Below are 55,978 nucleotides of genomic sequence, written 5' to 3'. Positions count from 1 at the left end.
GGACCGTCCCCGACGCGCTGTGGGCCTACCCCGAGCCGGTGGACTCCGCGCCGTGGCTGCTGGGCTACGCCTGCCTGTACTGGGAGGCGGCCGACGCCTGGTTCGACGAGGACGAGCAGGTCTTCGCCCATCTCACCGACCCCTACACCCGCGTCGACGTCCGCCCGACGAGCCGTCACGTGCAGGTCTTCGCGGGCGACGAGCTGGTGGCCGAGTCACACGCGCCGCTGCGGCTGGACGAGACCGGTCTCCCGACGCGCTGGTACCTGCGGCCCGACGACGTGCGCGCGACGCTGACGCCGAGTGAGACCCGCATGCGCTGCCCGTACAAGGGCGAGTCGAGCTACCGGAACCTGCGCCTGGCCGACGGCCGCGAGATCGCCGACGCCGCCTGGGGCTACCCCGACCCGCTGCCCGAGTCCGCCCGCATCGCCGGGCACCTCAGCTTCCTGCACGACGACCTGCGCACGGTCGTGGACGGTGCGGAGGTCTGACCGGGCCTACCCGAGGGCCAGCGCGGCCACGGTCTCCCCGTCGTCGATCTCCCCGGTCGGGACGAAGCCGAGGCGGCGGTAGAACGGTCCCGGCCCGCCCGGGCCCTCCACCCAGCTGGTCACCAGCCGGGTGCGGCCCTGCTCCCGCAACCGCTCGCCCAGCAGGCCGACCGCGCGGGCCCCGACGCCGCGGCGCTGGTGGCGGCGGTCGACCAGCAGGCGCCACAGGTACGGATCGGGAACCGTCGAGGTGACCTCGGCGAGCATCACGAACCCGGCGGGCTCCCCGTCCGCGGTGATCATCCGGAGCCACGGGAGGAGCGGCACCCCGTCGACGGACTCGGGGAACAGGGCGTCCGCGAACGACACCGCGGTGGTGGCGACGAACCGTTCCTGGGACCGGTGGGTCACGAGCCGCCACACCGCGCGGGTGGTCGACGCGTCGACCGGGACCAGCGCGACGTCCTGCGGGGGGCCGGTGGGGCGGGCGCGCCAGGCCTCGCGGTCGGCGGCCAGCAGGGCGTAGCGGTCGTCGTCGAGCCAGGCGCCCCGCACGAGCGCCGCGGACGGCGACCGGCCCTCGTAGCGGAACCCGAGCTGTTCGAGCAGGTGCGCGGAGCGGACGTTGTCGGGATCGAGCGTGGCGGAGATCCGGTGCACGCCGAGACCGTCGAGCAGGGCGTCCACCAGCGCCGACACGGCCTCGCGGCCGATGCCGAGCCCCTGGCGGTCGGCGCGGAGCGAGTAGCCGATCCCGGCCTGGTGCCCGGCGGTGTCCAGCCCGACGGCGAGGTCGCCCACCAGTTCGCCGTGGTGTTCCACCCCGATCTGCATCCAGCGGCCCGGCTCCGGCGCGGGTGGCTGGTCGGCGAAACGCCGCCGCATCGCCTCCCCGTCGACAGGGAGCGGCCAGTCCTGGTACCGGGCGACGTCGGCGTCGCCGTGGTACGCGGCGACGGCGGGCGCGTCGGCGGTGGTGAGGGCGCGCAGCGTCAGCCGGGCGGTGCGGATCGGCAGCATGGGCCGCAGTGTCGCGGACCGGTGCCCGGGTGCCGAACGGTGTGCGCGCGGCTCACTCGTCGTCGACGAGCAGGGCCTCCAGCGCGGGCATGGCGGCCGCGAGGGCCCGGCGCTGGGCGTCGTCGAGACGGGCCAGGCGGCGGGCGACCAGCGCGGTGCGGGTGGTGCGGACCTCGTTGAGCCGCGTGGAGCCCTCCTCGGACAGGGTGATCAGGACGCCACGGGCGTCCTGCGGGTCCGGGGTGCGCACGACGAGGCCCTGCTCGTCGAGCGCGGAGAGCACGCGGCTCATCGTCGGCGCGGTGACGGCCTCGCGCCGCGCCAGGTCCGACAGGCGCAGCGGGCCGCACTGTTCCACCGTGACCAGCGCGGAGAGCTGCAGCGGCGGGATCGACTCGCGTCCGTCGATCCGGATCCGCCGGTTGAGCCGCCCCACGGCCAGGCGCAGGTGGGCGGCGAGCTCGGTGAGCTCGGCGTCGTTCCCGGGGCCCGTTGCGGCGGGGTCCGTGTCGATCCGGTCGGAACGGGCGTTCATGCCCGGCATCGTGCCAGGTCAGACCTTCCGCAGTCGCACCCCGGTGACGCTGTGGTCGGCGCCCTTGCGCAGCACCAGGCTGGCGCGGCCGCGGGTGGGCAGGATGTTGCGCTGCAGGTTGGGGCCGTTGATCTCCGCCCAGATCTTCTCCGCCCGCGCCACGGCCTCGTGCTCGGTGAGCTCGGCGTAGCGCCGGAAGTAGGACTCCGGGTCGCGGAACGCCGTCTCGCGCAGCCGCAGGAAGCGGTCGACGTACCAGCGACGGATGTCCTCGGTGGCGGCGTCGACGTAGACGGAGAAGTCGATGAAGTCGCTCACCGCGAGCGCCGCGCGCCCCGGCATCGACGACGCGGGCTGCAGGACGTTGAGCCCCTCCAGCAGCAGGATGTCGGGGCGGTGCACGGTGAGCTTCTCGCCGGCGACGATGTCGTAGACCAGGTGCGAGTACACCGGGGCCGCGACCTCGGCCCGCCCCGCCTTGACCTCGGTGACGAACCGCAGCAGCGCGCGGCGGTCGTAGCTCTCCGGGAAGCCCTTGCGCGTCATCAGGTCACGCCGCGCCAGCTCGGCGTTGGGGTGCAGGAACCCGTCGGTCGTCACGAGCTCGACGCGCGGATGCTGCGGCCAGCGGGCGAGCAGCAGCTTGAGCAGCCGCGCGGTCGTCGACTTGCCGACCGAGACCGACCCGGCGACCCCGATCACGAACGGCGTGCGCGCACTCTGGGCGTTCAGGAACGTGCGGTAGGCGCGGTAGAGCCGTCCGCCCTCCTGGACGTGCAGGGTCAGCAGTCGCGACAGCGGGAGGTAGACCTCGCGGACCTCGTCGAGGTCGACCTCGTCGCCGAGGCTGCGGACCTTCTCCAGTTCCTCGGCGGTGAGCGGGAGCGGGGTCGCCTCCCCCAGCTTCGCCCAGGCGGCCCGGTCGAAGTCGACGAACGGCGACGACGCCTCGCGAGCGAGGCTGCTGCGACCGGTCATGGGCGGCTGCCGTTCATGAGGGGTCAACCTAGGTCGTGGTGCGCCCGGCGGCTGACGGAGGTGACGTGCGGCTCACCCGGGAGTGTCGGGGGTCACGAGCATCATGCTCGTATGGACCTGACCCGTGAGCAGGTGCTCACCCACCGTCTGCACGCGCACGGTCTCGTGGAGCGGGTGGGTGCGCCCGCCGACATCGCCGTGCTCGACCTCGGCGTGCAGAACTCCCCGCCCGGATCGCTGCCGCTCGCCCTGTCCGCACGGCTGCAGACCCCGCTCGGCCCGGCCGACGATCTCACCGACGGCGGGGAGCTCACCCAGGTCTGGTCGCACCGCGGCGCCCCGCACCTGCACCGCACGGCCGACCTGGCGGCCCTCGCCGCCGCCTGCTGGCCCCGCGACGACGCCGACGCGGCCGCCCGGCTGGGCTGGCAGAAGGCCCGCCTCGCCGAGGCGGGTGGCGCGGCACGGGCGGCGTTCCGGACCGTGGCCGACGCCGTGCGGTCGGTGCTCACCGCCCCGATGACGAAGGCCGACCTGAGTACAGCCGTCACCGCCGTGGTCCCCGCCGAGCTCTCCCCGTACTGCAGCGGGTGCGGTGTCCAGCACGTCGGGGAGCAGCTGCTCCGCGTCACCGGGCTCGCCGCCGGGGTGCGGCTGCGCGGGTCCCGGCCGCTCGTCCTGGAGCCGATCCCGGGCCGGCCGGGCCCACCGGCCGACGCCGACGCGGGCACCGTGGCTCTGCAGCGCTCCTACCTGCGCTTCTTCGCGCCGTCCACCGAGGTCGAGATCGCCGCGTTCCTCGGCACCTCCCGGTCGGCGGCGGCCGCCGACCGGCCGCGCGACCTCGTCGCGGTGCGGGTGGGCGGCCGGTCCGCGGCGGCGCCGCCCGAGATCGTCGACGCCGTGCTCGCCGCGGAGCCGGAACCGGTCGTGAGGCTGCTGCCGCCGTCGGACCCGTGGCTGCAGAGCCGCGACCGGGAGGTGCTGGTGCCCGACGCGGCGCTGCGGAAGGCGATCTGGAAGCCGATCGGGTCGCCGGGGGTGGTGCTGTCCGGCATCGACGTCGTGGGAACGTGGCGCGCGAAGCAGAAGGGACGCACGCTCCGGTTGGAGATCGCGTGGTCCGGTCGTCGCGTCGACCTCGGCGAGGAGCCGGAGCGGCTGGCCGCGGTCCGCGGCTCGGCCGGCGTCGAGGTGGTGTGACGGGCGGCTCCGTCTGGGACCGGGCTGCCGCGGGTAGTCCTGCGGAACGTGTCCCTAGACTGAGCCGACCGAAGCACCGAGGAGCACGTCCGTGCGCATCGCACGTCCCGCCGAGCCGGGCTGCAGTTCCGCGCCGGGTCACCGCACCCGGAGCCCCCGCACGACGGACGTGCGCCCATGACGGTCCTGCTGTCCGTGCTGGGCCTGCTCGGCGTCGCCGTGCTGACCTTCGGCACGTTCGTCGCCGTGGCCTCGGAGTTCTCGCTCACCGCGCTGGAGCGCAGCCAGGTCGACGCCCACGTCGCCGAGGCCGACGACGCCCGCGCCCGCACCGTGCAGCGCGCCCACCGCGACCTGTCGTTCCAGCTCTCCGGCAGCCAGCTCCTCATCACCGTCACCACGCTGGTCACCGGCTACATCGCCGAGCCCGCGATCGCCTCGCTGTTCCGGCCCGCGCTCGACGCCGTCGGGCTGCCCGAGGGGCCCGCGGCCACCACCGCCACGATCCTGTCGCTGCTGGTCGCCACCACCCTGTCGATGGTGTTCGGCGAGCTGGTGCCCAAGAACCTCGCCATCGCCAACCCGCTGCGCACCGCCCGCAACGTCGTGTGGCTGCAGAGCGGGTTCGCGCACGCCTTCCGTTGGCTCATCAGCGTGCTCAACAGCGCCGCCAACGCCGTCGTCCGCCGCGTCGGCGTCGAGCCGGCGGAGGAGCTGCGCTCGGCCCGGTCGCCGCGCGAGCTGTCGTCGCTGGTCCGCTCCAGCGCCCAGAGCGGCACGCTCGACGCCGGCACCGCCACCCTGCTGGACCGCTCGCTGCGCTTCACCGACCGCGTCGCCGAGGACCTGATGACCCCCCGCGTGCGGATGGCGTCGCTCGACGCCGACGACACCCTCGCCGACCTCATCGCCCTCGCCCGGCGCACCGGCTTCTCCCGGTTCCCCGTCGACGCGGGCGACCCCGACACCGTCCTCGGCGTCGTCCACGTCAAGCAGGCGTTCGGGGCGCCGGAGCGCCGGACCCCGCTGCGTGGGCTGGTGCAGACCGTGCCCACCGTCCCCGGTTCCCTCGACGGCGACGCGTTGCTCACCGCGCTGCGCGGCTCCGGCCTGCAGATGGCCGTCGTCGTCGACGAGTACGGGGGCACCGCCGGCATCGTCACGCTGGAGGACCTGATCGAGGAGATCGTCGGCGACGTCCACGACGAGCACGACGGCGCCGAGCGCGCGCAGGTGCAGCCCCTCGGCGACGGCGGATGGCTGGTCTCGGGCCTGCTGCGCTCCGACGAGGTCGTCGACGCCACCGGGTTCACGATGCCCGACGGGCCCTACGAGACACTCGCCGGGCTCGTGCTCGCGCAGCTGGGCCGGCTCCCCGACGTCGGCGACGAGCTGGTCGTCGACGGGCGGCGGTTCACCGTGACCCGCCGCGACCGCAACCGCGTCGCCGAGCTGCGGATGCACCCCGCCCCCCAGGAGGCCCTCCGTGGGTAGCGACGTCCTCGCCCTGCTCGCCGCGGTGCTCCTGCTCGCGGCCAACGCGTTCTTCGTCGGCGCCGAGTTCGCGCTGGTCTCGGCCCGGCGCGACCGCCTGGAGTCGCTGGCCGACTCCGGTCAGAGCGCAGCCGCGGTCGTCCTCCGAGCGCACGCCGACCTGTCCCGCATGCTCGCCGCGTCGCAGCTGGGCATCACGATCTGCTCGCTGCTGCTCGGGCGCCTCGGCGAGCCCGCGGTCGCGCACCTGATCGAGGGCCCGCTGGCGTTCGTCGGGCTGCCCGAGGCCGTGCTGCACCCGATCGCGTTCGCGGTCTCGCTGGCCGTGGTCGTGGTGGCGCACATGGTGCTCGGCGAGATGGTCCCGAAGAACATCGCGATCGCCGGGCCCGAGGCCGCCGCGATGTGGCTGGTGCCGCCGTTCCTGGTGTTCACCACCGCGGCCCGCCCGCTGATCGCCTTCTTCAACTTCCTGGCCAACGGCGTGCTGCGCCTGGTCGGGGTCGAGCCGCGCGACGAGCTGGAGGCCGCGTTCACCTCCGGCGAGCTGGCCGACCTGATCACCGAGTCGCGCCGGGAGGGGTTGCTCGACGACGAGGAGACCAGCCGGCTCACGCGCACACTGCGCTCGGCGCAGGCCACGGTCGCCGACGTGCTGATCACCGCGGGCGACCTCGTGACGCTCCCGCCGCACCCCGTGGTCGGCGACGTCGCCCACGCGGTGGCCGACCACGGCTACTCCCGCTTCCCGCTGCGCGCCCAGGACGGCCGTCTCACCGGCTACCTGCACGTGAAGGACATCCTCGACCTCGCCGACGACGAGGCCGCCGCCGTGCCACCGGCCCGCGTGCGGGCGCTGCCCGAGGTACCGACCGGGGCCCGGCTCGACGAGGCGCTGGCGGTGCTGCGGCGGCACCGCGCGCACCTCGGTCGCGCGGTCGGGCCCGACGGCGGCACGGTGGGCGTCGTCACGATGGAGGACCTCATCGAGCGCTACGTCGGCAACGTCCGAGACGCCACCCACGCGCCGGGCGATCAGATGCGGCCCACGTAGACCACGTTCTGCGGGCGGGGCGCCGGGAGCACCTCGACGTCGTCGAACCCGGCGTCGGCGAGCATCGCCAGCGCGGCCTCGCGGCCCCACATCGCCCCCAGCCCGGTACCGCCCGCGGCCAGCGAGGTGGGCACGCAGAACAGCAGGCTGATCGCGTAGAGGACGGCGGCGTTCGGGTCGCCGAGGTCGTCCGCGATGCTCCCGGTCGAGTTCACGTCGACCATGACGAACACCCCGCCCGGCGCCAACGCGGCCCGGATCCGGCGCAGCACACCGGCCGGGTCCTGCTGGTCGTGGACCGCGTCGAACGCGGTGATCACGTCGTGGGCGGGCTCGGGTGCCAGGTCGGCGGCGTCGGCCACCACGAACGCCACGTTCGACAGGCCCATGGCCGCGCGCTCGGCCTCCGCCTGCGCGATCGCCTCCGGGGCGAGGTCCAGGCCGGTGATCTCGCTGCGCGGGTACTCCCTGCCCATCAGGTTGGCGGCGTGCCCGCTCCCGCAGCCCAGGTCGAGGACCCGTGCGCCGGCGCGCAGCCGTGCGTCGAGGCCGTCGACGGCTCCCAGGAAGCCGCTCACGAGGTGATCGTCGTAGATGTGGCGCCAGTGCTCCCCCATCGGCCCGAGTGCCGCGTACGCGGCGTACGGCACCCCGCCGCCGTCGACGAGGCAGCGCTCCACCTGTGGCGAGACCGCGTCGAGGCGCTGGAGCAACCCCGCCGACGGACCGATGTTGGACGCCCGGGCACCGGCCAGGAACACCGCGTGGGACTCCGGCAGGACGAACCGGCCGTCGTCGGCGAGCTCGAACAGGCCACCGGTGGTCATCGCGCCCAGCCACTCGCGCACGTACCGCTCGTCGAGGCCGGCGCGGTCGGCCAGCTCGCTGCTCGTGGCGGGGCCCTGCGCGGCGGCGGCGTCGAACAGGCCCGTGCGGTGCCCGATGCCGATGAGGGTGGTGAGGGCGTGGCCGGTGAGCAGGTCGCGCATCCGGGCGCCGAAGGCCGCCGTGTCCATCGGGCCATGATGGCCCGGGTAGCGTCCGCGTGGTGCGGGTGCTGGACGAGCCGACGTGGCGCGGGCTGGCGGCCGCCCATCGCGAGCGCGTGGAGACGTGGACCGTGCCGCACCGGGAGCGCCGCCGCGCCGGCGAGGCGCACCCCGTCATGGACTTCCTGTTCACCTACTACTCGCTGCGCCCCGTGCGGCTCGAGCAGTGGGAGCCGGGCCTCGGGGTCGCGCTGCGCGGGGGCGAGGACCGCCCCGGCTGGATCCGCGACGGCGACGCCGTGCACCTCGACCCCGCCGCCCTGCCCGACCGGTTGACCGGAACCGCGGAGTTCGTCCGGGCCCTGCTCGACGCGACCGCGTCGCGCCCGCCGAGGCTGGGCTGCTTCGGGTTGCACGAGTGGGCGATGGTCTACCGCACCGACGCGCCCCGCCACGGCGCCGTGCCGCTGCGGCTGGGGGCCGCGGGCACCGACGCCGTGGTGGAGTCGCTGCCGGTGCACTGCACGCACCACGACGCGTTCCGGTTCTTCACCGACGCCGCGGTGCCCCGCAACGCGCTGACGCCCACCCGCGAGGCGCAGGTGGACAACGAGCAGCCGGGCTGCCTGCACGCCACCATGGACCTCTACAAGTGGGCCTACAAGCTCTCCCCCGCCACCCCGTCGGCGCTGCTGGTCGACTGCTTCGCCCTCGCCGTCGACGTCCGCGAGCTCGACATGCGCGCGAGCCCGTACGACCTCGCCGACCTCGGCTACCCGCCGGTCCGCATCGAGACCCCCACCGGTCGCGCCGAGTACGCCCGTGCCCAGGCCGCGTTCGCCGAGCGGGCCGCTCCCCTGCGCCGCCGGCTCGTCGAGGTCTGCGACCTCCTCACCCCGGCCGCCATCCCTCGTCCGTCCTGACCCACCGCCGCGGCTCCCCCACTCCGGCGGGCCGCAGCAGGTCGGTGAGCCACCACGTCCGGTCGGGGTCCCAGCCGGCGAGCACGGTGTACGTCCCGCCCCCGACCGGGAGAGCGACACCCGCCGCCTCCAGGTAGGCCCGCGCCGTCAGGTGCACCGCGTCGTGGTCACGGGCGACCGCAGCCCAGTCCGGGATCAGCCACCGCCCGTCGACGCCCGTGGTCCGCCACCAGTCGTGCCGCCGGGACCGGGTGACGTCGAGCGGGTGGGCGCGGACGAGGGCCACCCAGTCGGCGGCACAGGTCATCTCGCGGATACGCGGCGGCCGCACCGGGACGACGGGATGGCAGGTCGCGGTCTCCCAGCCGAGCGAGTCCTCCACGAGCGCCGGCCCCGCGGGGCCGGGGCGGATCGTCGAGGGCAGCCCGGCCAGACACGGCGTCGACCACCAGTGTCCGCTCCAGTTCGCCCGGACGTCGGACGGTCGCTGTGCCGCGCGCACCTCGTCGTCGAGGGTGTCCTTCCGCCAGCGCACCAGCGCATCCGGCGGCGCGGCGTACCACGCATCGACGCCCTCCCACTCCACGAGCCACTGGTCCTGCGGCGAGCACGGCGCGGCCCACCAGGCCGGCTCGGACGCGACCACCCGGGCGGCCAGCGGAGCGAGCGCGTCGACGGTGACGGCCAGCGCACGGTCGACGCCGTCCGGTTCCTGCCAGTACCAGGCGGAGTCGACGGCGCCGGCCAGCGCCCCGCCCAGCCGGTCCGGCGTCAGCGGCTCCTCCAGCACGGCGTCGACCGCGGCGGTGGCTTCGACGACCAGTGCGGCGACCTCGGCCGGCCGGTCGACCTGCGCCTCCCACCAGGCCGGCCCGTGCAGGTGCTCCCGCAACAACCCCCACAGCAGCCGCCTCCCCCGCGGCCCCGCCAGCAGCCGTTCCCCGTCGTCGGACACAGCCGCCACGGTAGGCGGCCCGTTCCTCGTCGTGGCAGGTCTTTGGTCAATCAAAGATCGACGTTTCGAAGGCGTCAATGTTTCATTGACGGATGAAGGGCGGGTATCAGCGGACGTGGTGAGCCCTCCTGTGCGTGGGTGCGGGCGGGCGTGGACCGGAGGGGGTCACGCCCGCCCGCACGGGGCGGGCTAGCGGCAGGCCACGTTCGCCAGGCCCTTCGCCGCGCCGTACGCCTTGTTCGTGCAGGTCACGCGGTTGCGGTCCCTGTTGGTCGACAGGTTGATGCCGTACCCGGGGCCGTTGACGGTGGCGGTGTTGCCGCTGAACACGTTGTCCAGGCCCCACCCGTCGAGGATGCGGTGGAGCTGGAAGCCGTCGGCGGAGCTGGTCGTGCCGAGGTTGCCGCTGATCGTCCAGCCGTTGCCCTTCACGTCGACCCAGGAGTCGGCGTCGGTCATCCCGGCCCCGTTGAAGCGGTTGTTGCGCAGGATCCCGCCGGTCGTGCCCTCCTTGATGTCGACCGACTCCGCACGCGTCGTGGAGATGTCGTTGCCCTCGACGAGGTTGCGGTCGCTGCGGTCGGGCCGGCACGCGGTGTAGGTGCACCAGTTGCTCTGCGCCGTGCCGACGTAGATGCCCTCCCCCACCGCCGGGGTCCGCGAGCCGACGTTGCGGATCACGTTGTTGCGCACCGCGTTGTCGCTGCTGTGGGTCCGCAGGTGCAGGGCCTCGTCGCCGGTGCCCTCGATCAGCAGGCCCTCGATGCGGCTGTCGCGGGTGGCGTCGGCCATCACGCCCTTCTGGCCGCCGCGCACGGTGAACCCGCTGACCTGCCAGTACCGGGCCGCGTCGAGGTGCAGCGTGTAGCCGGTGGCGATGGTGCCCGCGGTGAGGATCGCGGTGCGGGGGCCGCAGAGCACGATCGGCCGACTCGACGTGCCGGCGCCGCGGGCGACGAAGTTCCCGGTGTAGGTGCCCGACGCGAGCCGGATCACCGAGCCCGGCCCCGCCGCGGCCAGTGCCCGGGTGAGACCGGCGGCGTCGGAGACCGCCGTGCCGCCCGAGCACGCCTTCGTCGACGGCGGTGCGGCGTTCCCGACCGACGTCAGCGCGAGCAGCAGCGCGGCCGCCATCGGGACCACGAGGAGACGGGCGAGCTTCACGGGTACTCCTGCACGGCGCGGCGGGGTGTCATGCACCCTGTCGCCGCACCGCGCCGGTCCGTTAGGCGGATCCGCCGCCGATCAGCCCAACGGGCTACTCCGGGCACCCACCGTCACGAGTACGCCTCGACCGGCGGGCAGGAACAGACCAGGTTGCGGTCGCCGTGCGCCCCGTCGATCCGGCGCACCGGCGGCCACACCTTGCGGTCGTGCACGCCCGGCGTCACCCCCGTCGGGTACGCCGCCAGCTCCCGCGGGTACGGGTGGTCCCACTTGTCGGCGATGCAGGCCGCGGTGTGCGGGGCGCCGCGCAGCGGGTTGTCGTCGACCGGCCACTCCCCCGCCGCGACGCGGTCGATCTCGCCCTTGATCGAGATCATCGCGTCGACGAAGCGGTCGATCTCGGCGAGGTCCTCGCTCTCGGTGGGCTCCACCATCAGCGTGCCGGCCACCGGGAACGACATCGTGGGTGCGTGCAGGCCGTGGTCGGCGAGGCGTTTGGCCACGTCGTCGACGGTGACGCCGGTGTCCTTCGTGATCCCCCGCAGGTCGAGGATGCACTCGTGGGCCACCTGGCCGTCGGTGCCCGCGTAGAGCACCGGGTAGTGCTCCCCCAGCCGGACGGCGACGTAGTTGGCCGCGGCCACGGCGGTGAGCGTGGCGCGGCGCAGCCCGTCGAGCCCCATCAGCCGGACGTAGGCCCAGGAGATCGGCAGGACGCCGGGGCTGCCGTGGGGCGCGGCCGAGACCGGGCCGACGATCCCCCGGCCCGGCAGGAACGGTGCGAGGTGCTCCGCGACCGCCACCGGCCCGACGCCCGGACCGCCGCCGCCGTGCGGGATGCAGAACGTCTTGTGCAGGTTGAGGTGGCTGACGTCGCCGCCGAACGCCCCCGGTCGGGCGGCGCCGACCAGCGCGTTCAGGTTCGCGCCGTCGACGTAGACCTGCCCGCCGGCCTCGTGCACCGCGTCGCAGACCTCGCGGACCTGGGCCTCGTACACGCCGTGCGTGGACGGGTAGGTGATCATCAACGCGGCCAGGGCGCCTCGGTGCTCGGCGATCTTGGCGTTCAGGTCGTCGAGGTCGACGTCGCCGGTGGGGGCGGTGGCCACCACGACGACGCGCATCCCGGCCATCACCGCGGACGCCGCGTTGGTGCCGTGCGCGGACGCCGGGATCAGGCAGACGTCGCGGTGGTCGTCGCCGCGGGAGCGGTGGTACGCCGCGATCGCCAGCAGGCCGGCGAACTCACCCTGGCTGCCCGCATTGGGCTGCAGCGACACCGCCGCGTAGCCGGTGAGCTCGGCGAGCCAGCGCTCCAGGTCGGCGATCAGTTCCAGCGAACCCTCGGCGTCGGCGGTCGGGGCGAACGGGTGCAGGTCGGCGAACCCGGGCCAGGTGATCGGTTCCATCTCCGCGGTGGCGTTGAGCTTCATCGTGCACGAGCCCAGCGGGATCATCGTCCGGTCCAGGGCCAGGTCGGCGTCGGCGAGGCGACGCAGCCAGCGCATCAGCGAGGTCTCGCTGCGGTGCTCGTGGAAGACGGGGTGGGTCAGGTACTCGCCGGCCCGGGCCAGGTCCGCGGGCAGGGCGTCGTCGGTGGCGGCGTCGAGGTCGTCGACGGACCCGGCGACGCCGAACGCGGCCCACACGGTCTCCAGGTGCGCGCGGGTGGTGAGCTCGGAGCAGGCGACGGCGAGCGTGTCGGCGTCGACACGGCGCAGCGCGATCCCGGCGTCGTGCGCGGCGGTGGCGATCTGGTCGGCGCGACCCGGCACGCGCGCGGTGACGGTGTCGAAGAACGCGTCGTGGGCGAGCTCCACTCCCCCGGCACGCAGCCCGGCGGCGAGCACCGCGGTCATCCGGTGGGTGCGCCGCGCGATCGTCCGCAGGCCGTCGGGGCCGTGGTAGACGGCGTAGCAGGCGGCGACGACGGCCAGCAGCACCTGCGCGGTGCAGATGTTCGAGGTGGCCTTCTCGCGGCGGATGTGCTGTTCACGGGTCTGCAGGGCCAGCCGCAGCGCCGGGTTGCCGTCGGCGTCGCGGGACATCCCGACGAGCCGGCCGGGGAGCTGGCGGGCCAGCTTCTGCCCGACGGAGAGGAACGCGGCGTGCGGACCGCCGAAGGCCATCGGCACGCCGAAGCGCTGGGTGGTGCCGACGACCGCGTCGGCACCCAGCTCCCCGGGCGGGGTGAGCAGCGTGAGCGCGAGCAGGTCGGCGGCCACGGCCACCAGCGCTCCGCGGTCGTGGGCCTCGGCGATCAGGTCGGACGGGTCGCGGACCAGACCGGACGCGCCGGGGTAGGACAGCAGGGCCCCGAAGAACTCGCCCTCGGGCAGGCCGTCGGCGATCACGAGCTCGATCCCGAGCGGCTCGGCGCGGGTCCGCAGGACGTCGATCGTCTGCGGCAGCGTGTCGGCGTCCACGACGAAGCGGTTGCTCGGGGCCTTGCCTGCCCGGCGCAGCAACGTCATCGCCTCGGCGGCCGCGGTGGCCTCGTCGAGCAGGGAGGCGCCGGCGACCGGCAGGCCGGTGAGGTCGGCGACGGCGGTCTGGAACGTCAGGAGCGCCTCGAGCCGGCCCTGGCTGATCTCCGGCTGGTACGGCGTGTACGCCGTGTACCAGGCGGGGTTCTCCAGGACGTGGCGGCGGATCACCGGCGGGGTGATGGTGCCGGAGTAGCCGAGCCCGATCATCGGGACGGTCACGGTGTTGCGGGCGGCCAGCGCCCGGAGCTCGGCGAGGACCTCGGTCTCCGACGCCGCGGGCGGCAGCGTCGAGGGGACGTCGGGCCCGTCGTGGATCGTGTCCGGCACCGCGCGGTCGGCCAGCTCGTCGAGGGAGGAGACCCCGACGGCGGCGAGCATCGCGTCGAGGTCGGCGGGGCGGGGCCCGATGTGCCGGTCGGCGAACGGCACACCCTTCTCCAGGGCGGCGAGCGAGACGCGATCGGTGCTCAAGGGGAGGACCTCCGGGGTGACGCGGGCAGGACCGAGCTGCCCTCCCCCTCTGTCTCCACCCGAAGGCACCTGAGAGATTCACCCTGTGACGCTGGGCTTTCCCCGTCGGCGGACGCTGTCCCGTTGCCGGCGCACCGTCACTTTCCAGAGGCGTCTGCCCGCGCGGTCCGTGTGCCTGAGAGGTTCCGGGGAGGATTTGCTCCTTCGGCGCCCGGCCCGACCTCGACCGGATCTCTTCCGCGCGGCCGTCGACCGCCCCGACACCCTACCGCGGCGCACCGGTCCGTGACCGCGCTCCGGTAGTGCTACGGACGCGACGCGGGTCACCCCGGCGGCACACTTCCGCCATGACCTCGACCACGCCGCCCGTCTCGCCCACCTCCGCCGCCTTCCACATCCAGGCGGTCCTGTCGTTCGGCATCTCGCTCACCGCGGTCGCCGTCGCCGTGGTCTACCTGCCGGCCGACGGCTGGGTCCGCGCGTTCCTCGGCCTCGGCATCCTCTACGTCACGACCTCGGCGTTCACGCTCGCCAAGACGATCCGCGACCGCCAGGAGGTGAGCACCGTCGTCACCCGCGTCGACCAGGCCCGCATGGACAAGCTGCTGGCCGAGCACGACCCGTACGCGGTGCGCTGAGCCCCGGGAGGGTCAGGAGATGGCGCGGCGGGCGCGGCGGCGGGACAGCTCGTCCTCGGGCGTCTCGTCGACGCTGCCGCCGTCGGCGCGCTCGACCGGGAAGTCCTTGATGGAGCCGCTGATCTCGCGCATCGCGCCGGACACGGCGATGCCGAAGACGCCCTGGCCGCCCTTGAGCAGGTCGACGACCTCCTCGGGCGAACTGCACTCGTAGACGGTGGTGCCGTCGGAGAACAGCGTGATGCCGGCGAGGTCCCGTATCCCGCGGCGGCGCAGGTGCTCGACCGCGACGCGGATGTTCTGCAGCGACACCCCGGCGTCGAGCAGGCGCTTGACCACCTTGAGGACCAGCACGTCCTTGAAGGAGTACAGGCGCTGCGATCCCGAACCGGCCGCGCCCCGTATCGAGGGCATGACCAGGCCGGTGCGCGCCCAGTAGTCGAGCTGGCGGTAGGTGATGCCGACGACCTGGCAGGCGGTGGGACCGCGGAACCCGACGAGCTGGTCGGGCATCCCGTCGAGTCCGGCACCCAACAGTGGATCGGGGAAGAGCTCACCCTGCTCGGGCGTACCCGACGGCGGGTTGTCCACCGAACTCCCTCCCGCCGGGGCCCCGCGATCGGGGCCCGCTGTCGGAGCTGACCGTAAGCGGGCCGACGCTCCGGGTCAACGCGGCGCGCCGGGCGGCGTCACCCGATACCGGGCGCGTCGGAGCCGGACGACCCCGTTCAGGGTTGGGCGCCCCGGAAGTCCTCGGGAGAGATGGAGTCGAGGAACTCGCGGAACTTCTCGACCTCGTCCTCCTGCTCGTCGGGGATGACCAGGCCCGCCTCGGCGAGCACGCTCTCCTCCGCGTGGATCGGGACCCCGATCCGCAGCGCCAGCGCGACCGAGTCACTCGGTCGTGCGGACACCGTGATGCCACCGTCGAAGATCAGCTCGGCGTAGAAGGTGCCCTCCTGCAGGTCGGTGATCCGCACCTGCTCGAGGCGGCGCCCGAGCGAGGAGATCACGTCCTTGAGGAGGTCATGGGTCAACGGCCGGGCGGGCTTGACCCCCTGCTGCTCCAGGGCGATCGCCGTGGCCTCCACCGAGCCGATCCAGATCGGCAGGTAGCGGTCACCGCTGGTCTCCCGCAACAGGAGGATGGGCTGGTTCGCGGGGAGTTCGACTCGGACTCCCACGACGCGCATCTCGCTCATGCGCTCTCCTCCTCCTGGGTCGTGCTCCGGTGCCGGGGACGCTGGATCCTGCGATCGAGCCGCCCCGTGGCCGACGGTGTCGACGCTACACGGGCGACCCCGCCCGCGCCCGACTCCGGACGGGCGGCAGGCCGCGTCGTGCACGTCACTCCGCGCCGGTCTCCTGCGGTCCGGTGAGGAAGACGAGGCGGAACTTGCCGATCTGGACCTCGTCACCGTTGGCGAGCACTGCGGTGTCGACCGGCTCGCGGTTGACGTAGGTGCCGTTGAGGCTCCCGACGTCGACGACGACGAACTCGCCGGAGTCGCGGCGGAACTCCGCGTGGCGACGCGAGACGGTGACGTCGTCGAGGAAGATGTCGCTGTCCGGGTGCCGTCCCGCGCTCGTGGAGACGCGGTCGAGCAGGAACCGGGAGCCGGCGTTCGGGCCGCGCTTGACCACCAGGAGGGCGGCCCCGGCGGGGAGGGCGTCGACGCCGGAGATCGGCTGGTCCTGAGCGGGCGGCTCGGCGTCGGCGAGGAAGTCGGCACGGAAGACCGACGTCATCTCGGGGGCGCGCTCCGGCGGTACGCCTGGCCCGTCGTTCGTGGTCACCTCGGGGTCTCCTCCTGCGGTGGTGGGGCGGTGGATGGTGGGGGGAACCTACCGTGCCGCGCGGACGCGGCAGGGGTCAGGCGCCCGTCAGCTCGGCGTAGGCCCCGGCGTCGAGCAGAGCGTCCAGACCGCCGTCGGTCACCCGGAGGTCGATCATCCAGCCGGCCTCGTACGGACCGGAGTTGACGAGCTCGGGGCTGTCGGCGAGGGCCTCGTTGACGGCCACGATCTCGCCGGTCAACGGGGAGTAGATGTCGGAGACGGACTTGGTGGACTCGACCTCGCCGACCGCCGCGCCCGCGGCCACGGAGGCCCCGACGTCGGGCAGCTGGACGAAGACGACGTCACCGAGCTGGTTCTGGGCGTGGTCGGTGATACCGATGCGGACGACGCCATCGCCCAGCTCCCGCACCCACTCGTGCGCCTCGGTGTACCGGAGATCGTCGGGAATCACGCCGGAATCCTAGTACGCAGGGCCAGCACGAACTGGGCCAGGTACAGCGCCCCGGACCAGAGGTACAGCGCGGTGCCCCAGACGGCGAACGCGAGCCCGAACGGCAGCGCGACCGCGGCGAGCACGCCGTCGGCCTGACCCAGCAGCAGCAGCGGGAACGCGTACAACAGCAGGAACGTGGCCGCCTTCCCCAGGTAGACGACGACGAACGGCCCGTACCCGCGCCGCCGCAGCACCAGCACGCAGCAGCCGAGCACCAGGTCACGCACCACGAGCAGGGCGACGAACCACCACGGCACGATCTCGCGCGCCCCCAACGCGACGAGCGCGGCGAGGATGTAGAGGCGGTCGACGGCCGGGTCGAGCAGGGCGCCGAGCCGCGAGTACTGGCCCAGCAGCCGCGCCAGCTTGCCGTCGAGCCAGTCGGTGAAGCCACCGACGGCGAGCACCAGCACCGCCCAGCCGTCGCCCCAGCCCTGCGTGCCGTCGGCCCCGGGCCAGAGCAGCAGCCACAGGAACAGCGGCACTCCGGCCAGGCGCAGCAGGCTGAGCAGGTTGGGGATCGTCAGTACCCGGTCCTCGGGCGGCGCGGCCACGACCGCAGGGTAGGGCCGCGACGTGCACGACGGCGAACCGTTGTGCACGATGGGCCCATGGACACCGCTGCCCTGAAGGCCATGCAGGCTCCGCTCAAGGCCCAGTACACCGAGGACCCCGGGACGGCGCTGGTCACGCTGAAGGCCGAGGGCGAGCTCGACGGCTCCGGCATCGCGTGCAAGGTGCGCACCGCCACCGCGCTGTCGGAGGCCGGTCTGCACCCCGCCACCGGCGGCGACGGCACGCAGCTCTGCTCGGGCGACATGCTCCTCGAGGCGCTCGTCGCCTGCGCCGGGGTCACGCTCCGGGCCGTCGCCACCGCCCTGGACCTGCAGGTGTCCGGCACCGTGCACGCCGAGGGCGACCTCGACTTCCGCGGCACCCTCGGCGTCGCGAAGGACGCCCCGGTCGGCTTCCGCGACATCCGCCTGAACTTCGCGCTGGACACCACCGCCGACGCCGACCAGATCGCCACGCTGATGAAGCTGACCGAGCGCTACTGCGTCGTGCTCCAGACGATCGTGTCGTCGCCGAAGACGGACGTCACGGTCACCACTGCGTGAACGGTGCCGGTTCCCTCCTCCGTACCCTGACCGGCGCGGGCGTCGACGTCTGCTTCGCCAACCCCGGCACGTCGGAGATGCACTTCGTCGCCGCGCTGGACGGGGTCCCGGAGATGCGGGCGGTGCTCGCACTGTTCGAGGGCGTGGCCACCGGCGCCGCCGACGGCTACGCCCGCATGACCGGGCGCCCGGCCGCGGTCCTGCTGCATCTGGGCCCCGGCCTGGGCAACGGGCTGGCCAACCTGCACAACGCGCGCCGCGCCGGCACCCCGGTGCTGGCGGTCGTGGGCGATCACGCCCTCACCCACGCCCCGCTCGACGCCCCGCTGCAGTCCGACATCGCCGCGGTCGCCGGCAGCGTGTCGGGGTGGGTGCGGCACAGCGCGTCCGCGGCCGACGTGGGGACCGACGCCGCCGACGCGGTGGCTGCGGCGCTGCGCGGGCAGGTCGCCACGCTCGTGCTCCCCGCCGACGTCAGCTGGGGCGACGGCGGGCGGGTCGCGCCGCCCACGGCCGTCCCGGACCGGCCCGTCGCCGGTCCGGAGGCGCTGCGGGAGGCCGCCGACGCCCTGTCCTCCGGCGAGCCCACGGTCCTGCTGGTCGGCGGCGACGCCCTGCGCGCCGGTGGGCTCGCCGCCGCCAACCGGATCGCCGCGGCCACCGGGGCCCGGCTGCTCGCCGAGACCTTCCCGGCCCGGCTGGAGCGCGGCGCGGGCGTCGCACCGGTGGCGCGGCTCGCCTACCTCGGGGACGCCGCGCGCCACCAGATCGGAGCGGCCCGGCACCTGGTGCTGGTCGGCACCCGCTCCCCCGTCGCGTTCTTCGGCTACCCGGGCAAGGACGGCGACCTCGTTCCCGACGGCTGCGCGGTGCACCCCGTCGTCGACGGGTCGGGGGCGGCGGCGGCCGCCCTGGAGGAGCTCGCCGACCTCCTCTCCCCCGGCACCACGGCGGAGACGGCCCCGGCCGCGCGTCCGGACCTGCCGACCGGCGAGCTGACGGTGGCCTCGGCGGCCGCCGTGGTCGGGGCGCTGCTTCCGGAGGGCGCGATCGTCGTCGACGAGGCGATCACCTCCGGGGCCGGGCTGCCCGGCGCGACCGCGGGTGCCCCGCGCCACGACTGGCTCACCCTCACCGGCGGCGCGATCGGCTACGGCCTCCCCGCCGCCACCGGCGCCGCCGTCGCCTGCCCGGACCGCCCGGTCTGGTGCCTGCAGGCCGACGGCAGCGCGATGTACACGATCTCCGCGCTGTGGACCCACGCGCGCGAGGGTCTGGACGTGACGACCGTGATCTACCACAACAGCGCGTACGCGATCCTGCGCGCGGAACTGGCCCAGGTCGGCGCCACCGGCGGGCCGGCCACCGCGGGGCTGCTCGGGCTCGACCGCCCGGATCTCGACTTCACCGCACTCGCCCGCGGGATGGGTGTGCCCGCGGAGCGCGCCGGCACCGCCGGGGAACTGGCCGCCGCACTGCTCCGGGCTGCGGCCGAGCCGGGGCCGCACCTGATCGAGGCGATGGTGCCCTCCCCGGCCTGAGCACGGTCTGCGCACTACTCCGATCGGCCCTGCCCAGGTCGTGAGGGGTGGAACGCCCGCCGCGCGGTGTCCGCCGCTCGTCGCGGACCGTGGGCCGGTCGCCGCTCGGTGACCGGCCCACCCCGACGGGCGACCCCGGCCCCGGACGTAGAGTGGTGAAGACGTGACGCTGTGCCGTGGTGCCGCCCTGCCGCACCCGGCGACGCCGTCCCGACCCGAGACCCCGGGGGTCCGATGACCGTGCTCGCCGACGTGCCGCCCGTGGCGCACGCCTGCGCGGTCCCGGTCGGCGACGAACAGCTCTGGGAGATGACGGCCGCCTACCTCGCCGAGGGCATCGCGGCGGGCGAGCGGGTCCTCTACTTCGACGACGGCCGCGCCGGGTCCCTGCTCCAGCGCCTCGACGACGACCGCGTCGCCTACCGCGCCGCGATGCACACCGGCCAGTTCTCGATCGTCCCGCAGGACGTCACCCGTGCCCTGCTCACCAGCAGTGCCGGCGAGCTGATCGCCGCGGTCGACGGCGTCGTCACCGAGTCGCTGGAACAGGGCTACGACTCCGTCCGCCTGATGGGCGACGGCAGCCACGGACTGGAGCACGACGGCGGCGTGATGATGGTCGAGTACGAGTCCCGCCTCGACGAGGTCCTCGGCCCGCGCCCCGGGAGGATGCTGTGCGCCTACGACCGCGGCCGCTACCCCGAGGACGTCCTGCAGAAGCTGCGCGAGGTGCACCGGCACGAGGTCGTCGTGCCCGCGATCTACGACGACAGCCTGCTGCGGATCACCGGTCCCGCCCCGTCGACGGTGCGGGTCGCGGGCGAGATCGACCACAGCAACCGCCCGCGGCTGCGCCGCGTGCTGGACTCCGCGCTCGACGAGGCGCTGCGCTCGCACTCGTCGTCGTCGGACATCACCCTGGACCTGTCGTCGCTGCGCTTCCTCGACGTCGCGGGGGCCGTGAGCCTCGTGCACGCCGCCGAGGAGTTCCCGAGCACCCACACGCTCGTCCTCACCGGCGCGCGTCCGGGCGTCCTGCGGCTGCTCGACCGGTGCGGGGCACCGTTCGCCCGTCAGCTGCGGATCGAGCCCCGGACGCCGATCGAGACCGTGGTGGCCGACGATCCCGACGCCGACGACGCCGCGGCCGCGTCGTGAGGATCACCGGGACGCCGGCCGGTGCGGCCCCGCGGCTGGAGCACTCCGTCGGCTACCACTACTCGCGCACCCACCTGCTCGGGCAGCTCGTGCCGCGCGCGCAGGCGGCGGCCGACCGCGGGGAACCGGTCGCGCTCGCGCTCGCCCCCGACACCGAGGCCGCGCTGCGCGCCGAGCTCGGCCCGGACGTCGTCCTGCACGCGCTCGCGACGCCCGCCGACGTCGGGTCGGGACAGACCGTCGCGCTGCAGCGCGGTCGCGAGCTGCGCGAGCTCACCCGTGGCACGGGCCCGGTGTCCGTGCTCTCCGAGCACCGGTCCGAACTGGACGGTCCCGACGGGAGCTTCTGGACCGAGTTCGACGCCGCCGTCAACGTCGCGCTGTCCGAGCTGCCGATCCGGATGACGTGCTTCTTCCCCGAGATGCCGTTGCACCTGTGCGTGCTCGACGGTGCGCGCGAGAACCATCCGCTCGTGCTCGTCGACGGTGAGCTCCGGCACAACACGCTGCACCGCGCGCCCCGCGACGTGCTGGCCGGGCACCCGGTGGCGCCGCCGCTGCTGCTCGGCGCCCCCGACCTGACCGTCGGGTTCCAGTCCTGGGAGCTGCAGGAGGTCCGGCGGGCGGTACGGGGCATCGCGGGTGCCGCCGGGTTCACCGACGACCGCGTCGACGACGTCGTGCTGGCCGTCAACGAGGTCGCCACCAACGCGGTCGAGCACGGCGGACCCCACGCCGAGCTGCAGGTGTGGGCCACCGGCGGCGGGCTGGTGTGCGAGGTGCACGACGCGGGCGATCTCGCCGACCCGCTGCCCGGCATGACCTCCCCGCACCCCTCCGAGCCGCGCGGGCGCGGTCTGTGGATCGCGCGGCAGGTGTGCGACCTGCTGCACGTGTGGTCCGACGACCGCGGGACCCACGTCCGGGTCTGCGCGGCACCGTGAGATACGCTGGTCACAGTCGTCACCCGTCCGGCCGCACGTGCGCCGGGAACTGTGACGAAGCAGCCCCTTGGCAAGTGGGTGCGGTCGGAGAACACTTCTCTGCGGACTCGGCGCCAGACGGTTGCAGACGGGTCACCATCGGCACCACCACAGACCGGGACAGCCATGCCTGAGGATCAGCGACGATCTCGCACGATGCCCGCCGGAACGACCGTGCCCCACCGGGTCACCGTTCTCGGCTCCTTCACCCTCCACTCGCACAGCGTCGGTGTGCCCCTCGGGGTCGACGCACGCCGGGTGGTCGCCTACCTCGCGGTGCACCCGCGGCCGCAGCGGCGCGGCGCGCTGGCCGTCGACCTCTGGCCGGGCGTCCCGGTCGGGTCCGCCATGCGCCTGCTCGACGACGCCGTCCTCGCCGTCGACGTACCCGGGCTCCTGGTCACCGACGCCGACGGCGCGCTGTCGCTGTCCGCCGACGTCGAGGTCGACCTCGCCGAGGCCATGCTGCTGCTGCGCACGCTGCCCGAGGTCGCCGCCGTCGAGGACCCCGACCTGGCCCTGCTCGGCGCCGACATCCTGCCCGGCTGGACGGCCTCCTGGCTGGTCATCGAGCGGGAGCGGTTCCGCCAGCTCCGCCTGCACGCCGTCGAGGAGCGCAGCCTCCGCCTCACCGCCGCCGGCCACTTCGACGGGGCCATCGCCCTCGCGCAGTCCGCGGTGCGCTCGGCCCCCAGCCGCGAGACCGCGCGGCGCGCCCTCATCGAGGCGCACCTCGCGCAGGGCAACATCTCCGCGGCCGTCGCCGAGTACGACGAGTACCAGGAGCTGCTGCGCACCAGCGTCGGCGCCGCGCCGGCCTTCTCGCTCGACTCCCTGCTGCCGCCCACGCCGGCCTGGCCCGTGATGCGGGCCCGCTCGGTCATGCCGCGGTCCGCGGTGCAGCTGCCGGGCCTGCGCTCGGTGCGGGCGTCGGGCACCACCCGCCGGCTCGTCGCAGGCGGATCGGTCCCCGGCACCTTCCGCTGAGCGGGATCCCTCCGGGTCGCCGCCCGGCTCAGGCCGGGTAGGCGATCTCGAAGAACACCTCGGTACCGCCGGGGGAACACAGCACCTGCACCCGCTGGGCGAGCTCGTCGATCATGAGCAGACCCCGCCCGCGGAAGCCGGGTGACTGCGGTGCGGGTCGCCACGTCCCGTGGTCGGCCACCCGCACCACCACCGCGCTGGGGAGCCCGTCGCGGACCTCCATCTCGACCTCGACGGTCCCGTCGTCCGCGCCCTCCGTGCCGTAGGCGTGCTCCACGCCGTTGGCGACGGCCTCGCCCACGGCCAGTTGCAGGTCGATGGTGACGTCCTCGGGCACCCCGGACTGGGTCGCCCACCGTCCTATGCGGCGGCGGATGCGGCCGAGCTCCACCGGGTGGGCCCGATGGCGCAGGCGGAGGCGGGGCACCCCGCCGCACCGTCCCTGGCCCTCGATCACGTCCACCGGTTGCCCGCGCTCCGGTCCGGGCAAACCCGACGCGAACGCCCGATGTCCGCCGGGTGTGTCACACCGGCACCAGGCGGGTATCCGGCGCCATGCACGGAACACAGGACGACGCCCCCACCCCGGCCCGCGAGACGGGCGGCACCGACGAGTCCGGGCGGAGGGCCCGATGAGCCGCCGCGGCGACGGCAACGAGCTGAGCCCGCTCGGGAAGATCGCCTACAAGCCGTTCGGCCTGGTCTTCGGAGTGCTCGGCGGCATGGTCGCCAGCTGGGTGTTCGGGCTGGTGTGGAAGCACGTCTCCGACGAGGACGGCACGCCGCAGCCGCTGTCGGACGACTACAGCACGCGGGAGGTGCTACTCGCCGCCACCATCCAGGGTGCGGTGTTCGGGCTGATCAAGACGGCGGTGGACCGCTACGGGATGAAGGGCGTCCGCCGCTTCCTCGACGCGCCGCGCCCCCGGCCGGAGGCCTGAGGGCGGTGCCGGCCGAGGAGGACGTACCCAGCACCGTCGAACGGTCGGCCGTGAAGGCGCAGCGCACGTGGGAGAAGACCTTCGACTCCGCGCTGCAGACCTACGACGGCGACGGCGGGCGGGCCCGGCGCGCCGCGTTCGCCTCGCTCAAGCACACGCACGAGAAGGTGGGCGACCACTGGGAGCCCAAGGACGGCAACGGCCCGTCCGACGAGCAGGCCGAGCGCGGCTCGGTCGACACCGACCTGCCCACCGCGGGCGGGGTCGATGCGAACGCGACGAAGGAGCACCTGCTCGGCCTGGCCCGGCGCCTCGGCGTCGAGGGCCGGTCGTCGATGACGAAGGCCGAGCTCGTCGACGCGCTGCAGCGGGCGAGCGACCGGGAGACGGCCCGGGCGCGCCGCGACTGAGCCCACGGGCCCGGCCGTGCCCCGCGAGCACCGTCCGTCGCCACGCGCACCGTCGACGGTGCGCGTGGCGACGGAGGATGCGCGTGGTGGCGGTGAGTGGCGTGGTCAGTGGAAGGACGGCGGCCGCTTCTCGGTGAACGCCGCCAGTCCCTCGGTGCCCTCCGGGCCCGCGGCGGAGGCGGCGATGGACGCGGCCTCCGCGTCGAGCTGCTCGGTGAGCGGGAGGTCCGGCGACGAGCCGAGCAGCCGCTTGATCCGCCCGAGCGCGACCGTCGGGCCCTGCGCGAGCCGGTGCGCGGTGTGCTCCGCCTCGGCCCGCACCTCCCCGTCCTCGACGACGGTGGCCAGGATGCCCAGGTCGAGGGCGGACTGCGCGTCCAGGACCCGGTCGGTGAGCAGGATGTGCCGGGCCCTGCCCGCCCCGACGATCCGGGGCAGCGTCCAGGTCATGCCGCCGTCCGGGGAGAACCCGATCCCCGGGTAGGCGGGGCGCAGCCTGGTGCCGCGCCCGCCGACGGCGACGTCGACGGCGCAGACGACGCTCATGCCCGCGCCCGCCGCCCAGCCGGTGACGGCCGCGACGACCGGCACCGGGCAGGCGACGACCGCGCGCAGGAAGCCGTGGAACGCCGTGGCCAGGTCACCGACGAAGGCGTGGCGGTCCTCGGCACCGGCGAACGCGCGGACGTCGCCGCCGGTGCAGAAGCTGTCACCGTCGGAGACGAGCAGGACGGCGCCGACCGACTCCGGATCGAGAGTGGCCAGGGCCTCGGCGAGCTGCGGGAGGGCGTCGCCGTCGAGGGTGCCGTGTCGGCCCCGCGCGATGCGGGCACGCAGCACCCGGCCGTCCTGCTCCACGGCGTCGCTCACGACAGTTCCCGCAGGGCGGGCAGCACGTCCTCGGAGAACTGGGTGAGGAAGCGCTCCTGGTCGTGGCCGGGGCCGTGGAACACCAGGTGCGTCAGGCCGGCGTCGACGTAGGGCCGGATGCCGGCCAGCGCCTCCTCGGGGGTGGACGCGACGATCCAGCGCTTCGCGACCTGCTCGATCGGCAGCTCGTCGGCGAGGCGCTCCATCTCCACCGAGGAGTCGACGCTGTGCTTCTGCTCGGGGGTGAGCGAGAGCGGCGCCCAGAACCGGCAGTTCTCCAGCGCCTGGTCCTTGTCGCGGTCGTAGGACATCTTGATCTCGATCATGCGGTCGACCGACCCGGCGGCCTTCTCCCCCGCCTCCTCGCCCTCGGCGACGGCCGGCAGCAGCTTGTCGGTGTAGAGCTCCATGCCCTTGCCGGAGGTGCAGATGAACCCGTCACCCGCACGCCCCGCGTACTTCGCCATCTGCGGTCCGCCCGCGGCGACGTAGACCGGTACCGGGGTCTCGGGACGGTCGTAGATCGTCGCGTCGACGGTGCGGTAGTACTCGCCCTCGAACGACACCGGCTCGTCGGAGGTCCACAGCTCGCGCATCAGGCGCACGGCCTCGCGCAGGCGCGCGTAGCGCTCCTTGAACTCGGGCCACTCGCGCCCGGACACCGCGATCTCGTTGAGTGCCTCGCCCGTGCCGACGCCCAGCATCACCCGGCCGGGGTAGAGCAGGCCCAGCGTCGCGAACGTCTGCGCGAGCACCGCGGGGTTGTAGCGGAACGTCGGCGTGAGCACCGACGTCCCCAGCTGGATGCGCGAGGTGCGCTCCCCCACCGCCGCGAGCCAGCTCAGCGCGAACGGGGCGTGTCCGCCCTCGTGCCGCCAGGGCAGGAAGTGGTCCGACACCGCCGCGCTGTCGAGGCCGACCTCCTCGGCCCGCACCGCGTACTCCACCAGCTCCCGGGGAGCGAACTGCTCCGCGGAGGCCTTGTAGCCGATCCTGAGTGCCACGTCGTCGCGCCTTTCCCTCGTCGTTCCTGCCCCGAGCCTGCCAGTGCGCCCCGGGGCCCGCACGGACGACCCGTCGCGTCGTCTCAGCCCGTGAGCACGGCCGGCGCAAGGGCGCCGGCGCGCGTGCCGGGGCCGGGCAGCGGTATGCCGGCACGCCGAGCAGGAACCCCAGCAGGCCGCGCGCGACGTCGCGCACGGGCGCGGTCCGGGTCGGGCACCGCGATCAGGCCGACCGGGAGCCGGGTGGCCCCCCGGCCCGCTCGCGGCGACCGCCGTGTGGCCCGGGTCGGCCGGACCGAGGAGCTCCCCGCCCGGGCGGTCGCGGGCCAGGTCCGGCATGCGTGCGCCGAGCGCACGCGACGCCCGACGGGCGCGGCTGCCCCGTCGAGGCGGTCGAGACGGTCCGCACCGGGCGCGGACCGTGGGCGCCACCGAGGCCGGGGACGAACCGGGCGCCCGCGGCGTGCGTCGCGGCGCTCGGGGGCGGCGGCCCGCTGCTCGGGCCGGGTCGAGCCGGTCAGGGTGATCCCCGATGTCGGTCATGACCGGACCGTCCACCCTGAACCGCGGTCGAGGGCAGGCCCGGAACTCGCATGCGGCCCGCGCCCCGGCGACCTACCGTCGAGGACGCCATGAGCGATGTCCCACGGCCTGCGGACGGCACCCTGTCCGCGCTGCGCCGGCTGCTGCCCTACGTCCGCCCCCACCGAGCACCGCTGATCGGGGGTGGTCTCGCCGCGCTCGCGGCCACCCTCGCCGGGCTCGCCGTCCCGCTGGTCACCCGCGAGATCGTCGACGGCCCGATCGCCCGCGGCGAGCTCGACGTCCTGCCGTGGCTGGTGCTCGGCGTCCTCGCGTTCGGGCTCGCCGAGGCCGCGCTGATCACGCTGCGCCGTGCGCTGGTGGCCCGGCCGAGCAACCAGATCGAGTCCGACATGCGGGCCGACCTGTTCGCGCACCTGCAGCGGCTGCCGGTGGCGTTCCACGACCGCTGGGCGTCGGGGCAGCTGCTCTCGCGCGCCACCTCCGACCTCACGACGATCCGCTGGTTCGTCGCGTTCTCCGGGATCTTCCTGGTGGTCAACGCGGTGACGATGGTCGTCGGCATCGGGGTGCTGGTGTGGCTCTCGCCCTGGCTGGGGCTGGTCATCGCGATCACCGCGGTGCCCCTGACCATTCTCACGCTGCGGCTGGAACGCCGGTTCTCCGTCGCGGCCCGGCGCGCACAGGACCAGCAGGGCGACCTCGCCACGATCGTCGAGGAGTCGGCGCTCGGCATCCGCGTGCTCAAGTCGCTGGGGCGCGGGCGGCGGCTCACCGACCACTTCGTCGCGCAGTCGCGCGGGCTGCGCGGCACCGAGCTGGTGAAGCTGCGGCTGCTCGCGGGGCTGTGGTTCGTGCTGGTGATGCTGCCGGAGACGGCGATCGCGGTGATCCTCGGGCTGGGCGCGTACGGCGTCGCGACCGGGTCGCTGACGATCGGGACTCTCGTCGCGGCCGTCACGGTGATGACCTACCTGTACTGGCCGATCGCCTCGCTGGGCTGGTTGCTGGCCGAGGCCAGCAACGCCGCGACGGCGACGACCCGGTACTGGGAGGTTCGCGACGTCCTGCCGTCGATCACCGACCCCGGCTCCCCCGTGCCGCTGGGCGAGCCCGTGCGCGGCGCGCTGGAGCTGCGCGGGGTCGCGTTCCGCTACCCGGGCGCCGGGCGCGACGTCCTGACCGGCGTCGACCTCGTGTTGCGGCCCGGCGAGACGCTCGCGCTGGTCGGCGCGACGGGATCGGGCAAGACCACGCTGACCGCGCTGGTCCCCCGCCTCTACGACGTCACCGCGGGCTCGGTGACGATCGACGGCGTCGACGTCCGCGACCTGACACTGACCGACCTGCGCCGGACCGTCGCGACGGCGTTCGAGGACCCGGTGCTGATCTCGGCGAGCGTGCGGGAGAACGTGGCCCTCGGGTCACCCGCCCGGTCCGACCACGAGGTGTGGGAGGCCCTGCGGATCGCCCGCGCCGACGGGTTCGTCGCAGCCCTGCCGTGGGGCCTCGACACGCGGATCGGCGAACAGGGGATGTCGCTCTCGGGCGGGCAGCGCCAGCGCCTGGCGCTGGCCCGTGCGGTGTTCGGCCGCCCGCCGGTGCTGGTGCTCGACGACCCGCTCTCCGCGCTCGACGTGCACACCGAGGCCGAGGTCGAGGCGGCTCTGCGGCAGGTGCTCGGCGGCGTCACCGCGCTGGTGGTGGCGCACCGCTCGTCGACGGTGCAGATGGCCGACCGGGTGGCGTTGCTGTCCGGCGGGCGGGTCACCGTCGTCGGCGACCACGGCGAGCTGATGGCCACGCACCCCGAGTACCGGGCGCTGCTGGCCAGCCTGGACACCGAGAAGGAGGGGGTGGGGGCATGAGCACCGGTACCGATGCCGAGGCGTGGCGCGGCGTGGCGACCGAGGACGACGAGGACCTCACGCGCGCCGCGGGTCTGCGGCTGCAGCGGCGGGCCAGGTCGCTCGTCGTCGATCTCGTGCGCCCGCACCGCCGGGCGGTGTCGCTCGCCGTGCTGCTGCTGGTGCTCGAGAACGCGGTGATGCTCGCCGGGCCGCTGCTGGTGGCGCTGGCGATCGACACCGGCGTGCCCGCCGCCGTGGCGGGGCGGCCGGCGCCCCTGGCCTGGACGATCGCGGGCTACGCGGCCTGCGGGCTCGCCGGGGCCGGGCTGCGCGCGGCGTTCCTCGTGCTGTCCGGGAGGGTCGGGCAGGACCTGCTGCTGGAGCTGCGGCGCCGGGTGTTCGCCCACGGGCAGCGCCTGTCGCTGGACTTCCACGAGTCCTACACCTCCGGGCGGCTGATCTCCCGGCTCACCTCCGACCTCGACTCGCTCGGTGACCTGCTCGAACGCGGACTCGACGGGCTGCTCGGCGCGGTCCTGTCGCTGGTCGGGATCTCGGTGCTGCTGGTGGTGCTCGACCCCCTGCTCGCGCTGATCGTCTTCGCCGGGTTCGTGCCGCTGGTGTTCCTGACGCGCTGGTTCCAGCGCAGCTCGCGGGCCGGCTACCGGCGCACGCGGACCACCGTGGCGCGGCTGATCGTGCACTTCGTCGAGTCGATGAACGGGATCCGTGCGGTGCAGTCGTTCCGCCGCGAGCGGCGCAGCGAGGCGATCATGGACGGCCTCGGCACGTCGTTCCGCGACGCCAACGTGGCGGCGTTCCACACCGTTGCCTGGTACGTCGGGTGCACCCGCGCGGTCGGCAACCTGACGCTGGCGGCGGTGCTGCTGGCCGGCGGGCTGCGCGTCGTCGACGGCACGCTGGCCCTCGGGGCGCTCACCGCGTTCCTGCTCTACCTGCGCCGCTTCTACGACCCGCTCGACGACCTGGCGCAGTTCTTCAACGCCTACCAGTCCGCCGCCGCGGCTCTGGAGAAGATCTCCACCGTCCTCGACACCGCACCCGGTGTCGAGGAGCCGGAGCGGCCGGTGGCGCTGCCGACTCCGGTGCGCGGGGCCCTGGACTTCGACCGGGTCCGCTTCGCCTACCGGCGCGCACCGGACCGCGTCGTGCTGCCGGAGTTCTCGCTGCGGGTGCCGGCCGGGCAGACGATCGCGCTGGTGGGGGCCACCGGCGCGGGCAAGTCGTCGCTGGCCAAGCTCGCGGCGCGGTTCTACGACCCCACGGCGGGGGCGGTGCGGCTCGACGGCGTCGACCTGCGCGACGTCGCCGACGCCGACCTCCGCGACGCGCTGGTGATGATCACGCAGGAGGCGTTCCTGTTCTCCGGCTCGGTCGCCGACAACATCGCGATGGGGAGGCCGTCGGCGACGCGGGCCCAGGTCCTCGCGGCGGCGGACGCCGTCGGGGCGCGGGGGTTCGTCGAGGCGCTTCCCGACGGGTTCGACACCGACGTGCGCAAGCGCGGCGGGCGCCTGTCGGCCGGGCAACGCCAGCTCGTGTCGCTGGCGCGGGTCGTGCTGGCCGACCCGGCGGTCGTGCTGCTCGACGAGGCGACGTCCTCGCTCGACGTGCCGTCGGAGCGGGCGGTGCAGGACGCGCTGGAGACCGTGCTGGCCGGGCGGACGGCGCTGATCATCGCCCACCGGCTCTCGACGGTGCTCATCGCCGACCGGGTGCTGGTGATGGCCGACGGCGTGGTGGTGCAGGACGGCACGCCGGAGGCCCTCCTGGCCGGGGACGGCGAGTTCGCGGCGCTGCACGCGGCCTGGCGGGCCTCCCTGGCCTGATCGCGGGCCCCGCCACCCGACGGCGCCACCGCGGCCCGGCCGGGTTCGCGCACCGATCGGCGCGTCGCGCACGTCCGGGCGTGCGCGCAGGGCCGGGAGGTGCGCGAGACCGGCGCTGCGGGCCACCGTCGACGGTCGCGACACCGCTCGGCAGGTGCGCGGGATCGGGCGCGCGGGCGGGACCGGCGTGCGGGCCGGGGCGCGGCAGGGCAGCCTGGACGGGTGATCCCGCCCGTGTCCCCGACCGCTCCCGCCCTGCCCCGGCCGCACCTGATGCGCCAGCGCTGGTCCGACGTCGGCTTCCTGCACTGGGCGCTCGATCCCGCGGACGTCGCGCACCGGTTCCCGCCCGGCGTCCGCCCGGACGTCATCGACGGGCGGACCTACGTCGGGTTGGTGCCGTTCCGGATGGTCGGGGCCGGGCTCGCGCACGGGCCCGGGGTGCCGTGGGCCGGGACGTTCCTGGAGACGAACGTGCGGCTCTACTCCGTCGACGACACCGGGCGCCGCGGCGTGGTGTTCCTGAGCCTCGACGCCGACCGTGCGGTGATCGTCGCCGGGGCGCGGACGGTGTTCGGGCTGCCGTACCGGTGGGCGCGGATGCGGTACCGCGCCGAGGGCGGCACCCACCGCTACGCCGCGGCCCTGCGGTGGCCGGGTGTGACCGGGCAGAGCCGGATCGGGCTGCGTCCGGGCGGCCCGGCCCCGGACGGCGAGCTGGAGCGGTTCCTCACCGCCCGCTGGGGCCTGCACGTCGGGCACCTGGGCGCCACGCTGCACGTCCCCAACGCCCACCCGCCGTGGCCGCTGCGCACGGCGGAGGTGACGCAGCTCGACGACGGGCTGGTGGCCTCGGTCGGCCTCGGTCACCTGGTGTCGGGGCCACCGGACCACGTGCTGTTCAGCGACGGCGTCCCGGTCTCCTTCGGCACTCCCACCGTCCTGCGGTAGCTCAGCTCGTGAGCGTCAGCTCGAAGCTGTAGCGGCTGGCCCGGTAGACGTGCGAGCCGTACTCGACCGCCCGGCCGGACTCGTCCCACGCCGTGCGGACCATCGTGAGCATCGGGGCGCCGCGGGGGTCGCCGAGCTGGCGGGCCTCGGAGGCGGTCGCCGACTTCGCCCCCACGGTCTGGCTCGCCATCCGCGGTACGTGCCCGGCCGCGCGGAGCAGCTCGTAGAGACCGCGCCCGGCCAGGTCGTCCTCCGTCAGCGGGAGCAGGTCGAGCGGCACGGCGTTGTGCATGATCGCCAGCGGCTCGCCACCGGAGTAGCGCAGCCGTTCGATCCAGGTGACGTCGAGCCCGTCGGGCACGCCGAGGGCCTCGGCGACGTGGTCGGGCGCGCGCCGCACCTCCAGCAGCAGCACCTCGGTGCGCGGCGCCTGCCCGTTCTTGGCCAGGTCGTCGTAGAGGCTCGTCAGCTCGACGGGCCGGCGCACCTTGGGGTGCACGATCTGCGTCCCGATGCCGCGGCGGCGCACCAGCATGCCGCGCTCGACGAGGTAGGCGATGGCCCGGCGCATGGTGGGCCGGGACACACCGAGGCGCTCGGCGAGCTCCACCTCGTTCTCCAGCCGGGTTCCGACGGCCAGCTCGCCGTTCTCGATCAGCTGCTCCAGACGCGTCGCGACCTGGAAGTACAGCGGAACGGGGCTCGTCCGGTCCAGGGGGACGTCGGGGACCGTCCGCTCCACCATGTTGTGACCACCTTTGTTAGAACAAAGTGTTGACCTGATCTCGCGGCGAGAGTACACCTGACCCGGCGCGAGGAGCCACAACCCGCGGCAGTCAGATCGAGCGACGAGGGAGTCGGATGACCGGCCAGAGCACCGCGGCGGAGGTGCTGACGATGGGACGCATCGGCGTCGACGTCTACCCGCTGCAGACCGGCGTCTCGCTGCGCGAGGTGACGACCTTCGGCAAGTACCTCGGCGGGAGCGCCACCAACGTCGCCGTGGCCGCGGCCCGGCACGGCCGCCGCAGCGCGGTCATCACCCGTACCGGCGACGACCCGTTCGGCGAGTTCCTGCACGACGCCCTGCGCGGGTTCGGGGTCGACGACCGGCACGTCACCGCCGTCCCCGGGCTCGCGACGCCGGTGGTGTTCTGCGAGATCTTCCCGCCCGACGACTTCCCGCTCTACTTCTACGGCCGCGACCCCGCGCCCGACCTGGTGATCCGGCCCGAGGAGCTCGATCTCGACGCCGTGCGCGACGCCGACGTGTTCTGGGTGACGGTCACCGGCCTGTCCCGCGAGCCGAGCCGCGAGGCCACGCTCGCCGCGCTGCGCGAGCGGGGCGGCCGGGGTATCACGGTGCTGGACCTCGACTACCGCCCCATGTTCTGGGAGTCCCGCGAGGAGGCCCGGCACTGGGTGCAGCAGGCGCTCCCCCACGTCGACGTCGCCGTCGGCAACCTCGACGAGTGCGACACCGCGGTCGGCGAGCGCCGGCCGCGGGCCGCCGCCCGGGCGCTGCACGCCGCCGGCGTCGGGCTGGCCGTCGTCAAGCAGGGCCCGGCGGGTGTGCTCGCCTCCGAGGTGTCCGGGGAGGGCGGCACGACGCAGGTCGAGGTGCCGCCGGTGCCGGTCGAGGTCGTCAACGGGCTCGGCGCGGGCGACGCGTTCGGCGGCGCCCTGTGCCACGCGCTGCTGTCCGGCTGGGACCTGGAGCGGTCCATGCGCTTCTGCAACGCGGCCGGCTCGATCGTCGCGGGCCGCCTGGCCTGCGCCGACGCCATGCCGACCTCCGCCGAGATCGACGAGATGCTGAGGGAGGCCGTCGGTGCGTGAAGAGGACCTGCGCGCGCTGGTCGAGACCCGTGTGCACCGCCCCGGCGCGGTCGCCGACGCGGCCGCGGCGCGCGTGCGCCCGGCGTCGCTGCTCGGGGAGCACGGCCGGCTGATGATGATCGCCGCCGACCACCCCGCCCGCGGCGCGCTGCGCGCCGGGGACCGGGCGATGGCGATGGGCGACCGCGCCGACCTGCTCGACCGGCTCGTCCTCGCCCTGTCGCGCCCCGGCGTCAACGGGGTGCTCGGCACCCCGGACGTCCTGGAGGACCTGCTGCTGCTCGGCGCGCTCGACGGCAAGGTCGTCGTCGGGTCGATGAACCGCGGCGGCCTGGCCGGCACGGCCTTCGAGATCGACGACCGGTTCACCGCCTACGACGCCTCCGGGATCGCCGCGAGCGGGTACGAGGGCGGCAAGATGCTCACCCGCATCGACGCCGAGGACCCCGCCACCGTCGTCACGCTGGAGGCGTGCGCGCGCGCCGTCTCCGACCTGGCCGGGCACGGGCTCATGGCGATGGTCGAGCCGTTCGTCTCCCACCGCGTCGACGGCCGGGTGCGCAACGAGCTCACCGCCGACGCCATGGCCCGGGCGATGACCGTCGCCGCCGGGCTGGGCCGGACCTCGGCGCACACCTGGCTGAAGGTGCCGATCGTCGAGGAGATGGAGCGGGCGATGGCCGCGACGACCCTGCCCGCGGTGATCCTCGGCGGGGAGGTCTCCGCCGACCCGGACCGCGCGTTCGCCGACTGGAGCAAGGCGCTGGCCCTGCCCACGGTGCAGGGCCTGGTGATCGGGCGGTCGCTGCTCTACCCGGCCGACGACGACGTCGCCGCCGCCGTCGACACCGCGGTGGGGCTGCTGTGAGCGTGATCCGGGCCGGGGAGAGCGCCGAGGGGCCGTTCTCGCTGGTCGTGACCCCGGCGAGCGCCGGGTGGGAGTACAGCTCGCTGCGGGTGCTGGAGCTGCCCGCGGGCGGCAGCGCCACCTTCGACACCGGCGAGGACGAGACGATCGTCCTCCCGCTGTCGGGGAGCTGCCTCGTCGAGTGCGACGGGGAGCGCTTCGAGCTGGTCGGCCGCGGCGACGTGTTCAGCCGCGTCACCGACTTCGCCTACGCCCCCCGCGACGCGCAGGTGACGGTCACCTCCGAGGCCGGGGGCCGGTTCGCCCTGCCCGCCGCCCGCGCGACGCGCCGGCTGACGGCCCGCTACGGGCCCGCCGAGGGCGTGTCCGTCGAGCTGCGCGGGGCCGGGCAGGCGAGCCGGCAGGTCAACAACTTCTGCATGCCCGGCACGTTCGACGCCGACGCGCTGATCGCCGTCGAGGTCCTGACGCCGGGCGCCAACTGGTCGTCGTTCCCTCCCCACAAGCACGACGAGGAGCGCGAGGGCGAGTCGGTGCTGGAGGAGATCTACTACTTCGAGGTCGCCGCTGGACCCGGCGGCACCGCGGGCACCGGCTACCAGCGCGTCTCGACCTCGGGCCCCGGCCGCGAGATCGACGTCTGCGCCGAGGTCCGCTCCGGCGACACCGTCCTCATCCCGCACGGCTGGCACGGCCCGTCGATGGCCACCCCCGGCTACGACCTCTACTACCTCAACGTCATGGCCGGCCCCGGCGACGAGCGGGCCTGGCGGATCTGCGACCACCCCGACCACGCGTGGGTCCGCGGCACCTGGGACGCCGCCGCGATCGACCCCCGGCTCCCCCTGACCACCACGGAGGCGAAGTGAGACTGACCGTCGCCCAGGCCGTCGTGCGGTTCCTGGCCAACCAGTACTCCGAGCGCGACGGCGCCGAGCAGCGGCTGGTGCCGGGGATGTTCGGCATCTTCGGCCACGGCAACGTCGCGGGGATCGGGCAGGCGCTGCTCGAGGTCGCCGACAGCGGTGACCTCCCCTACCACCTGGCCCGCAACGAGCAGGGCATGGTCCACTCCGCCGTCGGCTACGCCCGGATGCGCGACCGCACCCAGTTCCTGGCCTGCACCGCGAGCATCGGCCCCGGCTCCACCAACATGCTCACCGGAGCCGCCCTGGCCACCACCAACCGCATCCCGGTGCTGCTGCTGCCCTCGGACGTGTTCGCGACCCGGGTCGCGAGCCCGGTGCTGCAGGAGCTGGAGCGCGCCGACGGCTACGACGTGTCCGTCAACGACGCGTTCCGCCCGCTGTCGGTGTTCTTCGACCGCGTGTGGCGCCCCGAGCAGCTCCCCGCGGCGCTGCTCGGCGCGATGCGGGCGCTGACCGACCCCGCCCAGACCGGTGCGGCGACGATCGCGCTCCCCCAGGACGTGCAGGCCGAGGCGCACGACTGGCCCGACGAGCTGTTCAGCAAGCGCGTCTGGCACCTCGCGCGCCCGGTGCCCGAGCCCGCCGCGCTCGCCCGCGCCGCCGCGGTCATCCGCTCCGCACGGCGACCGCTGCTCGTCGCGGGCGGGGGCGTGCACTACTCGCAGGCCTCCGACGCGCTGGCCCGCTTCGCCGAGGCCACCGGCATCCCGGTCGCCGACACCCAGGCCGGCAAGGGCGCGCTGCTGCACGACCACCCGCAGGCCGTGGGCGGCGTCGGGTCCACCGGTTCCCCCGTCGCCAACGGGCTCGCCCGCACCGCCGACGTCGTGATCGGCGTCGGCACCCGGTGGTCGGACTTCACCACCGCCTCGCGCAGCGCGTTCCAGGACCCGGACGTCCGGTTCGTCAACCTCAACGTCGCCTCCCTCGACGCGGCGAAGCACGCCGGGGAGATGCTGCTGGCCGACGCGCGTGAGGGGCTCGACGCGCTCACCGGCGCGCTCGCCGGGCAGCGCTGGGACACCACGTGGGACGCGGGCCCCTGGAACGCCGAGGTCGACCGCGCGTTCCACCTGGGGCACTCCCCGCTCCCGGCGCAGACCGAGGTGCTCGGCGCCCTCAACGAGGGGATCGACGCCCGCGACGTCGTCGTGCAGGCGGCCGGGTCCATGCCCGGTGACCTGCAGATGCTCTGGCGCGCGCGGGACCGCAAGGGTTACCACGTCGAGTACGCCTACTCCTGCATGGGCTACGAGGTCGCCGGCGCGCTGGGTGTGAAGATGGCCGCTCCCGAGCGCGAGGTCTGGGCACTGGTCGGCGACGGCTCCTACCTGATGATGGCGAGCGAGATCGTCACCGCGGTGTCGGAGGGGATCAAGCTCAACCTGGTGATCGTCCAGAACCACGGGTTCGCCTCGATCGGCGCGCTGTCGGAGTCGCTGGGCTCGCAGCGCTTCGGCACCGCCTACCGCTACCGCAGCGGCTCCGGCCGCCTCGACGGCCACGTCCTGCCCGTCGACCTCGCCGCCAACGCCGAGAGCCTCGGCGCCGACGTGATCCGCGTCCGCACGATCGCGGAGTTCCGCGACGCGGTCGAGCAGAGCCGGGCGGCGACCCGCACCACCGCGATCCACGTCGAGACCGACCCGCTCGCCCCGGTGCCCGACCCCGACAGCTGGTGGGACGTCCCGGTCGCCGAGGTCTCGGAGCTCGACAGCACCCGCCACGCCCGCACGACCTACGACGAGCGCAAGCGCGACCAGCGCCCCCTGATCGGAAGGAACGCACCGTGAGAACCGTCAGCCACTGGATCGGCGGCAAGCCGGCCACCGGCACGTCCACCCGGACGAGCCCGGTCTGGAACCCCGCGACCGGCGCGCAGCAGGCCGAGGTGCTGCTGGCGGGCACGGCCGATGTCGACGCCGCCGTGCAGAGTGCGAAGGCCGCGTTCGAGACCTGGGGCCAGTCGTCGCTCTCGCAGCGGGTCAAGGTGCTCTTCGCCTTCCGCGAGCTGGTCAACGCCCGCATGGACGACCTCGCGGAGATCATCTCCGACGAGCACGGCAAGGTGCTGTCCGACGCGAGGGGCGAGGTGCAGCGCGGACTGGAGGTCGTGGAGTTCGCCTGCGGCATCCCGTCGCTGCTCAAGGGTGAGTACTCCGACCAGGTCTCCGGCGGCGTCGACCTGTTCTCCTTCCGTCAGCCCCTGGGCGTCTGCGCCGGGATCACCCCGTTCAACTTCCCGGCGATGGTCCCGATGTGGATGTACCCCGTCGCCATCGCCACCGGCAACACGTTCGTGCTCAAGCCCAGCGAGCGCGACCCGAGCGCGTCGATGCTCGCGGCGGAGCTGTGGGCCGAGGCCGGGCTGCCGGACGGGGTGTTCAACGTCGTGCACGGTGACAAGGAGTCGGTCGACGCGCTGCTCGACCACCCCGACGTCGCCGCGGTGTCGTTCGTCGGCTCGACCCCGATCGCGCGGTACATCCACGAGCGCGGCATCGCCGCGGGCAAGCGCGTGCAGGCACTGGGCGGTGCCAAGAACCACGCGATCGTCCTGCCCGACGCCGGCCTCGACTACGCCTCCGACCACCTCGTCGCCGCCGCGTTCGGCTCGGCCGGCGAGCGCTGCATGGCGATCTCCGCGGCCGTCGCCGTCGGCTCGGCCGCCGACGCGCTCGTCGAGGCCGTCAGCGCGAAGGCGCGGGCCACGAAGGTCGGCTCCGGGCGCGACGCGGACTCCGAGATGGGCCCGGTCATCACCGCCGCGGCCCGCGACCGGATCGTCGAGCTGATCGGCACCGGCGAGGCCCAGGGCGCCACGCTCGCCGTCGACGGCCGCGGGCTCACCGTGCCCGGCCACGAGGACGGCTTCTTCGTCGGCCCGACGGTCATCGACCGGGTGACGACGGAGATGGACGTCTACACGCAGGAGATCTTCGGGCCGGTGCTCTCGGTGATCCGGGCGGACTCCGTCGACGAGGCCATCGCGATCATCAACGCCAACCCCTACGGCAACGGCACCGCGATCTTCACCTCCTCCGGTGAGGCCGCGCGGCGGTTCCAGCGCGGCGTGAACGTCGGGATGATCGGGATCAACGTCCCCATCCCGGTCCCGATGGCCTACTACTCCTTCGGCGGCTGGAAGGACTCCCTGTTCGGGCAGTCCCACATCCACGGGCCGGAGGGCATCGCGTTCTACACCCGCGCCAAGGTCGTCACCGCGCGCTGGCCGCAGGTCACGGCGGCCTCCGACTCCTCGTTCCACTTCCCCACCGCTACCTGATCACCCCGTCAACACAAAGGATCACACCGATGAAACTCCGCAAGGGCGTCGTCGTGGCCGCCTCGGCCGCACTGCTCCTCGCCGCCGGCTGCAGCGGCACCGGCCAGGCCCCGTCCGCCGAGAGCGCGGGCGGCGGTGGCGGTACCTACGGGTACAACTTCACCGTCGTCACGCACGGCGCCGCGGGTGACACGTTCTGGGACGTCGTGAAGAAGGGCGCCGAGCAGGCCGGCACCGACGAGGGCGTCACGGTGACCTACCGCGACAGCAACGGCGACCCGGCCCGGCAGTCGCAGCTCATCGACGCCGCCGTGAACGAGGGCGTCGACGGCATCGTGGTCTCGATGGCCAACCCGGACGCGCTCCGGTCGTCGATCGAGGCCGCGGAGGCCAAGGGCATCCCGGTCATCACGATCAACTCCGGGCAGGACCGGTCGGCGGAGTTCGGCGCGCTCGCGCACGTCGGCCAGGACGAGGGCATCGCCGGGCGCGGGGCCGGCGAGCAGATGGCGGCGGCCGGCGTCACCAAGGCGCTGTGCGTCATCCAGGAGGCCGGCAACATCGGTCTCGAGCAGCGCTGCGCGGGCTTCGCGGAGGGCCTCGGCGGCTCGGTGGAGAACCTGCAGGTCGAGAACAGCAACCCGACGGGCGCGCAGGCGACCATCCGGGCCAAGCTGCAGTCCGACCCGTCGATCAACGGCGTCCTCACGCTCGGCCCGGTCATCGGCGCCGTCGCGATCAACGCCGTCGCCGAGTCCGGCTCGGCCGCACAGCTCGCCACGTTCGACCTCAACGGCGACGTCACCCAGGCGATCGCCGACGGCAAGATGCTCTTCGCCGTGGACCAGCAGCAGTACACGCAGGGCTACCTGCCGATCGTGATGCTGACGCTGTACAAGTCCAACCTCAACACCATCGGCGGCGGACAGCCGGTCCTCACCGGACCCGGCTACGTCACGCGCGAGAACGCCGCTCAGGTCCAGGACCTGGCCACGCAGGGCACCCGCTAGCAGGCCTCCGGAGGGGGCCGGATCGCTCCGGCCCCCTCCCCTGGAACCCGGAGCACACTCATGACCACGACCTTGAACCCGACCCCGCCCGCCCCGCCCGACACCGACGAGCGGGTGGCCCGCGTCGGGCTGCTGCGGCGGCTCGTCCTGCGCCCCGAGATCGGCTCGCTGATCGGCGCGGTGATCCTGTTCGTGCTGTTCGCGGTGTCCTCGACGCAGTTCTGGTCACTCGCCGGCATCTCGAACTGGCTCGACCCCGCGTCGCTGTTCGGCATCATGGCCGTCGCGGTGGCGATGCTGATGATCGGCGGCCACTTCGACCTGTCCGCGGGCGTCCTGACCGGCACCGCCGGCCTCGCGACCGCCGTGATGACCACCCAGTGGGGCCTCAACATCTGGGTCGCGCTGCTCGTGTCGCTGGTGGTCTGCCTGGGCGTCGGGTTCGTCAACGGCTACCTCGTGACGCGCACCGGCCTGCCGAGCTTCATCATCACCCTCGCCACCTTCCTCATGCTGCAGGGACTCAACCTCGCCGTCACGAAGCTCATCACCGGCACGGTGTCGGTGGGCGGCATGGCGCAGGTGCCGTTCTTCGAGAGCGTCCGGCCGCTGTTCGCCAGCCGGATCAACGTGTTCGGCGTCGACTTCAAGATCCAGATCGTGTGGTGGGTCGTGATCGTCGCGATCGGCGCGTGGGTGCTCGCCAAGACCCGGTTCGGCAACTGGACCTTCGCCGTCGGCGGGGACCCGGTGGCCAGCCGCAACGTCGGCGTCCCCGACAAGCGCACCACGATCACGCTGTTCATGGGCGTCGGGGCGTGCGCGTGGCTCGTCGGCTCGCTCAAGCTCATGGAGCAGACCTCGGTGCAGACCAGCCAGGGCTTCGGCGAGGAGCTGATCTACATCGTCGCCGCGGTGATCGGCGGCTGCCTGCTCACCGGCGGGTACGGGTCGGTGATCGGCGCCGCCATCGGCGCGCTGATCTTCGGCATGACCAGTCAGGGCATCGTGTACGCGGGCCTCGACAGCGACTGGTTCAAGTTCTTCCTCGGGGCGATGCTGCTGCTCGCGGTGCTCGCCAACCAGTACGTCCGCCGGTACGCCGAGCGGAGCGGGAGGTAGCGATGAGCACCGCAGAAGCCGAGACGCCACTGCTGGAGATCCGCGGCGTCACCAAGCTGTTCGGCAGCGTGATCGCACTGCAGGACATCTCCACCAAGGTCGGCGCGGCCGCCGTCACCTGCGTGCTGGGCGACAACGGCGCCGGCAAGTCGACCCTGATCAAGATCTTCGCCGGGGTGCACCGGCACGACGGCGGCGACTTCCTGCTGGAGGGGGAGCCGGTCTCGTTCACCTCGCCCCGCGAGGCCCTCGACGCCGGGATCGCCACCGTCTACCAGGACCTCGCGGTCGTGAAGCTGATGCCGGTGTGGCGCAACTTCTTCCTCGGGTCCGAGCTCCGCAAGGGCTGGGGGCCGCTGGCCCGGCTCGACACCGACGCGATGCGGAAGATCGCCAAGGCCGAGCTGCTCGCCATGGGCATCGACCTGCGCGACATCGACCAGCCGATCGGCACCCTGTCCGGCGGCGAGCGGCAGTGCGTCGCGATCGCCCGCGCGGTGTACTTCGGCGCGAAGGTGCTCATCCTGGACGAGCCCACCGCGGCGCTGGGCGTCAAGCAGGCCGGCGTGGTGCTCAAGTACGTCATCCAGGCGCGCGAGCGCGGGCTGGGCGTCATCTTCATCACCCACAACCCGCACCACGCCTACCCCGTCGGCGACCGGTTCATGTTGCTCAAGCGGGGACGCAGCCTCGGGGACTTCGCCAAGAGCGAGATCACCCGCGACGAGCTGACCGGGCTGATGGCGGGCGGCGCCGAGCTGGAGGCCCTGAGCCACGAGCTGCAGCAGGGCGGTGGCGCCGCCGCGGAGGCGGCCCAGCAGATCGAGGCCGAGGCACAGGACCTGGCCATCCCGTCCGGGGTCGCCGGCATCCCGTCGACGACCTGAGCGTCGACCACCTGAGCGCGAGAGGAACGCGGTGAGCATCAACGTCGGCGTCATCGGCGTGGGCATGATCGGGCAGGACCACGTCCGCCGGTTGACCCACGTCCTGTCGGGGGCCCGCGTGGCGGCGGTCACCGACGTCGACCTCGACCGGGCCCGGGCGGTCGCCCGCGACCTCCCGGGCGCGGTGCTCCACCCGACCGGGGCCGCGCTCGTCGCGGACCCCGGGGTGGACGCCGTCGTCGTGACGTCCTGGGGCCCGACGCACGAGGAGTACGTACTCGCGTGCGTCGCCGCGGGCAAGCAGGTGTTCTGCGAGAAGCCGCTGGCCCCCACCCGGGTGGCCTGCGAGCGGATCGTCGACGCCGAGACCGCCGCGGGGCGCCGGCTGGTGATGGTCGGGTTCATGCGCCGCTACGACGCGCAGTACCGGGCGATGAAGGAGATCGTCGCCGGAGGGGGGATCGGGCTCCCGCTGCTCATGCACGCGGCGCACCGCAACCCGTCGGTGCCGGACTTCTTCACCAGCGACATGATCATCAACGACTCCGCCGTGCACGACATCGACGTGGCGCGGTGGATGTTCGACGAGGAGGTCGCGGCGGTCACGGTGCTCAAGCCGCGGACCTCGCGCAAGGCGAAGGCGGGGTTCCACGACCCGCTGCTCGTGCTGCTGGAGACGGTCAGCGGCGTGCTCGTCGACGTCGAGGCATCGGTGAACGCCGGGTTCGCCTACGACATCCGCGGCGAGGTGGTGTGCGAGGACGGCACCGTCGCGCTGTCGGAGTCGGCGGGCGCGGTCGTCAAGCGGGCCGGGACGTACTCCGGTCGCGTGCCCGCCGACTGGCAGGAGCGGTTCGTGCGCGCGTTCGACGCCGAGCTGCAGTGCTGGGTCGACGCGGTCGCGGCCGATCGCAGCACCGGCCCGTCCGCGTGGGACGGGTACGCGGCCACGGTCGTCTGCGAGACGGGGCTGGCCGCGCTGCGCTCCGGCGCGCGCGAGCCCGTCGTGCTGCGGGAGCGGCCGGACCTCTACGGGAGCGCGGCATGAGCCGGGTCGGGGTGGGGCTGGCCGGGCTGGGCCGGATGGGGCGGATCCACGCCGCCGCGCTGGCCGGGCGGTGCTCGGTCGCGCAGCTCGCGTGCGTCTACGACCCGGTCCCGGCGGCCGCGGAGGCCGCCGGAACGGAGTTCGACGTGCCGTGGACGGCGTCCTACGACGAGCTGCTCGACCGGGTCGGGGCCGTCGCGATCGCCTCCCCCACCGGCACGCACGCCCCCCTCACGGTGCAGGCGGCCGCAGCGGGAGCACACGTGTTCTGCGAGAAGCCGATCTCGCTGGACCGGGCGACGACGGTCGCGACGCTGGAGGCCGTCGAGGCGGCCGGGACCGTCTTCCAGGTGGGGTTCCACCGCCGCAGCGACCCCGACTGGGTCGCCGCCGCGGCCCGGATCCACGCCGGTGAGCTGGGCGAGGTCACGCTGTTCCGCACCTCGCTGCGCGACATGACCCCACCGGACCCCGCGTTCCTGTCCGGCTCCGGCGGATTCTTCCTCGACATGGTGGTGCACGACCTCGACGTCGCCCGCTGGCTCGTCGGCGAGGTCGTGGAGGTGCACGCACACGGTGCCGCCTCCGACCCGGCGTTCGCCGCACTCGGCGACATCGACACCGCCGTGACCGTGCTGCGGTTCGCGAACGGCGCGCTCGGCGTGATCGACAACAGCCGCAGCGCCCGCTACGGCTACGAGTGCTCCACCGAGGTCATGGGCACCCTCGCCACCGCCCGGATCGACGCCCCGCACGTCCACGGCGTCGAGTGGCGGACGCCGGGGCTCGCCTCGCGCGACCTCGCGCGCGACTTCGAGGAGCGCTACCCCTGGGCGTACGCCGCGGAGCTGGACGCGTTCGCGCGCGCCGTCCGCGACGGCACCCCACCCCCCGTCACCGGTCGCGACGCGCTCGCCGCGTTCGACCTCGCACTGGCCGCCGACGAGTCCTGGAGGACCGGCGCACCGGTACGCACGAAGGAGAACGCATGAAGATCGCCGGAGCCCCCATCTCGTGGGGCGTCTGCGAGGTCCCCGGCTGGGGCTTCCAGCTCCCGCCGTCCCGGGTGCTGGCCGAGATGCAGGAGGTCGGACTCGCGGCCACCGAGTTCGGGCCCGAGGGCTTCCTGCCCGAGGACCCCCGCGACGTGCTCGCGCAGCACGGGCTGCAGGCCATCGGCGGGTTCACCCCGCTGCTGCTGCACGTCGCGGAGCACGACCCGGTGCCCGAGGTGGAGAAGCTGCTCGCCACCTACGCCGCCACCGGCTCCGACACCCTCGTGCTGTCCGCGATCAGCGGCCTCGACGGCTACGACACCCGCCCGACGCTCGACGACGCCGGCTGGCGGACGCTGCTCGGCAACCTCGACCGCCTCGCCGGGGTCGCCGCCGCGCACGACGTCCGCGCGGTGCTGCACCCGCACGTCGGCACGATGGTGGAGAACACCGACGACGTGCAGCGCGTGCTCGACGGCTCCGCGATCGCGCTGTGCCTCGACACCGGGCACCTGCTCATCGGCGGCACCGACCCGGTCGCGCTGACCCGCCAGGCCCCGGAGCGGATCGCGCACACCCACATCAAGGACGTCGACGCACGCCTCGCGAAGCAGGTGCAGGGCGGGCGGCTCACCTACACCGAGGCCGTGCGGGAGGGCATGTACCGCCCGGTCGGGCACGGCGACGTCGACTTCTCCGCGATCGTCGGCGACCTGCGCGACCACGGCTACACGGGCTGGTACGTCCTGGAGCAGGACACGATCCTCACCGGGGAGCCGGCGGGCGAGGGCCCGCTGGCCGACGTCCGCACGAGCGTCGACGCGCTGCGTGCGATCCTCGCGGGGTGAGCGGGCCACTGCGCATCGGGATCCTGGGAGCGGCACGCATCACCGGTGGGGCGCTCGTCGAGCCGGCGCGGGAGACGGGTGACCGGCTCGTCGCCGTCGCGGCCCGCGACCGCAGCCGTGCCGAGGCGTTCGCCGCGGAGCACGGCGTCGAGCGGGTCGTCGGCTCCTACGCCGACGTGCTCGCCGACCCCGAGGTCGAGATCGTCTACAACCCGCTGGCGAACGCTCTGCACGGCCCGTGGAACCTCGCGGCCGTCGAGGCGGGCAAGCACGTGCTGAGCGAGAAGCCGTTCGCGGGCAACGCCGCCGAGGCCCGGGAGGTGCGCGACGCCGCAGCGGCAGCGGGCGTCGTGGTGCTGGAGGCGTTCCACCACGTCCACCACCCGGTGCTGCGCCGGCTCCACGAGCTCGTCGCGTCCGGGGAGCTGGGGGCGCTGCGCCGCGTCGAGGCCCGGTTCACGATGCCCGCCCCGCCCGACGACGACCCGCGCTGGCGGCTCGACCTCGCCGGCGGGGCCCTGATGGACCTCGGCTGCTACCCGCTGCGGTGCCTGCGCTCGTTCGCGGAGCGGGTGGGCGGGGAGCCGTCGGTCGTGTCGGCCACCGCGGACGAGCGGGCCGGGCACCCGGGCGTCGACGAGCGGGTCACCGCGCAGCTCGCGTTCCCCTCCGGCGCGACCGGAGAGGCGCACTGCGACATGGCGTCGGACGATTGGAGCATCACGTGCCGGGTCGTCGGCGAGGACGGCGAGGCGACGGCGATGAACGTGGTGCTCCCCCAGCGCGACGACCGGATCGTCGTGCACGGTCCCGACGGGGAGCGCACCGAGCACCTGGGCACCCGCTCGACCTACCTGTACCAGCTGGAGGCGGTGCGGGCGCACCTGCACGACGGGGCGCCGTTCCCCGCCGGGGCCGACGACGCCGTCGCGACGGCGGAGCTGATCGACGCGGTCTACACCGCGGCCGGGCTGCCGGTCCGGCCCAGCATGTCGAGGTAGTGCACGTTCGTCATCACGCCGAGGACGTTGCCGAAGGGGTCGACGACCGAGGCGGTGACGAACCCGTCGCCGCGCACCTGGACCGGCAGGTACTCGGTGGCCCCGAGGCCGATCAGGCGGGCGACGGTGCCGTCGAGGTCGTCGACGGCCCAGTGCATGATCGCCCCGCCCGGGAGGTCACCGGCCGGCGGGCGGTACGCGCTGCTGATGATCCCGAACTCGGCCTCCAGGTCGCCGATCCGGAACTCGATGTAGGCGGGTCGCCCGTCGGGGCCGGGGCGCTCGAAGTAGGGCTGCGCCCCGAACACCTCGGCGTACCAGCGGGCGGCCGCAGCGACGTCGTCGGCGAAGAAGTTGAGGGTGGCGAATCCGCGGAACGTGGTCATGGGGACCATCCTGCCGCCTGAAGTGCTCACCCTCTGAGCACTTTCCCTGGAACACTCCAGGCATGCGTGCGGACCGGCTCGTCGCCGTCCTCCTGCTGATGCAGGCCCGCGGCCGGGTGACCGCCGCGCAGGTCGCGGCCGAGCTGGAGGTCTCCGTCGCCACGGCCCGGCGCGACCTGGAGGCGCTGTCGACGGCGGGGATCCCGGTCTACCCGCAGGCCGGGCGCGGTGGCGGCTGGTCGCTGCTGGGCGGCGCCCGCACCGACCTGACGGGCCTGTCCGCCCCGGAGGCGCGGGCCCTGTTCCTGCTGCTCGGCCCGGCCGCCGCCGCGGCCCCGGAGGCCCGCTCGGCGCTGCGGAAGCTGACCCGCGCGCTGCCGGAGGTGTTCCGCGCGGAGGCGGCGGCCGCGGCCGACTCCGTGGTCGTCGACCCCACCGGCTGGGGCGGGCGCGACGACGACCGGCCGCCCCTCGTCGAGCTGCTGCAGACCGCGGTGGTGCGGCGCCGCCGCGTGCGGCTGCGCTACGCCGGGCGGACCAGGGAGCCCACGGAACGGCTCGTCGACCCGTGGGGCCTCGTCGACAAGGACGGCACCTGGTACCTGATCGCGGGCACCGACGCCGGGCAGCGGACGTTCCGGATCGACCGGGTCGTCGACGCCGAGGTCACCGACCTCGTCGCGGACCGCCCCGACGGGTTCGCGCTGGCCAGGGCGTGGGAGCAGGTCGTCGACGAGGTGGAGGCGCGGCGCGGGCGGCTCACCGCGACGGTGGTGATCGAGACCCGCTTCGTGCCGATCCTGCGCACCCACTTCGGGCGGCACTGCGACGCCGGCCCGGCCGGTGCGGACGGCCGTTCGCAGGTGCGCGTCGGCGCCCCGACCGCGCTCGACATCGCCCGCACCCTCGCCGGGTGGGGTGCGGCGGTGGAGGTGCTCGACCCGCCGGAGGTCCGCGCCGAGCTCGCCCGGATCGGCACCGAGCTGGCCGCCCGCTACGCCTGAACCGCGCCGGTCGTGCCGCGCACCACCAGCCGCGGCCGCAGCACCCGCTCCACCACGTCGGTGCGGTCGCCGTCGAGCCGCTCCAGCACGGCGTCGACGGCGATCCGCGCCTGCTCGGGGGCGTCCTGGCTGACGGTGGTGAGCCGCACGTGGGCCAGCCGGGACAGCTCGGCGTCGTCGTAGCCGACCACCGAGACGTCGCCGGGCACCCGGACCCCGGCCCGGACGAACACGTCGAGCAGGCCCAGTGCGCTGCGGTCGTTGGCGGCGACCACCGCGGTCGGCAGGCCCGCGTCCAGCAGCACGCGGGCCGACCGGGCCCCCGCCCCCTCGCTGTCGCCGCCGGGCACGATCCGCGGTTCCAGGCCGTGCCTGCTCATCGCGGCGGTGAAGCCCTCGCGGCGCTCCCGGGCCATCTCGGCCCGCCCGCCGTCGACGTGCACGATGGCGCGGTGGCCGAGCCCGACGAGGTGGTCGACGGCCTGGCCGATCCCGTCGGCGTCGGCGACCCGCACGACGTCGAAGCCGTCCGGGGGGAGCCGCCGCCCGATCACCACGGTCGGGACCCGCTCCCCCAGCACGGCCAGCTGGGCGGGTGACAGGCCGGGGGCGAGCAACAGGACGGCCTCGCAGCGCAGGTCGAGCAGGGTGTCGACGACGCGCTGCTCGTCGTGGGTGCGGGTGATGCCGCTCAGCGCCACGGTGTAGCCGCGCGCGTCGGCGGCGAGCTGCACCTCCTCGGCCAGCTCGGTGCGGAACGCGTCGCGCAGCAGTACCGGGACGCCGAGCACGTGGGTGCGCCGCCGCGCCAGCAGGCTCGCGCTGCGGTCGGCGCGGTAGCCGAGCCGGGCCGCGGCCTCCAGCACGCGCTCCCGGGTCTCCGCGCTCGGGCCCGCGACGCCGCGCAGCACGAGCGACACCGACGCCGTGGACACCCCGACGGCGGCCGCGACGTCCTCCAGCCGCGGCCTCTTGACAGCTCCGGTCACGTCGCGGATCGTACACAGCGATCGTTAAAGCGCTTTAAAGGAGTGGCCCATGGGTGCGCCCGTCCTCGACGACCTCGTCGCGGTCCTCGCCGACCGCACCGACCCGCGCGCCTACCCGCACGCCGACGCCGTGGAGCAGGAGGTGCTGGTCTACTCCGCCGACGGCGTCCGCGCCGCGCCGCCGTCGGAGCTGGTGCGGGCGTTCGCCGACGGCCCCGGCGTGGTCGTCGTGCGCGGGGCGCTGGAGCGGGCCGTGGTCGGCTGGGTCACCGCCGAGTTCGACGCGATGGTCGCCGAGCAGCACGCGGCCGGGCGGCAAGTGGGCGACCACTTCGCGGCCGTGGACGTGAACGGTCGCGGCACCAACGACCGGGTCTGGAACGCGCTGGAGAAGCTCGCCGTCCGTGCCCCGGCCGCGTTCGTCGACTACTACGCCTCCGACGTCCTCGCGCTCGTCGCACTGGCCTGGCTCGGGCCGGGCTACCAGGTGACCTCGCAGGTCAACGTCGTGCACCCGGGCGGCACGGCGCAGGTCGGGCACCGCGACTACCACCTGGGCTTCCTGCCCCCGACCGAGATCGTGCGCTACCCCGCGCACGTGCACCGCCTGTCCCCCGTGCTCACGCTGCAGGGGGCCGTCGCGCACGCCGACATGCCGGTGGAGTCCGGGCCCACGCTGTATCTGCCGCACTCGCAGAAGTACGGCGACGGCTACCTGGCCACGGCGCTGCCGGAGTTCGCGGAGTACTTCGAGCGCCAGCACGTGCAGCTGCCGCTCGCCGTCGGCGACGCCGCGTTCTTCAACCCCGCGGTGATCCACGGCGCGGGCCGCAACCGCAGCTCCGACGTGCGGCGCACCGCCAACCTGCTGCAGGTCAGCTCGGCGTTCGGGCGGGCGATGGAGTCGGTCGACCGGGCCCGGGTCTGCCGCGCGGTGTACCCGCACCTGCGTCCGGGCCACGAGCACGCGATCTCCGCCGCGGCCGAGGGCTACGCCTTCCCGACCAACCTCGACCGCGACCCGCCGGTCGACGGCCTCGCCCCGCCCACCCAGGCCGACCTGGTGCGCCGCGCGGTCGCGCAGCGCTGGACCGCCGAGGCGTTCGACGCCGCCCTCACCGACCACACGACACGACGGGACACGCACTGATGGGACTGCTGGACGGGACGGTGCTGCTGGTCAGCGGTGGCACGCAGGGGGTCGGGGCCGGTGTCGCCCGGGCCGCGGTGCGGGAGGGCGCGCAGGTCACGATCAGCGGCCGCCGCGCCGACGTCGGGGAGAAGGCGGCCGCCGACATCGGCGCGCGGTTCGTCGCCGCCGACGTCGCCGACCCGGAGCAGGCACTCGCGTCCGTCGCCGCGGTGATCGCCGAGCACGGGCGGATCGACGCGCTGGTCAACGCGGCCGGGCTCACCGACCGCGGCACCCTGCTCGACACCACCCCGGAGCTGTTCGACCGGCACGTCGCGGTCAACCTGCGCGGCCCGTTCTTCACCATGCAGGCGGCGGTCGCCGACATGGTGGGCCGCGGCGCGCCGGGGTCGGTCGTCAACGTCATCTCGTCCTCCGAGCTGGGCGGGCAGCCGTTCCTCGCGCCCTACGTCGCGGCGAAGGCCGGCCTCGCCGGGCTCACCCGCAACGCCGCGCACGCCCACTGCTTCGACCGGGTGCGGATCAACGGCCTCGACATCGGCTGGACCGACACCGAGGGTGAGGACGCCACCCAGCGCGCCTTCCACGACGCCGACGACGCGTGGCGGTCCGACGCGGCCGCTCGGCTGCCGATGGGCAAGCTCGGCCAGGTCGACGAGATCGCCGACTTCGTGGTGTTCCTGCTGTCGCCGCGCAGCGGCGTCGTCACCGGTTCCGTCATCGACTGGGACCAGAACGTCCTGGGAGGACTGGACTGATGCGACTCGGACTCATCGGACTGGGGCGCATCGGCGCCTTCCACGCCCGCACGCTGGCCGCGCTGGACGCGGTCGACTCGCTCGTCGTCACCGACGCGGTGCCCGCCGTCACGGCTGCGGTGGCCGCGGAGGTCGGCGCGGAGGCCGCCGACTCCCCGGAGAAGCTGCTCGCCGCGGGCGTCGACGGGGTGCTCATCGCCGCCGCCACCGACGCCCACCCGGTGCTGCTGCGCGCCGCCGTCGCCGCCGGGCTGCCGGTGTTCTGCGAGAAGCCGCTGGCCGCGGGCCTGGCCGACGCCCGGGCCACCGCGGGGTCCGTGCGCGGAGCGCGGGTGCAGATCGGCTACCCCCGCCGTTTCGACGCCGCGTTCCTCGCCGTGCGCGCCGCCGTCGCGGCCGGGGAGCTGGGGCGCGTGCACACCGTCCGCTCCACCACGCTCGACCCGGCGCCGCCGCCGCGCGCCTACCTCGCCGGGTCCGGCGGGCTGTTCCGCGACTGCACCGTGCACGACCTCGACGCCGTCCGCTGGGTCACCGGGCAGGAGATCGTCGAGGTCTACGCCACCGGCTCCGACCGCGGCGACGCGATGTTCGGCGAGCTGGGCGACGTCGACGCCGCCGCGCTGATCCTGACGATGGCCGACGGGTCGCTCGGGGTCATCTCCAACAGCCGCTACAACGCCCGCGGCTACGACGTGCGCCTGGAGGTGCACGGCGCGGGAGACAGCGCCGCCGCCGGGCTCGACGACGGCCTGCCGATCCGGCCGCTGGGCCCCGGCGCGCTCGATGTCGACGGGCCGGCGCACACGTTCTTCATGGACCGGCTCGCGTCGGCGTTCCGGGCCGAGCTGGCCGCGTTCGTCGAAATGGTGGCCGGGACCCGGGAGTCGCCGTGCACCGTCGACGACGCGCTGGCCGTGGCCGTCGCGGCCGAGGCGGCCACGATCTCGCTGCGCGAGCACCGCCCGGTGCGGATCGACGAGGTGTGAGACTCAGACGAAGGCGGAGTGCCCGGTGATCGCCCGGCCCACGACGAGGGTGTTGATCTGCTTGGTGCCCTCGAAGGAGTACAGCGCCTCGGCGTCGGCGAAGAACTTGCCGACGCCGTAGTCGAGCACCACCCCGTTGCCGCCGACGACCTCGCGCGCGAGCGCGACCGTCTCCCGCATCCTGGTGGTGCAGTACTCCTTGGCCAGCGCCGCGTGCTCGTCGCGCGCCTCCCCCGCCTCCTGCATCTCGGCCAGGCGCACGGCCATGCCGAGCGAGGCGGTGATGTTGCCGAGCATCCGCACGAGCAGGTCCTGCACCAGCTGGAACCCGGCGATCGGACGGCCGAACTGCTCGCGCTCCTGCGAGTAGGCCAGCGCCAGCTCGTAGGCGGCCATCATCGTGCCGGTGGAGCCCCAGGCCACGCCGCCGCGGGTGCGGCGGAGCACCTTGTTGGTGTCGGCGAACGAGTGCGCCTCCTGCAGGCGGTCGGCCTCGGGCACGCGGCAGCCGCTGAGCACGATGTCGGCGTTCTGCACCGTGCGCAGGGCGATCTTGTTCTCCATCTTCGTGGTGGTCATGCCGGGGTTGTCCTGCTCCACCACGAAGCCCTTCACGGAGTCGTCGGAGACGTCGCGGGCCCAGATCACCACCAGGTCGGCGAACGTCCCGTTGCCGATCCAGCGCTTCTCGCCGTCGATGACCCACTCGTCACCCTCGCGGCGGGCCGTCGTCTCCAGCCCCCGCGCGACGTCGGACCCACCGTGCGGCTCCGTCAGCCCGAACGCACCGATCTTCTCCATCCGGCCCATCGCGGGGAGCCAGCGCTCGCGCTGCTCGGGCGAGCCGCACAGGTCGATGCTGCCCATCGCGAGGCCGTTGTGGATGCCGAAGAAGCTGTTCATCGACGGGTCGGTGTGCGCGATCTCCATCGAGACGAACCCGATCAGCTGCCGGCGCGCGGCCGGTCCGTCGAGCCCCTCGTAGGGCAGCGCCGCGATGTCCAGCCCCGCGAACCCGGGGATCAGGTGGTGCGGGAACTCCGCCTTCGTCCAGTGCTCCAGCGCGACGGGCGCGACCTCCTCCGCCAGGAACGCGCGCACCCGGCCGAGGACCTCGCGCTCGTCGTCGGTGAGGGCGTCGGCGAAGCGGAAGAAGTCACCGGGCAGCGGGTCGACGGTCATCGCACCAGCGTGGCACCGCGGACGTCTCCCCGCCCGGTCTGCATTGCGGCCGGGAAACGGCCGCTTTCGCCGATACCGTCATCTACGACTGGCGGGCGCAGGAGGCGCGGCTCAACGCGTTCCCGCAGTTCACGACGGAGATCGACGGCGACACCGTGCACTTCCTGCACGTCCGCTCGGCCGAGCCCGGCGCTGCGGCGCTCGTGCTCACCCACGGCTGGCCCGGCTCGATCGTCGAGTTCCTCGACGTCATCGGCCCGCTGACCGATCCGGCCGCGCACGGCGGCGACCTCGGCTCCGTGATCTCCCGCGAGCTGGGGGTGGTCGACCCGGAGCACTGCGTGGCGCTGCACCTCACCCAGATCCTCTCCACCTCGGTCGCGGCCACCGACGGCGGTCATGTCGGTGCAGCCCGTGGCGATCGTCGACGACCTGCGCGCGGCCCTGCGCCCGCACCGGTGACGCGCGTCCTGTCGTCGCGGGAGCTGAACCGGGCCGCGCCGGCCCGCCGGCTCCTGGTCACGGCTGGGTGGACAGGACGCGGGCGGGTTCGATCCGGCGGCGGTCGGGGCGGCGCTGGATCCCACGCCGGCCGCACGCGGGTGATCGGGCAGGCCGATCACCTGCGCACGGCTTCGGCCCGGAGTCCCGCGGGGAACCCAGCTCCGGCCTCGTCGACGGCGTCGTGGCCGGGACCTGGAAGGCGGTGCGCCCGCGGCGCGGCCACCCTCACCGTCCGCACCTTCCGGGCCCTGTCCCCCGCCGAGCGTGGCGCGGTGGCGGCCGAGGGCGCGGCGCCGCTGACCTTCCTGCACCCCTCCGCCGCTGCCGACGAGCGGCTCACGGCCTGACACGGTGTTCGGCCACGGCGGCGCGGCGGGGCTCGTAGGATCGCGCGGGTGACCCTCCCCGACACCGCCCCGGCACCCCTGGACGTCCTGCGCCGGATCTTCGGCTACGACGCGTTCCGCGGGCCGCAGCAGGAGGTCGTCGAGCATGTCTGCGCGGGCGGCGACGCCCTCGTCCTCATGCCCACCGGCGGGGGCAAGTCGCTGTGCTACCAGGTCCCGTCGCTGGTCCGGCCGGGCACCGGCGTCGTGGTCTCCCCGCTGATCGCCCTCATGCAGGACCAGGTCGACGCGCTGCGTGCCCTCGGCGTCCGCGCCGGGTTCCTCAACTCCACCCAGAACCCCGACGAGCGCCGCGACACCGAACGCGCCTTCCTCGACGGCGAGCTCGACCTGCTCTACCTCGCGCCGGAGCGGCTGCGGGTGCCGTCCACGCTGTCGCTGCTCGGTCGCGGGACGATCGCTCTGTTCGCCATCGACGAGGCGCACTGCGTCGCACAGTGGGGCCACGACTTCCGGCCCGACTACCTCGCCCTGTCCGACCTGCACGAGCGCTGGCCCGACGTCCCCCGCATCGCGCTCACGGCCACCGCCACCGAGCACACGCGCACGGAGATCGCGCAGCGCCTGAACCTGGTCGACGCCAAGCAGGTGGTCGCGAGCTTCGACCGGCCCAACATCCAGTACCGGATCGCGCCGAAGAACGAGCCCCGCAAGCAGCTGCTCGACCTGCTGCGCACCGAGCACCCCGGTGACGCCGGCATCGTCTACTGCCTCTCCCGCAAGTCCGTGGAGCAGACCGCGGAGTTCCTGGTGGGTCAGGGCATCCCGGCGCTGCCCTACCACGCGGGGCTCGACGCGTCGGTCCGTGCGCGCAACCAGTCGCGGTTCCTGCGCGAGGAGGGCGTCGTGATGTGCGCGACGATCGCGTTCGGCATGGGCATCGACAAGCCCGACGTGCGGTTCGTCGCCCACCTCGACCTGCCCAAGTCGGTCGAGGGCTACTACCAGGAGACCGGGCGCGCGGGCCGCGACGGCCTCCCGTCCACCGCCTGGCTCGCCTACGGCCTGGCCGACGTCGTGCAGCAGCGCAAGATGATCGACGAGTCCGAGGGCGACCGCGCCCACAGGCAGCGTCTCGGCCAGCACCTCGACGCGATGCTCGCGCTGTGCGAGACGGTGCAGTGCCGGCGGGTGCGGCTGCTCGCCTACTTCGGCCAGACTCTGTCCGACGGATCCGGTGATCCGTGCGGCAACTGCGACACCTGCCTCACCCCGCCCGAGTCCTGGGACGGCACGATCCCCGCGCAGAAGATCCTCTCGACGGTGTGGCGGCTGAAGAAGGAGCGCAACCAGTCCTTCGGGGCCGGGCACCTGATCGACATCGTCACGGGCAAGCGCACCGCGAAGATCGAGCAGTTCGCCCACGACGAGCTGACGGTGTTCGGGGTGGGCGCCGACCTGTCCGACCCGGAGTGGCGCGCGGTCGTCCGGCAGCTGCTGGCCCAGGGCCTGCTGGCCGTCCAGGGCGCGTACCAGACCTTCGCGCTCACCGACGCCAGCGCCGAGGTGCTGCGCGGTGACCGCGAGGTGCCGATGCGGCGCGACCCGGTGAAGGCCACCCGCACCCGCTCCCGGTCCTCCCGCGAGGCCTCCACCCTCGCCCCCGAGCTGGCCCCGGTGTTCGAGCGCCTTCGGGCGTGGCGGGGCGCCACGGCGAAGGAGCAGGGCGTGCCCGCGTACGTGATCTTCCACAACGCCGTTCTGGAGGAGATCGCCACCCGCCGCCCCGACTCCCTCGCCGCCCTCGGCACCATCAGCGGGATCGGGGAGAACAAACTCGCGAAGTACGGCCAGGGCGTCCTCGACGCCCTGGCCGAGGTCTGACACCCGCCTCTCCCGGGGGCGACCACGTACGCCCGGCGGCGCTCACCCGGTGTGGCGCCGGATGATCGTGATCATCCGCGTGTCGCGGCTCTCCCGGCTGCCACGACGCACGACCCGCCGCGATCACCGGGCGGGGGCGGGCAGGGGATCCGGTGCTGCCATGCTCGGGCGATGAGGATCGTGGGGTGGGTCGCCGGGTGCGCCGCGACGGTGGTCCTGGCCGGGTGCGGTGTCGCCCCGGTTCCCGTACCGGCCGCCTCCACCTCCGCCGCCCCCACCTCGACCGCCGCCCCCACCTCGGCCGCCGCCCCGCTCACCCGCGGCGGTCCGGCCGCCACCACCAGCGCCACCCCGACACCGACTCCGACGGACGTCCCCGTCGTCGTCCTCGATCCCGGCCACAACGGGCGCAACGGCGCGAACCCGGAGGTGATCGAACGGCAGGTGCCGGACGGGCGCGGCGGCACCAAGGCGTGCAACACCACCGGCACCGGGACCGACGCCGGCTACCCCGAGCATGCGTTCACCTGGGACGTCTCGCAGCGGGTGCGGCCGGTGCTGGAGGCGGCGGGGGTACGGGTGGTCCTCACCCGCCCCGACGACGACGGCGTGGGCCCCTGCGTCGACGAGCGCGGCCGGGCGGGCGAGGCGGCCGACGCCGACGCGGTGGTCTCGATCCACGCCGACGGGTCGGCCGCGGGCGACAGCGGGTTCCACGTGGCCCTGTCCGACCCGCCGCTCAACGCCGCGCAGGGCACCCCGGCCCGGGACCTCGCCCTCGCCGTCCGCGACGCGATGCGCACCGCGGGCTTCCCCGACTCCGACTACATCGGCGACCAGGCCCTCTCCCCGCGTGGCGACCTCGGCGGCCTCAACCTCGCCACCCGCCCCACCGTCCTCGTCGAGTGCGCCAACATGCGCAACCCGGGCGAGGCCGCGCTGGTGTCGAGCGAGGCCGGACGGCAGCGCTACGCCGAGGCCGTCGCGGCCGGGGTGCTCGCCTTCCTGCGCTGAGGATCAGCCGTCGACGAGGCGGTGCAGCATCGCGGGCAGATCCCGCGCGTGCACCACCGCCAGGCGCTGGGTCGCACGGGTCAGGGCGACGTAGAGGTCGTTGGCCCCGCGCGGCGACTCGTCGAGGATCTCCGCGGGCTCCACCAGCACCACCGCGTCGAACTCCAGCCCCTTCGCCGACGAGATCGGCAGCACCACGACGGGCGACTCCAGGTCGACCGACGGGTCGGCCGGGCCGTCGGGGGTGTCGGGCCCCTGCTCGGGCTCCGCCGCCCCCAGCAGCCGCAGCCGCAGGTCCCGGACCCGCGCAGACGGCGCGAGCACCACCGTGCGCCCGTCGGGGACCGCGCCCGACTCCTCCGCGAGCACCTTCGCGACGACGTCGTCGAACCTGTCACCGGAGACCGGCACCGCGCGCGGCGGGACCCCCGTGCTGCGTACCGAACTCGGCGCCGCCAGCCCCGGCTCGATCACGGCGAGCACGTCGTCGGCGACGTCGGCGATCTCCGACGGCGTGCGGTAGTTCACGGTGAGCTGCTCCAGGCGCCACCGGTTCGCCACGTACGGCGAGAGCACCTGGCCCCAGGAGGACGCGCCGGCCAGGTCACCGGTCTGCGCGATGTCGCCGACCAGGGTCATCGAGCGGGTCGGGCAGCGCCGCATCACCAGCCGCCACGCCATCGCGGAGAGCTCCTGCGCCTCGTCGACGATGACGTGGCCGTAGGTCCACTCGCGGTCGGCCGCGGCCCGCTCGGCGGTGGAGTCGTAGCGGCGCACGGCCTGGCGCTCGGCGAGGCGGTCGGCGTCGACGACGTCACCGGCGCGCAGCAGCTCGTCGTCGAGGTCCTCCTCGAGGTCGAGTACGTCGAGCACCCCCTGCGCGTAGAGGATCTCCTCGCGCAGCGCGGCGGCCTCGCGTGCGGCCTGCTCGGCGCCGTCGTCGCCGAGCAGCTCGGCGGCCTCGTCGAGCAGCGGCACGTCGGCCGGGGTCCAGCGCAGGCCCGGCGGTACGTCGTCGGCGGGGAC

54 protein-coding genes, 1 pseudogene and 2 riboswitches (2 of these 57 running past the window's edge) are annotated in these 55,978 nt (G+C 74.2%); of the genes and pseudogenes, 35 read left to right on the top strand and 20 right to left on the bottom strand.

Translation table 11 applies throughout. The annotated features are described in order from the left end of the window. Positions 1 to 494 carry the 3' portion of a DUF427 domain-containing protein gene (locus I4I81_RS07585; RefSeq protein ID WP_218603751.1) on the top strand. Its footprint begins 304 nt before the window's first position, so the window shows 494 of its 798 coding nt (coding positions 305–798); its start codon lies off the left edge, out of view; it ends in the stop codon at positions 492 to 494. Between the two features lie 6 nt (positions 495 to 500). On the opposite strand, the gene I4I81_RS07580 is transcribed toward I4I81_RS07585, so the two are convergent. The 3 genes from I4I81_RS07580 to coaA are packed head-to-tail and all read right to left on the bottom strand — an operon-like array spanning position 501 to position 3,027. Beyond that, on the bottom strand, positions 501 to 1,514 hold the full coding sequence (locus I4I81_RS07580) for a GNAT family N-acetyltransferase (protein ID WP_218603742.1): 1,014 nt from the start codon (positions 1,512 to 1,514) through the stop codon (positions 501 to 503). Positions 1,515 to 1,566: 52 nt separating this feature from the next. Next, complete coding sequence (locus I4I81_RS07575) at positions 1,567 to 2,049, bottom strand: MarR family winged helix-turn-helix transcriptional regulator (protein ID WP_218603743.1); 483 nt, start codon at positions 2,047 to 2,049, stop codon at positions 1,567 to 1,569. 18 nt (positions 2,050 to 2,067) lie between these two features. Then, positions 2,068 to 3,027 (bottom strand): type I pantothenate kinase, encoded by a 960-nt coding sequence (gene coaA / locus I4I81_RS07570; RefSeq protein WP_218603744.1) that lies wholly within the window; start codon positions 3,025 to 3,027, stop codon positions 2,068 to 2,070. Positions 3,028 to 3,138: 111 nt separating this feature from the next. Here coaA and I4I81_RS07565 point away from each other — a divergent pair, with 111 nt between their 5' ends. The 3 genes from I4I81_RS07565 (at position 3,139) to I4I81_RS07555 (ending at position 6,778) form a co-directional block, all read left to right on the top strand. Beyond that, on the top strand, positions 3,139 to 4,230 hold the full coding sequence (locus I4I81_RS07565; protein WP_218603745.1) for a DNA glycosylase AlkZ-like family protein: 1,092 nt from the start codon (positions 3,139 to 3,141) through the stop codon (positions 4,228 to 4,230). Between the two features lie 177 nt (positions 4,231 to 4,407). After that, positions 4,408 to 5,724, top strand: coding sequence for a hemolysin family protein (locus I4I81_RS07560; RefSeq protein WP_218603746.1), 1,317 nt, complete (start codon positions 4,408 to 4,410; stop codon positions 5,722 to 5,724). Beyond that, positions 5,717 to 6,778 carry a hemolysin family protein gene (locus I4I81_RS07555; RefSeq protein WP_218603747.1) on the top strand — a complete coding sequence of 354 codons (1,062 nt, stop codon included), beginning with the start codon at positions 5,717 to 5,719 and terminating at the stop codon, positions 6,776 to 6,778. Before I4I81_RS07560 ends, I4I81_RS07555 begins: the two co-directional genes overlap by 8 nt. Here the strand turns inward: I4I81_RS07555 and I4I81_RS07550 are convergent. Then, a complete protein-coding gene (locus tag I4I81_RS07550) occupies positions 6,760 to 7,794 on the bottom strand; it encodes a class I SAM-dependent methyltransferase (protein WP_218603748.1) in 1,035 nt (344 codons plus the stop codon). The genes I4I81_RS07555 and I4I81_RS07550 overlap by 19 nt on opposite strands. 32 nt (positions 7,795 to 7,826) lie before the next feature. Here I4I81_RS07550 and I4I81_RS07545 point away from each other — a divergent pair, with 32 nt between their 5' ends. Beyond that, on the top strand, positions 7,827 to 8,690 hold the full coding sequence (locus tag I4I81_RS07545; RefSeq protein WP_218603749.1) for a 3-methyladenine DNA glycosylase: 864 nt from the start codon (positions 7,827 to 7,829) through the stop codon (positions 8,688 to 8,690). Here I4I81_RS07545 and I4I81_RS07540 read toward each other — a convergent pair. From I4I81_RS07540 to gcvP, 3 genes are all read right to left on the bottom strand, one after another. Next, positions 8,659 to 9,645, bottom strand: coding sequence for a hypothetical protein (locus I4I81_RS07540; protein WP_218615912.1), 987 nt, complete (start codon positions 9,643 to 9,645; stop codon positions 8,659 to 8,661). The genes I4I81_RS07545 and I4I81_RS07540 overlap by 32 nt on opposite strands. 189 nt (positions 9,646 to 9,834) lie before the next feature. Continuing rightward, positions 9,835 to 10,809, bottom strand: coding sequence for a NosD domain-containing protein (locus I4I81_RS07535; RefSeq protein ID WP_218602353.1), 975 nt, complete (start codon positions 10,807 to 10,809; stop codon positions 9,835 to 9,837). A 113-nt stretch (positions 10,810 to 10,922) separates the two neighbouring features. Beyond that, positions 10,923 to 13,772, bottom strand: coding sequence for an aminomethyl-transferring glycine dehydrogenase (gene gcvP, locus I4I81_RS07530; protein WP_218602352.1), 2,850 nt, complete (start codon positions 13,770 to 13,772; stop codon positions 10,923 to 10,925). Between the two features lie 39 nt (positions 13,773 to 13,811). Then, positions 13,812 to 13,925: riboswitch (glycine riboswitch) on the bottom strand. After that, positions 13,926 to 14,022: riboswitch (glycine riboswitch) on the bottom strand. 97 nt (positions 14,023 to 14,119) lie between these two features. On the opposite strand from gcvP, the gene I4I81_RS07525 reads away from it, so the two are divergent. Continuing rightward, the gene (locus I4I81_RS07525) at positions 14,120 to 14,410 is read left to right on the top strand and encodes a YiaA/YiaB family inner membrane protein (protein ID WP_218602351.1); all 291 of its coding nucleotides are present in this window, start codon (positions 14,120 to 14,122) and stop codon (positions 14,408 to 14,410) included. Between the two features lie 12 nt (positions 14,411 to 14,422). Here I4I81_RS07525 and I4I81_RS07520 read toward each other — a convergent pair whose 3' ends face one another. The 5 genes from I4I81_RS07520 to clsA all read right to left on the bottom strand — a co-directional run bounded on the left by I4I81_RS07520 (position 14,423) and on the right by clsA (position 17,257). Further along, entirely contained in the window at positions 14,423 to 15,001 is a 579-nt protein-coding gene (locus I4I81_RS07520; protein ID WP_218602350.1) for a MerR family transcriptional regulator, read from the bottom strand. Between the two features lie 137 nt (positions 15,002 to 15,138). Continuing rightward, complete coding sequence (locus I4I81_RS07515; RefSeq protein ID WP_172162775.1) at positions 15,139 to 15,612, bottom strand: bifunctional nuclease family protein; 474 nt, start codon at positions 15,610 to 15,612, stop codon at positions 15,139 to 15,141. Between the two features lie 145 nt (positions 15,613 to 15,757). Beyond that, the gene (gene garA, locus I4I81_RS07510; RefSeq protein ID WP_275967507.1) at positions 15,758 to 16,207 is read right to left on the bottom strand and encodes a glycogen accumulation regulator GarA; all 450 of its coding nucleotides are present in this window, start codon (positions 16,205 to 16,207) and stop codon (positions 15,758 to 15,760) included. A 76-nt stretch (positions 16,208 to 16,283) separates the two neighbouring features. Then, positions 16,284 to 16,661: a glycine cleavage system protein GcvH gene (gene gcvH, locus I4I81_RS07505; RefSeq protein ID WP_218602349.1), complete on the bottom strand. Its 378-nt coding sequence runs from the start codon at positions 16,659 to 16,661 to the stop codon at positions 16,284 to 16,286. Beyond that, positions 16,658 to 17,257 (bottom strand): cardiolipin synthase ClsA, encoded by a 600-nt coding sequence (clsA, locus tag I4I81_RS07500; RefSeq protein WP_218602348.1) that lies wholly within the window; start codon positions 17,255 to 17,257, stop codon positions 16,658 to 16,660. The genes gcvH and clsA overlap by 4 nt, the downstream gene beginning before the upstream one ends. 57 nt (positions 17,258 to 17,314) lie before the next feature. On the opposite strand from clsA, the gene I4I81_RS07495 reads away from it, so the two are divergent. The 5 genes from I4I81_RS07495 to I4I81_RS07475 all read left to right on the top strand — a co-directional run bounded on the left by I4I81_RS07495 (position 17,315) and on the right by I4I81_RS07475 (position 22,490). Continuing rightward, the gene (locus I4I81_RS07495) at positions 17,315 to 17,821 is read left to right on the top strand and encodes an OsmC family protein (protein WP_218602347.1); all 507 of its coding nucleotides are present in this window, start codon (positions 17,315 to 17,317) and stop codon (positions 17,819 to 17,821) included. Next, entirely contained in the window at positions 17,818 to 19,362 is a 1,545-nt protein-coding gene (locus I4I81_RS07490; protein WP_218602346.1) for an acetolactate synthase large subunit, read from the top strand. The genes I4I81_RS07495 and I4I81_RS07490 overlap by 4 nt, the downstream gene beginning before the upstream one ends. 234 nt (positions 19,363 to 19,596) lie before the next feature. Continuing rightward, entirely contained in the window at positions 19,597 to 20,520 is a 924-nt protein-coding gene (locus I4I81_RS07485; protein ID WP_218602345.1) for an MEDS domain-containing protein, read from the top strand. Next, on the top strand, positions 20,517 to 21,464 hold the full coding sequence (locus I4I81_RS07480) for an ATP-binding protein (protein WP_218602344.1): 948 nt from the start codon (positions 20,517 to 20,519) through the stop codon (positions 21,462 to 21,464). Before I4I81_RS07485 ends, I4I81_RS07480 begins: the two co-directional genes overlap by 4 nt. Before the next feature lie 195 nt (positions 21,465 to 21,659). Further along, positions 21,660 to 22,490, top strand: coding sequence for an AfsR/SARP family transcriptional regulator (locus I4I81_RS07475; RefSeq protein WP_218602343.1), 831 nt, complete (start codon positions 21,660 to 21,662; stop codon positions 22,488 to 22,490). A gap of 28 nt (positions 22,491 to 22,518) precedes the next feature. Here I4I81_RS07475 and I4I81_RS07470 read toward each other — a convergent pair whose 3' ends face one another. Then, entirely contained in the window at positions 22,519 to 22,917 is a 399-nt protein-coding gene (locus I4I81_RS07470) for an ATP-binding protein (protein WP_218602342.1), read from the bottom strand. A gap of 205 nt (positions 22,918 to 23,122) precedes the next feature. Between I4I81_RS07470 and I4I81_RS07465 the strand changes: the two genes are divergently transcribed. Together I4I81_RS07465 and I4I81_RS07460 are read left to right on the top strand one after the other, a co-directional pair. Further along, the gene (locus I4I81_RS07465; protein WP_218602341.1) at positions 23,123 to 23,431 is read left to right on the top strand and encodes a DUF4235 domain-containing protein; all 309 of its coding nucleotides are present in this window, start codon (positions 23,123 to 23,125) and stop codon (positions 23,429 to 23,431) included. A 5-nt stretch (positions 23,432 to 23,436) separates the two neighbouring features. Next, entirely contained in the window at positions 23,437 to 23,841 is a 405-nt protein-coding gene (locus tag I4I81_RS07460; protein WP_218602340.1) for a ChaB family protein, read from the top strand. A gap of 105 nt (positions 23,842 to 23,946) precedes the next feature. Here I4I81_RS07460 and I4I81_RS07455 read toward each other — a convergent pair whose 3' ends face one another. Continuing rightward, entirely contained in the window at positions 23,947 to 24,711 is a 765-nt protein-coding gene (locus tag I4I81_RS07455; RefSeq protein WP_218602339.1) for an enoyl-CoA hydratase/isomerase family protein, read from the bottom strand. Beyond that, a complete protein-coding gene (fgd, locus tag I4I81_RS07450; protein ID WP_218602338.1) occupies positions 24,708 to 25,715 on the bottom strand; it encodes a glucose-6-phosphate dehydrogenase (coenzyme-F420) in 1,008 nt (335 codons plus the stop codon). Before fgd ends, I4I81_RS07455 begins: the two co-directional genes overlap by 4 nt. Before the next feature lie 632 nt (positions 25,716 to 26,347). Here fgd and I4I81_RS07445 point away from each other — a divergent pair. The 3 genes from I4I81_RS07445 (at position 26,348) to I4I81_RS07435 (ending at position 30,909) form a co-directional block, all read left to right on the top strand. Further along, a complete protein-coding gene (locus I4I81_RS07445) occupies positions 26,348 to 28,126 on the top strand; it encodes an ABC transporter ATP-binding protein (protein WP_218602337.1) in 1,779 nt (592 codons plus the stop codon). Next, a complete protein-coding gene (locus tag I4I81_RS07440; RefSeq protein ID WP_218602336.1) occupies positions 28,123 to 29,958 on the top strand; it encodes an ABC transporter ATP-binding protein in 1,836 nt (611 codons plus the stop codon). Before I4I81_RS07445 ends, I4I81_RS07440 begins: the two co-directional genes overlap by 4 nt. A 222-nt stretch (positions 29,959 to 30,180) precedes the next feature. Then, positions 30,181 to 30,909: a YqjF family protein gene (locus I4I81_RS07435; RefSeq protein ID WP_218615911.1), complete on the top strand. Its 729-nt coding sequence runs from the start codon at positions 30,181 to 30,183 to the stop codon at positions 30,907 to 30,909. A 1-nt stretch (position 30,910) separates the two neighbouring features. Here I4I81_RS07435 and I4I81_RS07430 read toward each other — a convergent pair whose 3' ends face one another. Then, a complete protein-coding gene (locus I4I81_RS07430) occupies positions 30,911 to 31,654 on the bottom strand; it encodes a GntR family transcriptional regulator (RefSeq protein ID WP_218604742.1) in 744 nt (247 codons plus the stop codon). Positions 31,655 to 31,770: 116 nt separating this feature from the next. Here I4I81_RS07430 and iolC point away from each other — a divergent pair, with 116 nt between their 5' ends. From iolC to I4I81_RS07370, 12 genes are read left to right on the top strand one after another with little or no spacing between them, the layout of a single operon-like run. Beyond that, positions 31,771 to 32,748 (top strand): 5-dehydro-2-deoxygluconokinase, encoded by a 978-nt coding sequence (iolC, locus tag I4I81_RS07425; RefSeq protein WP_218604741.1) that lies wholly within the window; start codon positions 31,771 to 31,773, stop codon positions 32,746 to 32,748. Then, positions 32,741 to 33,616, top strand: a complete 876-nt coding sequence (locus I4I81_RS07420; RefSeq protein WP_226363809.1) for a Cgl0159 family (beta/alpha)8-fold protein — start codon at positions 32,741 to 32,743, stop codon at positions 33,614 to 33,616. Before iolC ends, I4I81_RS07420 begins: the two co-directional genes overlap by 8 nt. Beyond that, positions 33,613 to 34,485, top strand: coding sequence for a 5-deoxy-glucuronate isomerase (iolB, locus tag I4I81_RS07415; RefSeq protein ID WP_218604740.1), 873 nt, complete (start codon positions 33,613 to 33,615; stop codon positions 34,483 to 34,485). The genes I4I81_RS07420 and iolB overlap by 4 nt, the downstream gene beginning before the upstream one ends. Beyond that, on the top strand, positions 34,482 to 36,338 hold the full coding sequence (iolD, locus tag I4I81_RS07410) for a 3D-(3,5/4)-trihydroxycyclohexane-1,2-dione acylhydrolase (decyclizing) (RefSeq protein WP_218604739.1): 1,857 nt from the start codon (positions 34,482 to 34,484) through the stop codon (positions 36,336 to 36,338). The genes iolB and iolD overlap by 4 nt, the downstream gene beginning before the upstream one ends. Further along, the gene (locus I4I81_RS07405; RefSeq protein WP_218604738.1) at positions 36,335 to 37,831 is read left to right on the top strand and encodes a CoA-acylating methylmalonate-semialdehyde dehydrogenase; all 1,497 of its coding nucleotides are present in this window, start codon (positions 36,335 to 36,337) and stop codon (positions 37,829 to 37,831) included. Before iolD ends, I4I81_RS07405 begins: the two co-directional genes overlap by 4 nt. A gap of 29 nt (positions 37,832 to 37,860) precedes the next feature. Beyond that, on the top strand, positions 37,861 to 38,841 hold the full coding sequence (locus tag I4I81_RS07400; protein ID WP_218604737.1) for a sugar ABC transporter substrate-binding protein: 981 nt from the start codon (positions 37,861 to 37,863) through the stop codon (positions 38,839 to 38,841). 60 nt (positions 38,842 to 38,901) lie between these two features. Continuing rightward, positions 38,902 to 39,963 (top strand): ABC transporter permease, encoded by a 1,062-nt coding sequence (locus tag I4I81_RS07395; RefSeq protein ID WP_218615910.1) that lies wholly within the window; start codon positions 38,902 to 38,904, stop codon positions 39,961 to 39,963. A 2-nt stretch (positions 39,964 to 39,965) separates the two neighbouring features. Next, a complete protein-coding gene (locus tag I4I81_RS07390) occupies positions 39,966 to 40,850 on the top strand; it encodes an ATP-binding cassette domain-containing protein (RefSeq protein ID WP_218603185.1) in 885 nt (294 codons plus the stop codon). A gap of 31 nt (positions 40,851 to 40,881) precedes the next feature. Next, positions 40,882 to 41,898, top strand: a complete 1,017-nt coding sequence (locus tag I4I81_RS07385) for a Gfo/Idh/MocA family oxidoreductase (RefSeq protein ID WP_218603184.1) — start codon at positions 40,882 to 40,884, stop codon at positions 41,896 to 41,898. Beyond that, positions 41,895 to 42,890 (top strand): Gfo/Idh/MocA family protein, encoded by a 996-nt coding sequence (locus I4I81_RS07380; protein WP_218603183.1) that lies wholly within the window; start codon positions 41,895 to 41,897, stop codon positions 42,888 to 42,890. The genes I4I81_RS07385 and I4I81_RS07380 overlap by 4 nt, the downstream gene beginning before the upstream one ends. After that, positions 42,887 to 43,741, top strand: coding sequence for a sugar phosphate isomerase/epimerase family protein (locus tag I4I81_RS07375; protein WP_218603182.1), 855 nt, complete (start codon positions 42,887 to 42,889; stop codon positions 43,739 to 43,741). Before I4I81_RS07380 ends, I4I81_RS07375 begins: the two co-directional genes overlap by 4 nt. Further along, the gene (locus I4I81_RS07370; RefSeq protein ID WP_218603181.1) at positions 43,738 to 44,742 is read left to right on the top strand and encodes a Gfo/Idh/MocA family protein; all 1,005 of its coding nucleotides are present in this window, start codon (positions 43,738 to 43,740) and stop codon (positions 44,740 to 44,742) included. The genes I4I81_RS07375 and I4I81_RS07370 overlap by 4 nt, the downstream gene beginning before the upstream one ends. Here the strand turns inward: I4I81_RS07370 and I4I81_RS07365 are convergent. Next, a complete protein-coding gene (locus I4I81_RS07365; RefSeq protein ID WP_218603180.1) occupies positions 44,697 to 45,128 on the bottom strand; it encodes a VOC family protein in 432 nt (143 codons plus the stop codon). The two genes, I4I81_RS07370 and I4I81_RS07365, sit on opposite strands and share 46 nt — an antisense overlap. A 62-nt stretch (positions 45,129 to 45,190) precedes the next feature. On the opposite strand from I4I81_RS07365, the gene I4I81_RS07360 reads away from it, so the two are divergent. Further along, positions 45,191 to 46,132, top strand: a complete 942-nt coding sequence (locus I4I81_RS07360; protein WP_218603179.1) for a helix-turn-helix transcriptional regulator — start codon at positions 45,191 to 45,193, stop codon at positions 46,130 to 46,132. Here the strand turns inward: I4I81_RS07360 and I4I81_RS07355 are convergent. Then, positions 46,123 to 47,121, bottom strand: coding sequence for a LacI family DNA-binding transcriptional regulator (locus I4I81_RS07355; RefSeq protein WP_226363808.1), 999 nt, complete (start codon positions 47,119 to 47,121; stop codon positions 46,123 to 46,125). The genes I4I81_RS07360 and I4I81_RS07355 overlap by 10 nt on opposite strands. A 49-nt stretch (positions 47,122 to 47,170) precedes the next feature. Here I4I81_RS07355 and I4I81_RS07350 point away from each other — a divergent pair, with 49 nt between their 5' ends. From I4I81_RS07350 to I4I81_RS07340, 3 genes are read left to right on the top strand one after another with little or no spacing between them, the layout of a single operon-like run. Continuing rightward, complete coding sequence (locus I4I81_RS07350; RefSeq protein WP_218603178.1) at positions 47,171 to 48,271, top strand: phytanoyl-CoA dioxygenase family protein; 1,101 nt, start codon at positions 47,171 to 47,173, stop codon at positions 48,269 to 48,271. Beyond that, a complete protein-coding gene (locus I4I81_RS07345; RefSeq protein WP_218603177.1) occupies positions 48,271 to 49,032 on the top strand; it encodes an SDR family oxidoreductase in 762 nt (253 codons plus the stop codon). Before I4I81_RS07350 ends, I4I81_RS07345 begins: the two co-directional genes overlap by 1 nt. Beyond that, complete coding sequence (locus I4I81_RS07340; RefSeq protein ID WP_218603176.1) at positions 49,032 to 50,021, top strand: Gfo/Idh/MocA family protein; 990 nt, start codon at positions 49,032 to 49,034, stop codon at positions 50,019 to 50,021. The genes I4I81_RS07345 and I4I81_RS07340 overlap by 1 nt, the downstream gene beginning before the upstream one ends. 3 nt (positions 50,022 to 50,024) lie before the next feature. Here the strand turns inward: I4I81_RS07340 and I4I81_RS07335 are convergent, their stop codons facing one another. Further along, complete coding sequence (locus I4I81_RS07335; protein ID WP_218603175.1) at positions 50,025 to 51,203, bottom strand: acyl-CoA dehydrogenase family protein; 1,179 nt, start codon at positions 51,201 to 51,203, stop codon at positions 50,025 to 50,027. Positions 51,204 to 51,286: 83 nt separating this feature from the next. Between I4I81_RS07335 and I4I81_RS07330 the strand changes: the two are divergent. The 3 genes and pseudogenes from I4I81_RS07330 to I4I81_RS07320 form a co-directional block, all read left to right on the top strand. Beyond that, positions 51,287 to 51,493, top strand: a pseudogene (locus tag I4I81_RS07330) (epoxide hydrolase N-terminal domain-containing protein); the annotation flags it as partial. A gap of 609 nt (positions 51,494 to 52,102) precedes the next feature. Then, complete coding sequence (gene recQ, locus I4I81_RS07325) at positions 52,103 to 53,938, top strand: DNA helicase RecQ (protein ID WP_218615909.1); 1,836 nt, start codon at positions 52,103 to 52,105, stop codon at positions 53,936 to 53,938. A gap of 171 nt (positions 53,939 to 54,109) precedes the next feature. Continuing rightward, positions 54,110 to 54,952 carry an N-acetylmuramoyl-L-alanine amidase gene (locus tag I4I81_RS07320; RefSeq protein ID WP_218615908.1) on the top strand — a complete coding sequence of 281 codons (843 nt, stop codon included), beginning with the start codon at positions 54,110 to 54,112 and terminating at the stop codon, positions 54,950 to 54,952. 3 nt (positions 54,953 to 54,955) lie between these two features. Here the strand turns inward: I4I81_RS07320 and I4I81_RS07315 are convergent, their stop codons facing one another. After that, positions 54,956 to 55,978, bottom strand: partial view of a HelD family protein gene (locus tag I4I81_RS07315; protein WP_504739663.1) — the final stretch only. The gene runs 1,356 nt beyond the window's last position; 1,023 of the gene's 2,379 nt are visible here — the last part of the coding sequence; its start codon lies off the right edge, out of view; its stop codon occupies positions 54,956 to 54,958.

It is taken from the genome of Pseudonocardia abyssalis, from assembly GCF_019263705.2.
GTDB lineage: Bacteria > Actinomycetota > Actinomycetes > Mycobacteriales > Pseudonocardiaceae > Pseudonocardia > Pseudonocardia abyssalis.
This window is presented reverse-complemented; position numbering and strand designations above follow the sequence as displayed.

Excerpts from the sequence above, each read along its gene's own strand:
- I4I81_RS07465 (WP_218602341.1), top strand. The coding sequence starts at position 23,123 with ATGAGCCGCCGCGGCGACGGCAACGAGCTGAGCCCGCTCGGGAAGATC.
- I4I81_RS07340 (WP_218603176.1), top strand. The coding sequence starts at position 49,032 with ATGCGACTCGGACTCATCGGACTGGGGCGCATCGGCGCCTTCCACGCC.
- I4I81_RS07350 (WP_218603178.1), top strand. The coding sequence starts at position 47,171 with ATGGGTGCGCCCGTCCTCGACGACCTCGTCGCGGTCCTCGCCGACCGC.
- I4I81_RS07375 (WP_218603182.1), top strand. The coding sequence starts at position 42,887 with ATGAAGATCGCCGGAGCCCCCATCTCGTGGGGCGTCTGCGAGGTCCCC.
- I4I81_RS07390 (WP_218603185.1), top strand. The coding sequence starts at position 39,966 with ATGAGCACCGCAGAAGCCGAGACGCCACTGCTGGAGATCCGCGGCGTC.
- I4I81_RS07575 (WP_218603743.1), bottom strand. The coding sequence starts at position 2,049 with ATGAACGCCCGTTCCGACCGGATCGACACGGACCCCGCCGCAACGGGC.
- I4I81_RS07395 (WP_218615910.1), top strand. The coding sequence starts at position 38,902 with ATGACCACGACCTTGAACCCGACCCCGCCCGCCCCGCCCGACACCGAC.
- I4I81_RS07360 (WP_218603179.1), top strand. The coding sequence starts at position 45,191 with ATGCGTGCGGACCGGCTCGTCGCCGTCCTCCTGCTGATGCAGGCCCGC.
- iolC (WP_218604741.1), top strand. The coding sequence starts at position 31,771 with ATGACCGGCCAGAGCACCGCGGCGGAGGTGCTGACGATGGGACGCATC.
- I4I81_RS07580 (WP_218603742.1), bottom strand. The coding sequence starts at position 1,514 with ATGCTGCCGATCCGCACCGCCCGGCTGACGCTGCGCGCCCTCACCACC.
- I4I81_RS07485 (WP_218602345.1), top strand. The coding sequence starts at position 19,597 with ATGACCGTGCTCGCCGACGTGCCGCCCGTGGCGCACGCCTGCGCGGTC.
- I4I81_RS07525 (WP_218602351.1), top strand. The coding sequence starts at position 14,120 with ATGACCTCGACCACGCCGCCCGTCTCGCCCACCTCCGCCGCCTTCCAC.
- I4I81_RS07380 (WP_218603183.1), top strand. The coding sequence starts at position 41,895 with ATGAGCCGGGTCGGGGTGGGGCTGGCCGGGCTGGGCCGGATGGGGCGG.
- I4I81_RS07320 (WP_218615908.1), top strand. The coding sequence starts at position 54,110 with ATGAGGATCGTGGGGTGGGTCGCCGGGTGCGCCGCGACGGTGGTCCTG.
- I4I81_RS07365 (WP_218603180.1), bottom strand. The coding sequence starts at position 45,128 with ATGACCACGTTCCGCGGATTCGCCACCCTCAACTTCTTCGCCGACGAC.
- I4I81_RS07345 (WP_218603177.1), top strand. The coding sequence starts at position 48,271 with ATGGGACTGCTGGACGGGACGGTGCTGCTGGTCAGCGGTGGCACGCAG.
- I4I81_RS07445 (WP_218602337.1), top strand. The coding sequence starts at position 26,348 with ATGAGCGATGTCCCACGGCCTGCGGACGGCACCCTGTCCGCGCTGCGC.
- I4I81_RS07475 (WP_218602343.1), top strand. The coding sequence starts at position 21,660 with ATGCCCGCCGGAACGACCGTGCCCCACCGGGTCACCGTTCTCGGCTCC.
- coaA (WP_218603744.1), bottom strand. The coding sequence starts at position 3,027 with ATGACCGGTCGCAGCAGCCTCGCTCGCGAGGCGTCGTCGCCGTTCGTC.
- I4I81_RS07515 (WP_172162775.1), bottom strand. The coding sequence starts at position 15,612 with ATGAGCGAGATGCGCGTCGTGGGAGTCCGAGTCGAACTCCCCGCGAAC.
- I4I81_RS07440 (WP_218602336.1), top strand. The coding sequence starts at position 28,123 with ATGAGCACCGGTACCGATGCCGAGGCGTGGCGCGGCGTGGCGACCGAG.
- I4I81_RS07560 (WP_218603746.1), top strand. The coding sequence starts at position 4,408 with ATGACGGTCCTGCTGTCCGTGCTGGGCCTGCTCGGCGTCGCCGTGCTG.
- I4I81_RS07430 (WP_218604742.1), bottom strand. The coding sequence starts at position 31,654 with ATGGTGGAGCGGACGGTCCCCGACGTCCCCCTGGACCGGACGAGCCCC.
- I4I81_RS07335 (WP_218603175.1), bottom strand. The coding sequence starts at position 51,203 with ATGACCGTCGACCCGCTGCCCGGTGACTTCTTCCGCTTCGCCGACGCC.
- I4I81_RS07400 (WP_218604737.1), top strand. The coding sequence starts at position 37,861 with ATGAAACTCCGCAAGGGCGTCGTCGTGGCCGCCTCGGCCGCACTGCTC.
- I4I81_RS07550 (WP_218603748.1), bottom strand. The coding sequence starts at position 7,794 with ATGGACACGGCGGCCTTCGGCGCCCGGATGCGCGACCTGCTCACCGGC.
- I4I81_RS07495 (WP_218602347.1), top strand. The coding sequence starts at position 17,315 with ATGGACACCGCTGCCCTGAAGGCCATGCAGGCTCCGCTCAAGGCCCAG.
- I4I81_RS07565 (WP_218603745.1), top strand. The coding sequence starts at position 3,139 with ATGGACCTGACCCGTGAGCAGGTGCTCACCCACCGTCTGCACGCGCAC.